The organism is Flexivirga sp. YIM B11880 (assembly GCF_058148645.1).
In genome coordinates, this window is sequence record NZ_JBMAMH010000016.1 from 1 (window position 1) to 55,301 (window position 55,301).

At 67.1% G+C, this 55,301-nt stretch carries 54 protein-coding genes (1 of these 54 running past the window's edge); 22 read left to right on the forward strand and 32 right to left on the reverse strand.

Annotation, left to right across the window (positions count from 1 at the left end; translation table 11 throughout):
• Nucleotides 1-203 precede the first annotated feature (203 nt).
• The 6 genes from ACN8HC_RS17170 to aroA form a co-directional block, all read right to left on the reverse strand.
• Nucleotides 204-824, reverse strand: coding sequence for a DUF3349 domain-containing protein (locus ACN8HC_RS17170; protein WP_490076063.1), 621 nt, complete (start codon nt 822-824; stop codon nt 204-206).
• Between the two features lie 5 nt (nt 825-829).
• Nucleotides 830-1,111 carry a hypothetical protein gene (locus tag ACN8HC_RS17175; RefSeq protein ID WP_490076064.1) on the reverse strand — a complete coding sequence of 94 codons (282 nt, stop codon included), beginning with the start codon at nt 1,109-1,111 and terminating at the stop codon, nt 830-832.
• A 28-nt stretch (nt 1,112-1,139) separates the two neighbouring features.
• Nucleotides 1,140-2,372 carry an inorganic phosphate transporter gene (locus tag ACN8HC_RS17180; protein WP_490076065.1) on the reverse strand — a complete coding sequence of 411 codons (1,233 nt, stop codon included), beginning with the start codon at nt 2,370-2,372 and terminating at the stop codon, nt 1,140-1,142.
• 66 nt (nt 2,373-2,438) lie between these two features.
• Nucleotides 2,439-4,178, reverse strand: coding sequence for an FUSC family protein (locus ACN8HC_RS17185; RefSeq protein ID WP_490076066.1), 1,740 nt, complete (start codon nt 4,176-4,178; stop codon nt 2,439-2,441).
• A 4-nt stretch (nt 4,179-4,182) separates the two neighbouring features.
• Nucleotides 4,183-5,220 (reverse strand): ribosome small subunit-dependent GTPase A, encoded by a 1,038-nt coding sequence (rsgA, locus tag ACN8HC_RS17190; RefSeq protein ID WP_490076067.1) that lies wholly within the window; start codon nt 5,218-5,220, stop codon nt 4,183-4,185.
• A 1-nt stretch (nt 5,221) separates the two neighbouring features.
• Nucleotides 5,222-6,529 carry a 3-phosphoshikimate 1-carboxyvinyltransferase gene (gene aroA, locus ACN8HC_RS17195; protein WP_490076068.1) on the reverse strand — a complete coding sequence of 436 codons (1,308 nt, stop codon included), beginning with the start codon at nt 6,527-6,529 and terminating at the stop codon, nt 5,222-5,224.
• A 113-nt stretch (nt 6,530-6,642) separates the two neighbouring features.
• On the opposite strand from aroA, the gene ACN8HC_RS17200 reads away from it, so the two are divergent.
• Genes ACN8HC_RS17200 through fgd form a run of 3 tightly spaced genes read left to right on the forward strand, consistent with a single transcriptional unit; the run spans nt 6,643 to nt 9,236 of the window.
• Nucleotides 6,643-7,473 carry an SOS response-associated peptidase gene (locus tag ACN8HC_RS17200; protein ID WP_490076069.1) on the forward strand — a complete coding sequence of 277 codons (831 nt, stop codon included), beginning with the start codon at nt 6,643-6,645 and terminating at the stop codon, nt 7,471-7,473.
• Entirely contained in the window at nt 7,470-8,222 is a 753-nt protein-coding gene (locus ACN8HC_RS17205; RefSeq protein WP_490076070.1) for an alpha/beta hydrolase family protein, read from the forward strand. The genes ACN8HC_RS17200 and ACN8HC_RS17205 overlap by 4 nt, the downstream gene beginning before the upstream one ends.
• A 9-nt stretch (nt 8,223-8,231) precedes the next feature.
• A complete protein-coding gene (fgd, locus tag ACN8HC_RS17210) occupies nt 8,232-9,236 on the forward strand; it encodes a glucose-6-phosphate dehydrogenase (coenzyme-F420) (protein WP_490076071.1) in 1,005 nt (334 codons plus the stop codon).
• A gap of 6 nt (nt 9,237-9,242) precedes the next feature.
• On the opposite strand, the gene ACN8HC_RS17215 is transcribed toward fgd, so the two are convergent.
• The gene (locus ACN8HC_RS17215; protein ID WP_490076072.1) at nt 9,243-9,431 is read right to left on the reverse strand and encodes a hypothetical protein; all 189 of its coding nucleotides are present in this window, start codon (nt 9,429-9,431) and stop codon (nt 9,243-9,245) included.
• Between the two features lie 162 nt (nt 9,432-9,593).
• Here ACN8HC_RS17215 and ACN8HC_RS17220 point away from each other — a divergent pair, with 162 nt between their 5' ends.
• Both ACN8HC_RS17220 and rsrA read left to right on the forward strand, forming a co-directional pair.
• Nucleotides 9,594-10,328 (forward strand): sigma-70 family RNA polymerase sigma factor, encoded by a 735-nt coding sequence (locus tag ACN8HC_RS17220; protein WP_490076129.1) that lies wholly within the window; start codon nt 9,594-9,596, stop codon nt 10,326-10,328.
• Nucleotides 10,328-10,588, forward strand: a complete 261-nt coding sequence (gene rsrA, locus ACN8HC_RS17225; protein WP_490076073.1) for a mycothiol system anti-sigma-R factor — start codon at nt 10,328-10,330, stop codon at nt 10,586-10,588. Before ACN8HC_RS17220 ends, rsrA begins: the two co-directional genes overlap by 1 nt.
• A gap of 127 nt (nt 10,589-10,715) precedes the next feature.
• Here the strand turns inward: rsrA and ACN8HC_RS17230 are convergent, their stop codons facing one another.
• On the reverse strand, nt 10,716-10,790 hold the full coding sequence (locus tag ACN8HC_RS17230) for a 50S ribosomal protein bL37 (protein ID WP_370670776.1): 75 nt from the start codon (nt 10,788-10,790) through the stop codon (nt 10,716-10,718).
• Nucleotides 10,791-11,540: 750 nt separating this feature from the next.
• On the opposite strand from ACN8HC_RS17230, the gene ACN8HC_RS17235 reads away from it, so the two are divergent.
• A complete protein-coding gene (locus ACN8HC_RS17235) occupies nt 11,541-12,578 on the forward strand; it encodes an HD-GYP domain-containing protein (RefSeq protein ID WP_490076074.1) in 1,038 nt (345 codons plus the stop codon).
• Nucleotides 12,579-12,595: 17 nt separating this feature from the next.
• Nucleotides 12,596-13,870, forward strand: coding sequence for an HD-GYP domain-containing protein (locus ACN8HC_RS17240; RefSeq protein WP_490076075.1), 1,275 nt, complete (start codon nt 12,596-12,598; stop codon nt 13,868-13,870).
• Nucleotides 13,871-13,898: 28 nt separating this feature from the next.
• Here ACN8HC_RS17240 and ACN8HC_RS17245 read toward each other — a convergent pair whose 3' ends face one another.
• Entirely contained in the window at nt 13,899-15,176 is a 1,278-nt protein-coding gene (locus ACN8HC_RS17245) for an ROK family protein (protein ID WP_490076076.1), read from the reverse strand.
• Between the two features lie 144 nt (nt 15,177-15,320).
• Here ACN8HC_RS17245 and ACN8HC_RS17250 point away from each other — a divergent pair, with 144 nt between their 5' ends.
• A complete protein-coding gene (locus tag ACN8HC_RS17250) occupies nt 15,321-17,108 on the forward strand; it encodes an RICIN domain-containing protein (RefSeq protein WP_490076077.1) in 1,788 nt (595 codons plus the stop codon).
• Between the two features lie 103 nt (nt 17,109-17,211).
• On the opposite strand, the gene mctP is transcribed toward ACN8HC_RS17250, so the two are convergent.
• Together mctP and ACN8HC_RS17260 are read right to left on the reverse strand one after the other, a co-directional pair.
• Complete coding sequence (gene mctP / locus ACN8HC_RS17255; RefSeq protein WP_490076078.1) at nt 17,212-18,924, reverse strand: monocarboxylate uptake permease MctP; 1,713 nt, start codon at nt 18,922-18,924, stop codon at nt 17,212-17,214.
• Nucleotides 18,921-19,205, reverse strand: coding sequence for a DUF3311 domain-containing protein (locus tag ACN8HC_RS17260; RefSeq protein WP_490076079.1), 285 nt, complete (start codon nt 19,203-19,205; stop codon nt 18,921-18,923). Before ACN8HC_RS17260 ends, mctP begins: the two co-directional genes overlap by 4 nt.
• 280 nt (nt 19,206-19,485) lie before the next feature.
• On the opposite strand from ACN8HC_RS17260, the gene ACN8HC_RS17265 reads away from it, so the two are divergent.
• Entirely contained in the window at nt 19,486-19,785 is a 300-nt protein-coding gene (locus ACN8HC_RS17265; RefSeq protein WP_490076080.1) for a GIY-YIG nuclease family protein, read from the forward strand.
• A 382-nt stretch (nt 19,786-20,167) separates the two neighbouring features.
• On the opposite strand, the gene ACN8HC_RS17270 is transcribed toward ACN8HC_RS17265, so the two are convergent.
• Nucleotides 20,168-20,488, reverse strand: a complete 321-nt coding sequence (locus tag ACN8HC_RS17270) for a putative quinol monooxygenase (protein WP_490076081.1) — start codon at nt 20,486-20,488, stop codon at nt 20,168-20,170.
• Nucleotides 20,489-20,679: 191 nt separating this feature from the next.
• Between ACN8HC_RS17270 and ACN8HC_RS17275 the strand changes: the two genes are divergently transcribed.
• From ACN8HC_RS17275 to ACN8HC_RS17285, 3 genes are all read left to right on the forward strand, one after another.
• Nucleotides 20,680-21,189, forward strand: a complete 510-nt coding sequence (locus ACN8HC_RS17275) for a sigma-70 family RNA polymerase sigma factor (RefSeq protein ID WP_490076082.1) — start codon at nt 20,680-20,682, stop codon at nt 21,187-21,189.
• Nucleotides 21,186-21,875: an anti-sigma factor family protein gene (locus ACN8HC_RS17280; RefSeq protein WP_490076083.1), complete on the forward strand. Its 690-nt coding sequence runs from the start codon at nt 21,186-21,188 to the stop codon at nt 21,873-21,875. Before ACN8HC_RS17275 ends, ACN8HC_RS17280 begins: the two co-directional genes overlap by 4 nt.
• A 61-nt stretch (nt 21,876-21,936) precedes the next feature.
• Nucleotides 21,937-22,485 carry a COG4315 family predicted lipoprotein gene (locus tag ACN8HC_RS17285; RefSeq protein ID WP_490076084.1) on the forward strand — a complete coding sequence of 183 codons (549 nt, stop codon included), beginning with the start codon at nt 21,937-21,939 and terminating at the stop codon, nt 22,483-22,485.
• Nucleotides 22,486-22,562: 77 nt separating this feature from the next.
• Here the strand turns inward: ACN8HC_RS17285 and sodN are convergent, their stop codons facing one another.
• The 6 genes from sodN to ACN8HC_RS17315 form a co-directional block, all read right to left on the reverse strand.
• Nucleotides 22,563-22,967 carry a superoxide dismutase, Ni gene (gene sodN / locus ACN8HC_RS17290; RefSeq protein WP_490076085.1) on the reverse strand — a complete coding sequence of 135 codons (405 nt, stop codon included), beginning with the start codon at nt 22,965-22,967 and terminating at the stop codon, nt 22,563-22,565.
• Nucleotides 22,968-23,166: 199 nt separating this feature from the next.
• Nucleotides 23,167-23,595, reverse strand: coding sequence for a VOC family protein (locus tag ACN8HC_RS17295; RefSeq protein WP_490076086.1), 429 nt, complete (start codon nt 23,593-23,595; stop codon nt 23,167-23,169).
• A 228-nt stretch (nt 23,596-23,823) separates the two neighbouring features.
• On the reverse strand, nt 23,824-24,171 hold the full coding sequence (locus tag ACN8HC_RS17300; protein WP_490076087.1) for a S24 family peptidase: 348 nt from the start codon (nt 24,169-24,171) through the stop codon (nt 23,824-23,826).
• The gene (locus ACN8HC_RS17305; RefSeq protein WP_490076088.1) at nt 24,168-25,034 is read right to left on the reverse strand and encodes an amino acid ABC transporter ATP-binding protein; all 867 of its coding nucleotides are present in this window, start codon (nt 25,032-25,034) and stop codon (nt 24,168-24,170) included. The genes ACN8HC_RS17300 and ACN8HC_RS17305 overlap by 4 nt, the downstream gene beginning before the upstream one ends.
• Nucleotides 25,031-25,987: an amino acid ABC transporter permease gene (locus ACN8HC_RS17310; protein WP_490076089.1), complete on the reverse strand. Its 957-nt coding sequence runs from the start codon at nt 25,985-25,987 to the stop codon at nt 25,031-25,033. Before ACN8HC_RS17310 ends, ACN8HC_RS17305 begins: the two co-directional genes overlap by 4 nt.
• The gene (locus ACN8HC_RS17315; protein WP_490076090.1) at nt 25,980-26,891 is read right to left on the reverse strand and encodes an ABC transporter substrate-binding protein; all 912 of its coding nucleotides are present in this window, start codon (nt 26,889-26,891) and stop codon (nt 25,980-25,982) included. The genes ACN8HC_RS17310 and ACN8HC_RS17315 overlap by 8 nt, the downstream gene beginning before the upstream one ends.
• Nucleotides 26,892-27,300: 409 nt before the next feature.
• Here ACN8HC_RS17315 and ACN8HC_RS17320 point away from each other — a divergent pair, with 409 nt between their 5' ends.
• Nucleotides 27,301-27,864: an arsenate reductase/protein-tyrosine-phosphatase family protein gene (locus tag ACN8HC_RS17320; protein ID WP_490076091.1), complete on the forward strand. Its 564-nt coding sequence runs from the start codon at nt 27,301-27,303 to the stop codon at nt 27,862-27,864.
• A gap of 1 nt (nt 27,865) precedes the next feature.
• Here the strand turns inward: ACN8HC_RS17320 and ACN8HC_RS17325 are convergent, their stop codons facing one another.
• From ACN8HC_RS17325 to ACN8HC_RS17340, 4 genes are all read right to left on the reverse strand, one after another.
• The gene (locus ACN8HC_RS17325) at nt 27,866-28,243 is read right to left on the reverse strand and encodes a type II toxin-antitoxin system VapC family toxin (RefSeq protein ID WP_490076092.1); all 378 of its coding nucleotides are present in this window, start codon (nt 28,241-28,243) and stop codon (nt 27,866-27,868) included.
• On the reverse strand, nt 28,240-28,497 hold the full coding sequence (locus ACN8HC_RS17330) for a ribbon-helix-helix domain-containing protein (protein WP_490076093.1): 258 nt from the start codon (nt 28,495-28,497) through the stop codon (nt 28,240-28,242). The genes ACN8HC_RS17325 and ACN8HC_RS17330 overlap by 4 nt, the downstream gene beginning before the upstream one ends.
• A gap of 123 nt (nt 28,498-28,620) precedes the next feature.
• Nucleotides 28,621-30,117, reverse strand: coding sequence for a signal peptidase I (locus tag ACN8HC_RS17335; RefSeq protein WP_490076094.1), 1,497 nt, complete (start codon nt 30,115-30,117; stop codon nt 28,621-28,623).
• Between the two features lie 81 nt (nt 30,118-30,198).
• Nucleotides 30,199-30,807 (reverse strand): hypothetical protein, encoded by a 609-nt coding sequence (locus tag ACN8HC_RS17340; protein WP_490076095.1) that lies wholly within the window; start codon nt 30,805-30,807, stop codon nt 30,199-30,201.
• A 265-nt stretch (nt 30,808-31,072) separates the two neighbouring features.
• Between ACN8HC_RS17340 and ACN8HC_RS17345 the strand changes: the two genes are divergently transcribed.
• Complete coding sequence (locus ACN8HC_RS17345) at nt 31,073-31,519, forward strand: MarR family winged helix-turn-helix transcriptional regulator (protein WP_490076096.1); 447 nt, start codon at nt 31,073-31,075, stop codon at nt 31,517-31,519.
• Nucleotides 31,520-31,581: 62 nt separating this feature from the next.
• On the opposite strand, the gene ACN8HC_RS17350 is transcribed toward ACN8HC_RS17345, so the two are convergent.
• Nucleotides 31,582-32,421, reverse strand: a complete 840-nt coding sequence (locus ACN8HC_RS17350) for a hypothetical protein (RefSeq protein WP_490076097.1) — start codon at nt 32,419-32,421, stop codon at nt 31,582-31,584.
• On the reverse strand, nt 32,418-33,335 hold the full coding sequence (locus ACN8HC_RS17355; RefSeq protein WP_490076098.1) for an ABC transporter ATP-binding protein: 918 nt from the start codon (nt 33,333-33,335) through the stop codon (nt 32,418-32,420). The genes ACN8HC_RS17350 and ACN8HC_RS17355 overlap by 4 nt, the downstream gene beginning before the upstream one ends.
• A 407-nt stretch (nt 33,336-33,742) precedes the next feature.
• Here ACN8HC_RS17355 and ACN8HC_RS17360 point away from each other — a divergent pair, with 407 nt between their 5' ends.
• Together ACN8HC_RS17360 and ACN8HC_RS17365 are read left to right on the forward strand one after the other, a co-directional pair.
• The gene (locus ACN8HC_RS17360) at nt 33,743-35,269 is read left to right on the forward strand and encodes a sugar transferase (protein WP_490076099.1); all 1,527 of its coding nucleotides are present in this window, start codon (nt 33,743-33,745) and stop codon (nt 35,267-35,269) included.
• Between the two features lie 145 nt (nt 35,270-35,414).
• On the forward strand, nt 35,415-36,869 hold the full coding sequence (locus tag ACN8HC_RS17365) for a hypothetical protein (protein WP_490076100.1): 1,455 nt from the start codon (nt 35,415-35,417) through the stop codon (nt 36,867-36,869).
• On the opposite strand, the gene ACN8HC_RS17370 is transcribed toward ACN8HC_RS17365, so the two are convergent.
• Complete coding sequence (locus ACN8HC_RS17370) at nt 36,853-37,815, reverse strand: sulfotransferase (RefSeq protein WP_490076101.1); 963 nt, start codon at nt 37,813-37,815, stop codon at nt 36,853-36,855. The two genes, ACN8HC_RS17365 and ACN8HC_RS17370, sit on opposite strands and share 17 nt — an antisense overlap.
• 5 nt (nt 37,816-37,820) lie before the next feature.
• The gene (locus ACN8HC_RS17375; protein WP_490076102.1) at nt 37,821-39,053 is read right to left on the reverse strand and encodes a glycosyltransferase; all 1,233 of its coding nucleotides are present in this window, start codon (nt 39,051-39,053) and stop codon (nt 37,821-37,823) included.
• Between the two features lie 311 nt (nt 39,054-39,364).
• Between ACN8HC_RS17375 and ACN8HC_RS17380 the strand changes: the two genes are divergently transcribed.
• The 5 genes from ACN8HC_RS17380 (at nt 39,365) to ACN8HC_RS17400 (ending at nt 47,601) form a co-directional block, all read left to right on the forward strand.
• Nucleotides 39,365-41,383, forward strand: a complete 2,019-nt coding sequence (locus ACN8HC_RS17380; protein WP_490076103.1) for a fibronectin type III domain-containing protein — start codon at nt 39,365-39,367, stop codon at nt 41,381-41,383.
• A gap of 58 nt (nt 41,384-41,441) precedes the next feature.
• Nucleotides 41,442-42,620 (forward strand): glycosyltransferase family 4 protein, encoded by a 1,179-nt coding sequence (locus tag ACN8HC_RS17385; RefSeq protein WP_490076104.1) that lies wholly within the window; start codon nt 41,442-41,444, stop codon nt 42,618-42,620.
• A 348-nt stretch (nt 42,621-42,968) separates the two neighbouring features.
• Entirely contained in the window at nt 42,969-45,287 is a 2,319-nt protein-coding gene (locus ACN8HC_RS17390) for an autotransporter outer membrane beta-barrel domain-containing protein (RefSeq protein ID WP_490076105.1), read from the forward strand.
• A gap of 62 nt (nt 45,288-45,349) precedes the next feature.
• Nucleotides 45,350-46,021, forward strand: coding sequence for a hypothetical protein (locus ACN8HC_RS17395; RefSeq protein WP_490076106.1), 672 nt, complete (start codon nt 45,350-45,352; stop codon nt 46,019-46,021).
• A 341-nt stretch (nt 46,022-46,362) separates the two neighbouring features.
• Nucleotides 46,363-47,601, forward strand: a complete 1,239-nt coding sequence (locus ACN8HC_RS17400; protein WP_490076107.1) for a right-handed parallel beta-helix repeat-containing protein — start codon at nt 46,363-46,365, stop codon at nt 47,599-47,601.
• Here the strand turns inward: ACN8HC_RS17400 and ACN8HC_RS17405 are convergent.
• Genes ACN8HC_RS17405 through ACN8HC_RS17415 form a run of 3 tightly spaced genes read right to left on the reverse strand, consistent with a single transcriptional unit; the run spans nt 47,598 to nt 50,376 of the window.
• Nucleotides 47,598-48,461, reverse strand: coding sequence for a sulfotransferase family protein (locus tag ACN8HC_RS17405; protein WP_490076108.1), 864 nt, complete (start codon nt 48,459-48,461; stop codon nt 47,598-47,600). The two genes, ACN8HC_RS17400 and ACN8HC_RS17405, sit on opposite strands and share 4 nt — an antisense overlap.
• Complete coding sequence (locus ACN8HC_RS17410) at nt 48,458-49,543, reverse strand: Wzz/FepE/Etk N-terminal domain-containing protein (protein WP_490076109.1); 1,086 nt, start codon at nt 49,541-49,543, stop codon at nt 48,458-48,460. Before ACN8HC_RS17410 ends, ACN8HC_RS17405 begins: the two co-directional genes overlap by 4 nt.
• A 2-nt stretch (nt 49,544-49,545) precedes the next feature.
• Entirely contained in the window at nt 49,546-50,376 is an 831-nt protein-coding gene (locus ACN8HC_RS17415; RefSeq protein WP_490076110.1) for a sulfotransferase family protein, read from the reverse strand.
• 288 nt (nt 50,377-50,664) lie between these two features.
• Between ACN8HC_RS17415 and ACN8HC_RS17420 the strand changes: the two genes are divergently transcribed.
• The gene (locus ACN8HC_RS17420) at nt 50,665-51,345 is read left to right on the forward strand and encodes a hypothetical protein (protein ID WP_490076111.1); all 681 of its coding nucleotides are present in this window, start codon (nt 50,665-50,667) and stop codon (nt 51,343-51,345) included.
• Here ACN8HC_RS17420 and ACN8HC_RS17425 read toward each other — a convergent pair whose 3' ends face one another.
• From ACN8HC_RS17425 to ACN8HC_RS17435, 3 genes are all read right to left on the reverse strand, one after another.
• Nucleotides 51,346-52,914: an oligosaccharide flippase family protein gene (locus ACN8HC_RS17425; protein ID WP_490076112.1), complete on the reverse strand. Its 1,569-nt coding sequence runs from the start codon at nt 52,912-52,914 to the stop codon at nt 51,346-51,348.
• The gene (locus tag ACN8HC_RS17430; RefSeq protein ID WP_490076113.1) at nt 52,911-54,305 is read right to left on the reverse strand and encodes an O-antigen ligase family protein; all 1,395 of its coding nucleotides are present in this window, start codon (nt 54,303-54,305) and stop codon (nt 52,911-52,913) included. Before ACN8HC_RS17430 ends, ACN8HC_RS17425 begins: the two co-directional genes overlap by 4 nt.
• 172 nt (nt 54,306-54,477) lie before the next feature.
• Nucleotides 54,478-55,301, reverse strand: partial view of a sulfite exporter TauE/SafE family protein gene (locus ACN8HC_RS17435; RefSeq protein WP_490076114.1) — the 3' portion only. Its footprint extends 127 nt past the window's final position; the window shows 824 of its 951 coding nt (coding positions 128-951); the start codon falls outside the window, past its right edge; the stop codon is at nt 54,478-54,480.

Below are 55,301 nucleotides of genomic sequence, written 5' to 3' on the forward strand. Positions count from 1 at the left end.
AGCAGACCAAGTCGAAAAACTTCGACCACACCTGCGGCGGATACGACCGAGTACAACCCTTCTGACGATCTCCCACAACATCTCCTTCAATTCGAGATGTTGCCTAGACCGGTGGAATCCGCCGCGGGATCCTGCACATAAGTCGCGACGGTCGCGACTTGCGTGCACCGCCACACCGCCACACCGCCGGAACAGCCCCCGGCTCAGACGAGCGGCCAGCCCTTCTTCGCCAACCGCTTCCGCACGCGCGCTACGTCCGCCTCGATCGGCACGACGCCCGCGATCTCCTTCATCAGCTCCTGCGCTTCTTCCTCGGAGATCGGCGTCTTCGGCTCGCCGGGCACCTTGTTGGAGGCGATCAGCTCCTTGGCGACCTTCTTGATCTCCTTCTTGGTGAGCCTGCGCTGCAGCAGCGCGAAGAGCGGAACGAAGTCGCTCGGCGGCACACCGTCCGGGTAGCCGGCGCGCAGCCAATCCAGGATCCGCTGGAAGAACCCGACGCGCTCGGGGCTCTCGTCGTCGTCCTCGCCGCCGGGCATCGACAGCGGCCACCCGACGGCGGCGAGCCGCTCGGCGATCTCGTTGATCTCCTCGTCGCTCGGGGGAGCCTCCTTGATCTGCTTCACGGCAACGGCGACGGCTTCCCGGGCGATGTCGCCGTCGGGGTTGTCGGAGATCAGCTGCGCACAGACGGCCTGCGCCTCCTCGGGGCTGAGGGAGCGCTGCAGCAGCGCGAGCAGTGGCGGGAAGTCCTTGGGCGGAATGCCCTCCGGATATCCCTTGCGCAGCCAATCGACTACTGAGGTCAGCAAATTCGTCGCCATGGTCATCAGAACAACCCGATCCCGAGGTAATGGTCGATGCTCTTCTGGGTGATGTAGAGAACGCCGATGATAACCGCCGCGACGACCACGGCGAAGATCGCGTATGCCGTCCACAGCGACGCGTGCCGCGTGACGGCGGCGGTGCCGTCACCCTGCTCGTCGTCGGTGCCGGTGTCCCACAGCCGGATGCCGAGCGTGTAGAGCAACGGCAGACCGGCGCCGAAGATCAGGCCTGCGACGATGACCTTCGCCGTACCGTCCGTCATGCTCGCCCAGTCGATGTTCATTGCTGGATCCCCTCGTCGAGGTCGCTGGTCAGGCGACCGGCTCCTTGGTCTTCTTGGACGCAGTACCCGACTTGCCGCCGGTCGATCCGTGCTGCGAGTTCTCGTCCCATTCGGCGTTGACGTTGTCGGCGCCGACCTTCTGCTGCTGCGCCCGGTAGTAGATGTATGCCGCAAGCGCCGACAGGATCAGGAAGATGACGAGGGCCCCGGCCGCTCCACCGATGAGGTGTCCGATGAAGAAGGTGACCGCACCACCGGCCGCGGCGCACGGCAGGGTGATGACCCAGCCGGCAGCCATCCGGCCGGCGACGGACCAGCGCACCACCGAGCCGGGCTTGCCGACGCCGGTGCCGACGATGGAGCCGGTGGCGACGTGGGTGGTGGACAGTGCCATGCCGAGGTTGCTGGAGGTGAGGATGATGGCGGCTGCCGAGGCCTGCGCCGCCATACCTTGCGGCGCCTCGATCTCGACCAGGCCCTTGCCGAGCGTGCGGATGATCCGCCAGCCACCGATGTAGGTGCCGAGGGCGATCGCGCCGGCGCACAGCACGATGATCCAGATCGGCAGGCCATGCGCCTCGATCTGCTTGTCGCTGAGGCTGCCGTGCGCGATCAGGGCGAGGGCGATGACGCCCATCGTCTTCTGCGCGTCGCCGGTGCCGTGCGCGAGCGACACCAGCGAGGCGGTGGCCACCTGACCCCAGCGGAAGCCGCCATCCTTCTTGCTCTCCCGGACGCCGCGGGTGAGCCGATAGACGCCCGACGTCGCGACGGCGGCGATGGCGCCGGCGATGAACGGCGACAGGATCGCCGGGATGATCACCTTGACCACCAGGCCGTCCCAGTTGATGCCGCCGCTGCCGAGGGCAGCGAGCCCGGCGCCGATCAGCCCGCCGAACAGCGCGTGGGAGGAGCTGCTGGGCAGGCCGAACAGCCAGGTCAGCAGGTTCCACAGAATGCCGCCGATCAGCCCGGCGAAGATGATGAACATCGCCTTCTCCGCGTCGATGCCGTCCAGCAGGCCGCCGGCCTTGTCCTGGATCTTCAGCACCGACGTGGTGACCGTGACCGCGACCTCGACGGACAGGAATCCGCCCACGAGGTTGAGAACCGCCGAAAGCGCGACGGCGGTCTTGGGCTTCAGGGCACCGGTCGCGATGGAGGTGGCCATGGCGTTGCCGGTGTCGTGGAAGCCGTTGGTGAAATCGAATCCCACTGCGGTGATCACCAGCAGGATCAAGATGAAGAGTTCGGCACTCACAGGTCATGAGTATGACGCCGTGAGGCCCACCGAACGCAAGTCGAGACGGGGCCTGACCCGGATTGTTCACGCACTGTTCAGCTGGGTGCCGATGTCCAGCATCCGCTGCAGACCGCCGGCGATGATCCGCGCGTCGACCATCTGGGTGCCGACCGGCGGCAGGGCGGCGATCATCCGCGCCAGCACACTCGCCATCCGTTCGGCGTCGATGGCGTGCTGCGGATCGGTGGTCCAGCAGGCGGCGAGCACGACGTATGACGCCTCGTTGAGTGACGCCTCCAGCAGGTTCCACTCGGCCAGTTCGCGGGGCAGGTCGGTCTGCGCGATCTGCAGGATCCGGTCGCACTGCAGCTGCTCGAAGGACAGGTCGCGGCGGGCGGCATACCCCCGCTCGGTGCCCTGCTCGCCGTCGGCGATGAGCAGCAGTAACCGCTCCAGGGAGCGCAGCGAACGGCGGAACTGCCGCCGCACCAGCGCGATCGGAGCTCGCCGCCCGGTCGCCCAGATCACCGCCACCGAGGTCGCCGCGCCGATCACCGTCTCCAGGACGCGCTCCCCGGCGATCGTCCCGACCGGCCGGTAGGTGCTTCCGGCGGTGCTGATCAGCAGCGCCATCGGGGTCACGAAGATCACCGCGAGGGCGTAGTTGCGCACCGCGAGCATCTGGATGAAGAAGATCAGCACGAGCGCGATCACCAGCAGCACCAGGCCGGTCGGATGGGTGGAGTGGATCACGAAGAACAGCCCGATCCCGATCACCGTGCCGGTGACCCGGTGCAACGCGCGGTGGGTGAGCGCGAGCCGGTCCGCGGTCAGCGACATCACCAGCGCGGTGGTCATCGCGGCCCAGTAGGGATGGCCGATGTGGCAGCCGTAGGAGATGACACAGGTGAGGAACACCGCTGCCGCCATCCGCCGGGCCGCCAGCCAGGGCAGCGACGAGCGGGACAGGCCCCAGCGCAGGAGGTATGACGCATCCGGTCGCCCCAGGTAGCGGCGCTGCTCGACGCCGGTGACGACGACCTTGCGACCGGGTAGATGCACGCGCACGACCTGCTGGATGATCGCGAGGTGCAGCCGGCGCAGCGTGGCGTTCATCCGGCGCCACTGGCGCAGCCGCGGCTCCCGGCCGACCGCGTCCTCCAGGATCATCGAGGCGCCGAACACCGACACGAAGGCCTGGTCGCGCAGCCGGGCCAGCTGGTGGCGGGGGATCACGGCCCGGTCGGCGTCCAGATAGGCACGCACGGCCGCCTCCGCGGTGTCGACGGCGTCCTGTTCGGCATGCCGTGGCCGGGTGATCAGTTGCAGCAAGAGTGAGGTCGCCGAGGCGCTCAGGCAGCCGATCGCACAGACGAGGGTCACCTTCCCCGCCGGGATCCCCACGGTGGGCAGGTATGACGCGATGGCCGGTCCCATGATGAGGAACATCGCGCCGGGCGGCTCGCCCACCAGCGTGTTGTAGCCGAGCACGGTGATCAGCGCGATGGCGGTCAGCACGATCGTCAGCGCCACCGGATTGCTGCCGACCAGGGCTCCGATCGCGACGCAGAGGATGTAGGTGGCGTTGAGGCAGGCCAGGATGACGATCCGGGAGCGGATCGGCCGGGACTGCGCGATGAAGCCGAGGAAGGCGCCGGTGATGCCGACCAGACCCATGCTGGGACCGAGCAGCGCACTGATGAGCACGATCGCGACGATGACGATCGTCAGCACGTGCAGCGCGAACTTCCATCGCCCGGGGGCTGGTTTGATCTCCGCGAAGGCGAGCAGTTGCCGGGTGATCGCTTCGGTGCCCAGGCGCATGGGCCTACTCCACCTCGAAGGGGTCGGTGTCGGTCTCCTCGCCGCCGGTCCGGCTGCGCAGCAACCGCCGCAGTGACGCCAGCCGGGTCGCACCGGACGCGCCGGCGTGTCCGGAGGCGACCCAGGCATCGAGCGCGCAGTCCGGCTCGTCGTGGGTGCAGCCGCGCGGGCAGCCCGCGGTGCCCTCGGCCAGATCGGGGAACGCCTCGATGATGCGGCTGGGGTCGATGTGCGCCAGCCCGAAGGACCGCACGCCCGGGGTGTCGATCACCCAGCCGCCGTCGGCCAGCGGCAGCGCGATCGCGGACGTCGAGGTGTGCCGCCCCCGGCCGGTCACCGCGTTGACGTGGCCGATCGCCCGGTCGACGCCGGGTACGAGCGCGTTGACCAGGGTCGACTTGCCGACCCCGGAGTGCCCGACGAGGACCGTCATCCGGTCGGCCAGGGCGTCCCGGACCTGCGCCAGGCCGTCGATGCCGTCGGCGGTACGGCGGGTCACGACGTGCGGCACGTCGAGCCCGGCGTAGTTGGCGAGGAAGTCGGCGGGGTCGGCGAGGTCGGCCTTGGTGAGGACGAGCAGTGGCGTCATACCGGCGTCGTATGCCGCCACGAGGCACCGGTCGACCATCCGCGGGCGTGGTTCCGGATCGGCGAGGGCAGTGACGATGGCAAGCTGGTCGGCGTTGGCGACGATGACGCGCTCGTAGGGATCGGTGTCGTCGGCGGTGCGGCGCAGCACGCTCGTGCGCGGCTCCACGCGGACGATCCGGGCGAGGGTGCCGGGATCCCCGGAGGTGTCGCCGACCAGCGCGACCCGGTCGCCGACGACGGTGCTGGTGCGGCCCAGCTCCCGGGCCCGCATGGCGAGCACCTCGTGGCCGTCGACCAGGCAGGTCCAGCGGCCGCGGTCGACGGTCGTGACCTGGCCGACACGGGCGTCCTCGTGCTTGGGCCGCTCCTTCGTGCGGGGCCGGCTGCCGCGCCGGCTGGGACGCACGCGCACGTCGGATTCGTCGTAGTCGCGGCGTCCGCGTGGTGGCACGCTAATCCCCGATCATGCGGGCCCAGCGAGCGGTGAAGTCAGGCATCGTCTTGGCGACGGTGCCGGCGTCGTGCACGACGAGCCCGGGCACCCGCAGGCCGAGGACAGCCGCCGCCATGACCATGCGGTGATCACCGTAGGTGCGGAAAACGTTGCCCTGCATCGGTTTCGGTCGTATGACGAGCCCGTCCTCGGTCTCGGTGACGTCGGAGCCGAGCGCGTTGAGCTCGGTGGCGAGGGCCGCGAGCCGGTCGGTCTCGTGGAAGCGGATGTGGCCGATGCCGCGCAGGTTGCTGGGTCCGTCGGCGAAGGTCGCGACGGCGGCGATCACCGGCGACAACTCGCTGGCCTCGTGCAGGTCCAGGTCGACGGCCTCGATGTGGCCGGTGCCGCGCACGGTCAGGCCCTCGCGGGTCAGCTCGACCTCAGCACCGAACTGCCGGAGTATGTCGCGCGCGTGGTCACCGGCCTGCGTGGTGAAGTGCGGCCAGTCCGGCACGGTGACCCGTCCGCCGGTGAGCAGTGCAGCGGCCAGGAACGGGAACGCGTTGGACAGGTCGGGCTCGACCTCGACGTCGAGGGCATGAATCTGGGACGGCTCGACGCGCCACCGGTTGGCCTCGCTGTCGTCGACGAGCACGCCGGCGTCGCGCAGCACCTCGACGGTCATCGCGATGTGGGGGAGGGACGGCACCGGCTTGCCTTCGTGGACGACCGTGATGCCGTCGTCGTAGCGGGCGCCGGCGAGCAACAGGCCGCTGACGAACTGCGAGGAGCCGGACGCGTCGACATACACGGTGCCGCCGGAGACCTGGCCGGTGCCGGTGAGCTGGAAGGGCAGTCCGTCGCCGCGCACGTCGACACCGAGCGAGTGCAGCGCCTCCAGGACGGGCCCGAGTGGCCGGCGGCGGGCGGCCTCGTCCCCGTCGAACTCCACCCTGCCGTCGGCCAGCGCGGCGACCGGTGGCAGGAAACGCATCACGGTGCCGGCCAGGCCGCAGTCGATGGAGGCCGGCCCGCGCAGCGCGTTGGGCTCGATGATCCACTCGGTGTCGTCGCTGCGGCTCTCGATGCCGGTGCCGAGGGCCTGCAGCGCCTCGCACATCAGCGTGCTGTCGCGGGAGCGCAGCGGCTTCGACAGCCGTGAGGTGTCCTGCGCGAGCGCGGCGAGCACGAGGAACCGGTTGGTGAGCGACTTGCTGCCGGGCACGGGGACGACGGCGTCGACCGGGTGATCGGCGAGCGGCGCGGGCCAGTCGCCCGCTGCAATCGTGGCGGTCCGGGTCGGATGCGGAGGTTCTGAGCTCATCGCGGACAAGATTACCGACAGTCACCGGTCGAGTAGGGCGAGCCGCTAGGCGGGCCCGTATCGAGACCAGCGGCCAGGTCCTCGTCGCCGCGTGCCCGTCATACGCTTGCCGCATGTGTGGCCGGTATGCCGCGAGCTTCTCGCCCGACGACCTCGTCGAAGACTTCGAGATCGAGGAGGACGACACCGCCGAACGGAGCCGGTCGTTGCTCGCCAAGCCGCAGGACCCGCCGCCCGGTGCCCCGGACTGGAACGTCGCGCCGTCCAAGCAGGCGCCGGTGGTCCTGACCCGGCGCCCGCGCGACCGCGAGGACGCCGACCCGGTCCGGCAGCTGCGTCTCCTGACGTGGGGGCTCGTGCCGAGCTGGGCGAAGGACACCAAGATCGGGCTGAAGATGATCAACGCCCGCGCGGAGACACTCGTCGACAAGGGCGCCTACGCCAAGGCCGCGGTCTCCCGGCGCTGCCTCGTCCCCGCGGACGGCTGGTACGAATGGCAGGCCAGTCCCACCGAGAAGGACACGAAGGGCAAGCCCCGGAAGCAGCCGTTCTTCGTCCGGCGTGCCGACGGTGAACCGATTGCTTTCGCAGGGGTTTACGAGTTCTGGCGGGATCGGTCCGCGGACGAGAACGACCCGGCGGCCTGGGTGGTCAGCTACGCGATCGTGACCACCGCTGCGGAGCCCGACATGGACCGCATCCACGACCGGCAGCCGGTGGTCCTCGACCGGGATCGGTGGGCGGAGTGGCTGGACCCGGACATGCAGGATCCGGACGAGGTGCGGTCGCTGCTGGAGTCGCCGGGACCGGGCCGGTTCGAGGCGTGGCCGATCGGCAAGGCGGTGGGTGCGACCCGCAACAACGGCCCGCAGCTGCTCGACCCGGCGCCGCGCGCCGACCTCCACGGAGTGGTCGACCCGATGACCGGCGAAGTTCTCGAATGACGGTCCGCACCCGGCTGATCGACACCCCGCCCGGTCCGGCCCGGGCCCACGTCGAACGCCCACACGTTCACGTTGATCGAGTGCGGGACGAGCGCGCGCACGCTGATCGAGTGCCGGAGGAGCGCAGCGGGGGAGGTGTATCGAGATCGAGTGCCACCGCAGCGAGGTCCCGCGACCACATCCCACCAGCACGCGGCAGCGTCGTCCTCAGCCACGGCGCGGGCGGCGGGATCGACGCCGCGGATCTGGTGGCCCTCCGGGCGCTGGTCGACGACGGCTGGACGTACGTGCGCGTCGAGCAGCCCTGGCGGGTCGCCGGCAAGAAGGTCGCCACACCGCCGAAAACCCTTGATGCGGCATGGGTTCCGCTGCTCGCAAATCTGATGAGCGGCCGGTGGGCATTGCCGAGGCCGTTGATCGTGGGCGGGCGGTCAGCAGGAGCGCGCGTGGCGTGCCGGACCGCGACCGAGGTCGGCGCGGACGCGGTGCTGGCGCTGTCCTTCCCGCTGCACCCGCCGAACAACCCCGAGCGGTCACGTGCTGCCGAGGCGCAACTCGTCCTGGATGCCGGGCTGCCGCTTGCCGTCATACAAGGCGAACGTGATCCGTTCGGACGTCCCGACGACGTCCGTGCCGCCCTCGGCCCGGCGGCGACGATCACCGGTGTGCCGGGCACGCACAGCCTTGCCGGCGGCACCGACCAGGTCGTGGCCGCCGTCCAAGCGTGGCTGGCCGCGCTACGCGCGTAGGTTGGTTCCATGACCCTTCGGATCGGATACAAAGCGTCTGCAGAGCAATTCGCGCCGCGTGAGCTGGTGGACCTCGCGGTGGAAGCGGAGCGCGTCGGACTGGACAGCGCCTTCGCGTCGGACCACTTCCAGCCGTGGCGGCACGAGGGCGGACACGCGCCGCATGCACTCACCTGGCTCGCCGCCGCCGGTGCGCGGACCGAACGGATCGCCCTCGGCACATCGGTGCTCACGCCGACGTTCCGCTACAACCCGGCGGTCCTGGCGCAGACGTTCGCAACACTGGGCTGCCTCTACCCGGGACGAGTCATCCTCGGTGTCGGCACGGGCGAGGCGCTCAACGAGATCGCCGTCGGGCAGCAGGGCTGGCCGGATTTCAAGGAGCGGTTCGCCCGGCTGCGCGAGTCGGTGCGGCTGATGCGCCGGCTGTGGACACAGGAGCGCGTCACCTTCGAGGGCGACTACTACCGCACGGTCGACGCGACGATCTACGACCGTCCCGAGCACCCGATCCCCGTCTACGTCGCAGCCGGCGGCCCCACGGTGGCGAAGTATGCCGGGCGGATGGGCGACGGCATGATCGTCACCTCCGGCAAGGGCATGGAGTTGTATGCCGACAAGCTGGTCCCGGCGATGCGCGAGGGCGAGCAGCTCGGCGACCGCAGGGACGGTGCGGTGGAGCAGGTCCTCGAGGTGAAGATCTCCTACGACCGTGACCCCCGGCAGGCGCTGGAGAACACCCGTTTCTGGGCGCCGCTCGCGCTCACCCCGGAGCAGAAGCACAGCATCGGCGACCCGGTTGAGATGGAGAAGGCAGCCGATGCCCTGCCGATCGAGCAGATCGCGTCACGGTGGATCGTCGCGTCGGACGCGGAGACCGTGCTCGAGGGCGTCCGTCCCTATGTCGAGCTCGGCTTCACGCACCTGGTCGTGCATGCACCGGGTCAGGACCAGCTCCGGTTCTTGCAGCAGTTCAGTGAGGACGTCGTGCCGGCACTGAGGTCGCAGCTCTGACCGATCTCAGGCGCTCCTGGGATCCGCGTCCGGTCCGTGCTCGGGATCCTCCGCGGCGCGCGGCCTCAGATCGATCACGTTCGCGGGCCGCGAGGGCGCCGAACGCTCCTTGAGCAGGGTGCGGCCGAGCCAGACCGCCAGCGTGCCGATGGACACCGCGTAGATGCCGGCGACTGTGCACAAGGCGATCATCACGGGCGGAATGTAACGATCTCCACGGCAGCGAGTCAATCCGGTGGCACGCGCAGCTGCTAGCCGGTGACCTCACGGGAATGCGTCGGGCTGCATTGCCGTTGCACCAGGCAGTTCGGAAGCCATGTCTGCTGTGAGGAGTGCCGCTTGTTGCACGCGCCGTTGATGCTGTCGGAGCCGACGGGCTCCGCCGGCGGCTCCACGATTGTCGGCCCCGCGTCCCCCGGAGGAGGAGGTCTAGGCTTGTCCTCGATGACGACTCCCAACGGCAGCGACGTGCAGCCGAAGTCCGCTGAAGACCCCGATCTCGATGTCGCGAACGAATCGGAGACCGACCGGCTCGCCCGCTTCGAACGCGATGCCATGCCCTACCTCGACCAGCTCTACAGCGCGGCGTTGCGCACGACGCGCAACCCGGCCGACGCCGAGGACCTGGTGCAGGAGACCTTCGCCAAGGCGTTCTCGGCGTTCCACCAGTACAAGCCGGGCACCAACCTCAAGGCGTGGCTCTACCGAATCCTGACCAACAGCTACATCAACACCTACCGCAAGAAGCAGCGCCAGCCGCAACAGTCCGACGCGGCCGAGATCGAGGACTACCAGCTGGCCCGGGCCGAGGCACACACCTCGCGCGGTCTGCGGTCAGCGGAGACCGAGGCGCTGGATCACCTCCCGGACAGCGACGTCAAACGCGCGCTGCAGGAGGTCCCCGAGGATTTCCGGATGGCCGTCTATCTGGCGGACGTCGAAGGCTTCTCCTACAAGGAGATCGCCGAAATCATGGATACGCCGATCGGCACGGTCATGTCCCGGTTGCACCGCGGACGCCGGCAGCTGCGCGAGCTGCTCACCGACTACGCCGTCGAGCGCGGGTTTATCAAGGAAGGGGCGTCTTCCTGATGGGCGCCGAATGTGGCGACTACTTGTCGCGGATCTACGAACTCCTGGACGGCGAGCTGGACGACGCCGCCCGGGCACAATTGCAGGCGCACCTCGACGAGTGCCCGCCGTGCCTGGACGAATATCAGCTGGACAAGTTGCTCAAGGCTCTGGTGCAGCGATCGTGTGCCTGCGAGCAGGCGCCGGACACGCTGCGCCTGCAGATCCTGCAGCGCATCACGACGGTGCGCGTGACGCAGGTGCACATCCAGGAAGGGTGACGCCTCCCCGCCATACACCCTCGACCGGGTATGACGAACGGCCCGGCCGCGCGCGAAGTCGCGTGCTGCCGGGCCGTTTCGTATGCCGCGCGTCGGCGCGGCGTGTGCCGCTGGCCGGCGATCGCCGTCAGGCGTTGGGCTTCTTGCCGTGGTTGGCGGCCTTGCCCTTGCGGCTGCGGCGCTTGCGGGCGCGCTTGCTCATGTGAAACTCCTCGGGGATGGAACGGAGGGCGAAAGCCGCGAACGCGGCCCACCAGATCCTCTCACATCGAGCAATGGTAAGAAATACGTAAAGTGGCTAAAGGTTTGGCAAAAATTTGAGCAGGGGTTAGTATCGTAATAGCCGGGGCTACCACCCCGTGGCAAGACTCCAGCTGGAGGGCTCGCGGCTCGGTTTTGCTGATACCGCTCAGCTGGTTCACATCCCTCGAAAAGCTTTTGGCCGCACCAGAAAGGACCTGGACATGGATCAGGCAACTCTTCTCGCACTCTTGTCTTCGGCAAGTCTCTCCTCGGGCACCGTCTCGACCAACACGGTGATTTGGGACCCGCGCTGAACGACCGGTGCGTGCCACTGGTGCGTTCCACGGGCGTTGAGACCCTCGCTCCTCAGGGCCACCACGTCAACTGATCACCACGCATGACCGGCGCCTGGCGCGTAACTTCCGTTACGTCAACTCTGCTGGTCGTCCTGTGCTCCGTCCTTCTGTGGCGGCCGCACAACGATATTTCTTATTCAGCCGTAGTAGTCCTTGCAGCGCTGGCGCTCCTTACGTCGGCGCTGCAAGTGACTCGGCTCGCTGCGGCGGGCGCGAGCGTCTCCCTGACTTCCATTCTGCTCGGTGCGGCCATTGTGCTGTCCGGCCCACTCGGTGCTGCGGTGGTCGGTTGCGTTTCAGCACTCGATCCACTGCGCCGGCGGCCGCTCCTGGTCCGCACTTTCAACGTCTCGATGAACGCTCTCGTCGGCGTGCTCGGTGGACTCACCTACCTCGGACTGGGCGGTGTCGTGCGCCCCGAGGTGGGTTTCGACCCCCTTGAGATCGTCGTTCGGCAGCTGATCCCGCTGGCCTGTGCGACTGTGATCATGCTTCTGCTCAACACCGGCTGCGTCAGCGTCATGATCGCGGTGAACGGTGCAGCGCCGATGATGCTGACCTGGCGCCGTCTGGTGCGGCAGGTGGGCCGGACCTATCTCGGGTATGGCGTCGTGGGCTTCCTCTTCGCCGTGCTGTGGGGCCCGGTCAGGCTGGGTCCCGCGACCGTGCTCATCATGGTCGCACCGCTCGCGCTCGCCCAGTGGTCCTACGCGCAGCAGCATGCCGAGTCGGTTGCGCATGAGCGCACCGTGTCGAGTCTCGTCGCAGCCGTCGACGCCCGCGACCCGATCATGCGCGGCCGCAACGAGCGTGTCGCGAGGGTCAGCGAGCTGATCGGGAACGAGCTGCGACTCTCGCCGGCGAAGGCGGACGCCTTGCACTTCGCGGCGCTGCTGCACGACGTGGGCATGGTGGCGCCGATCGACGCGCATGCCGCGGACGCGGATGTTCGGCAGGCTCACCTGGATCGCATCCGTCGCCACCCGACCCGCGGTGTCGAGATGCTGCGCTCGATCGGCTTTCTCGAGGACTCGATCACGGCCATCCGGCATCATCACGAACGGTGGGACGGCCGCGGATATCCCGACGGCCTTGCCGGAGAAGACATTCCGCAGCTGGCGCGGATCCTTGCCGTCGCCGATGCGTTCTGCGCATTGACCCCACGGCTCGGAGCGGCCGGCGCAATCGGCACGTTGCACGACTGCGCCGGAGTGCAGTTCGACCCCGAGTGCGTGACGGCGCTGGAGAGCGTCGCGGACGCCGCCGAGGAGGTCGCCACGCTCCATGACGTGGGCGATCACGCACCTGATCCCGATCCGACGGAGCCGTTGCTCGATCACGATCTGCCACAGGTGTCCGACCTGCTTGCGGCCGAGAGAGCGCGGCAGTGAGGTGGCCATCGGTCACTGTGCGTGTTCCGGTCGTTCTCTGGTCGGTCGCGCTCCTTGTGGTCTGCCTGGGCGCTGCTGCCATCCAGCAGGAGCATCCCGCCACGTCAAAGGTGTTGGTCCTCAGTTGTTTTGCGCTGGCGATCGCCTGCGGGTCCCTGTTGCGACTGTCCCTGCTCGGAGGCCGCGTCGGCACCCCGGTGGCGGCGGCGCTCGGACTCGGCCTCGCGTTGTCCGGCCCCCAGCCCTTCGCCGTCGGTGGCCGGGCTCCGGACTCGACGTGGGAGGTCCTGGTCACGGCAATCCTCGGACGGGCGGTCGGCGCGCTGCTGAGCTGGTGGCTCCTCGGGGAGCGACCCGCGCCTGCCTCGAGGGTCGGGCCGTTGCTGGCCGTGATGGTCGCTGCGGTGCTCTATCGAGACGTCCCTCTGTTCCATGGGGTCTCTGCGCTCGACATGTACGGTGCCTGGCACTTCAGCCGGTGGCGTTCGGCGGCGGTGATGGCCGGCGTCGGCATTCTTGCGGGTGCGGTGATGCTGGTGATCTCGGTCTATGTCCATCGGGGTGGTCGATCTTTCCGCGCGGAGTTCGCCGAGGTCGCGCGGATCCAGGCGTCGCTCAACACCGCGGTTGTGTCGACGGCGATCGCGATCGCGCTCGGCATGTCGGCGCTCGGTGTGCTCGCCATACCGCTGATGTCTGCGCCCTTGGTGTTGCTGCGTTTTGCGTTGCAGCAACAGGCGTCGGTGATCGACACCCGGCGCCAGACCATTGCCGCGCTCGCCCAGCTCACTGACATCGCGGGCTACACGCCGCCCGGCCACTCGGCCCGCGTCGCGGCGCTGGCCCGGCGGATCGGTGAGGAGCTGCTGCTGACCAATCGTGAGCTCGACGAGCTCGAGGACGCAGCGCGCCTCCACGACATCGGCCAGGTGTCGCTGGCGGCGCCCATCCCGGGTGGTGCGACGATCGACGTGGCGCCCGCGGACCAGCGCGGCATCGCTGACGAAGGCGCACGGATCGTGCGGCGCACGGAGGTCCTGGACGGCGTGGCCGACATCATCGAGGCGCAGGTCGTGCAGTTCCGGCATGTGCAGGAACACGGCGAGCTGGTGCCGATGAGCGGCCGAATCGTCAAGGTGTGCAACGCCTTCGAGGACCTGACCCGCGGCGACCCGGACTTGCGGGACGCGGCGATCGAGCGGCTGACCCTCGGCATCGGCTACGAATACGACCCGGTCGTGCTGGACCTGCTGATCAAGGTCACGGCACCCCAGGGTGGTGACGACCACTGAGGCCGCCGTCTCTTCGCACGAGGCGGGATTACGGTGCGGCGCGCCGGCTGCCGACGGCCGGTTCGACGAGCTCGACGACGGTGGGATCGTCGAACACGGACCTGAGAGCGAGATGGGCGCCGCCGCGTGCGGCCGCGGCCAGCCCGGAGTCGGAGATCGCCACCGCGACCGGGTTCGCGATCTGCCCGATCCGGCGTGATTCGAGGATGGCGGTCACCGGGGCGACAATGCCCTCCCCGAACCACGCGAAATAGCCGCCGAGCACCACCAATTGCGGGTTGAGCACGTCGACCACGATGGAGACTCCGGTGCCGAGCAGTTCCGCGATCTGGCGGAGCGCGGAGGTGGTGCGGGTGTCCCCCTCGTCGGCGCGCCCGCGCAGCTCGGTGAGCCGCTCCTCCAGCGGGCGGCGAGCGTCCCGGACCCGGTCGTCCGCATCCGCCGCCAGCTCGAGGAAGGTCGGCAGGCCGATCGCTTTCTCCCAGCATCCCCGTCGACCGCAATTGCATTGCCGCTGCTCCGGATCCAGCGGCATGTGCCCGATCTCGCCGGCGAATCCGTCGGCGCCGCGCAACAGCGCACCGCCGGAGATGATGCCGCCACCCACCCCGATGTCCCCGGTGATGTAGAGCAGGTCGTGGACCCCGTCGCGCGCCACCCGGGCGTGCTCGGCGAGCGCTCCCAGTTTTGCGTCGTTCTCGATGAGCACCGGTAACTGGCCGCCGAGTCGCTCGTCCACCAGCGTGGTCAGGGGCACGTCACGCCAGCCCAGGTTGGGCGCGAGCCGCACCGAGCCGGTGCGGGGATCGATCACCCCGGGTGCCGCGATCGTGACACCGGCCGGCCGTCGTCCCGCGGCGCGACAGTCGTCCAGCACCCGACTGAGCAACCGCGCCATCCGATCGGCGACCTCCTCGGCTGCGTCCGGTGGCACCTCGATCGCCTCGGTGACGTATTCGATCACTTCGCCGGAGAGGTCCGCCATCACCACGCACAAGTAGTCGGCGTTGACCTCGATCCCGATGCCGCAGACTCCCCGGCTGTCCAGCGTCACGGTGAGGCCCGGGCGACCGACGCCGCCCCGGGCGCTGATCTCGCCCTCGGAGACGAGCCCGCGCGCGACCAGGTCGGCGATCAGGGTGGATGCGGTCGCCTTCGACAACCCGGTCTCCGCGGCGATCTGTGCTCGGTAGCTGCCGCCGTTGTCTCGCAGGTGCCGCAGGATGAGGCCGAGGTTGCGACGACGAGTCGATGCCTGGTCGGCGCGGCCGCCGGCGATGAACTGACCGGCTCCCCCTACGTTCATCGCACCATCCTCCTCCGTCCGATGCCGCGGCCGCTCCGAGATGGCTCTTGACAGCCCCACGGGTTAATTAGAACACTATCCGAACTAATAGGTGAGCGGCTCGCCGCGACGACAACCCGCCGCGGTGCGAACAAGGGAGTGCAGATGGTGCGACGTCGGCGTGGTGCAGTGATGATTTCGGTCGCCGGTGTGGTGGTCGCGGGCGCGGTGTCTGCCGCTGGCCCCGCGGCTGCCGGCGGTGCGGAAACGACATACAAGGTGACGGTCAACGGGACCGGTCCGTGGACGAACCCGGACGACACCCCGGCCAGCCCGTTCATCGACAAGAACGGCACGTTCTACTACGAGCAGGCAGTCGGGTCGTATGCCGCGACGGACCCGCGCGAGTGGAGCTTCTTCAGTGGCCAGACGATCGACGACGCGACGGCGGTGAGCGACCTCAACGCGGCCAACGGCGACACGACGGCCCGGTGCAACAACAGCCCCACCGGTCTGGAGGCGACGTATGCCCCTGCGGGCTCAGGGTATTCGCAGCGTAACTTCTGCGACCTGACGCAGCTGTGGGTCGACCCGGACACCGGCAACTGGTACGGGCTGGTGCACAACGAGTTCACCCCGCAACCGTTCGGCGACGGCTTGCACTACGACGCCATCGACTACGCGGTCTCCACCGACCAGGGCAAGACGTGGACGATCAAGAACCACGCGATCACTTCGCCATACAGCACGAAACGCGGTGACACCGCAGCGTTTCCCGAGCAGACCTACTACTACGGGGACGGTGACCCGCGGTTGTTCGTGGACACTGCCTCCGGCTATTTCTACGTGTTCTACGGTTCGCGGGTCGTGGACAAGGGCGGCAGCTGGAAGGCGTTCTACGAGCATGTCGCGCGTGCTCCGATCGCCGACAAGATGGCGACCGGCTCATGGCAGAAGTGGTATGACGGGCACTGGTCGCAGCCCGGAGTCGGCGGCAAGGAGAGCAACATGACGCCGGTGACCGCCGCCAGTCCCACGGGTTACACCGCACCGGACAAGGAGTACAACCCGGACAACCCCGGCACCTCCGCGCAGCAGATCGCGGCCGGCACGATGCCTCCGACGTCGCCGCTGTTCGTGATGGACGTGAGCTACGACGCCTACCTCGGGCTCTACATCGCCGAGCCGCAAGCGGTCGACCAGAGCGGGAACGCGCCGCAGGAGATCTACGCCACCAAGGACCTGGCGACCCAGAAGTGGTTCAAGCTCGGCGACACCGGGTCCTACCACACGGCGTCCTGGTACCGCTGGTTCATGGACGACGCCACCGGCACGACACAGAACATCGTCGGGAAGAACCTGCGGATGTACTGCTCCATCGCCTGCTCGGGCGCCTACCCGGCGGACAGTTGGTGGGGCGAATACGCGAAGGTGACCATCGACTCCTCCGATCCGGCGGCGCCGGTCGCATCCGGGCGCACCTACCGGATCGCCAACACCAGTGGGCGGGTGCTGACGCTCGCCGCGCACGGCGATCGGACGATCTCGACCACGTCGCCGGCCGGCACGCTCAGCGACTGGAAGTTCACCGCCAACGGCGACGGCTCGTACACCATCGCGAACGCAGCCACGGGCAAGGTGCTGGGTGTCGACTCGTCGACCACCGCGAGTCGGGCGTGGGGCACCCAGCCCACGGCGAGCAGCATCGGCACCGCCCGGCCCAGCGTCGGTCAGCAATGGTGGCTGATCCCGGACAAGTCGGCGGACGGGTCCGCGACCGGCGGCTACCGGCTGGTCAACCGCTACAGCGGCCTGGTCCTGGGTATGTCGGCCGCGCCGAGCCGACTGGCCGACACCACGCCGGTGCGCAGCTGGGACGCTTCCGTCACCGGCGTGGGCCAGGGTCGCACCGCAGCCGACCAGACGCTCAGCCTGGAACCGGTCACCGAGTAGCTGCCGGGCGCCGGGCGCCCGGTGAACGCGAATGACGGCTCCCTCACCGACCGACGGCGAGATCTCACTGTCGGTCGGCGAGGAATCCGTCACGGGAGGGGTTTCAGGCGGGCCCCGGTCCCGGAGCCGGTGTGCCCGTGGTCTCACCGGTGCCGAGATCCGTCGGGTCGTAACCCTTGTGGACCCGCGGGTCGTCATACTCCACGAAGTAGTCGACGGCCACCGTCTCGTCGTGTCCGGCGGGCACCTTGACCGCCCGCAGGATGGCGGTCAGCACGACGGCGACGACCACATTGATGATGACCGCGGTGAACGCGATGTAGCCGAGTTCGCCGATGACCGGGATGTTGGACAGCGACCCCCCGAAGTGCTTGGTCGCTTTGCTCGAGACGTTGTATGCCTCCCACGTGCCGTAGACCATCGCGACAGCCCAGCCGACCAGCAACGCCCAGCGGTGCAGCCAGCGGGTGTAGAGGCCGATCACGATCGCCGGGAACGTCTGCAGGATCCAGATGCCGCCGAGGAGCTGCAGGTTGATGGCGTTCTGCTTGTCCATGGCCAGCACGAAGATCAGCGCGAAGATCTTGACGACCAATGAGGTCAGCTTGGAGACCTTGGCCTCCTCGGCGACCGTCGCGTTGGGGCGGATCCATTCCTTGTAGATGTTGCGGGTGAAGGTGTTGGCTGCCGCGATCGACATGATCGCCGCCGGCACCAGAGCGCCGATGGCGATCGCCGCGAACGCCAGGCCGGCGAACCAGCTCGGGAACTGATCCTCGAACAGCTGCGGCACGATCAGCTGCGGGTTCGGCTTGCCGTTGAGCCCGATCGGTTTGGTGCCGGCAGCGATGGCGACCCAGCCGAGCAGCGCCAGCAGCGCGAGCACGAACGAGTATGCCGGGAGGATCGACGCGTTCTTGCGAATCGTGTTGCGGCTCTTGGACGACAGCACCGCGGTGATCGAGTGCGGATACATGAACAGCGCCATTGCGGAGCCGAATGCCAGTGTAACGTAAGCCCATTGGGCTTTCGGGCCGACGGTGTCGGAGAACTTCGCGGCCTTGCCCGCCGGCGACATCGCCTTGGCGTGCGCCGCGTCGAAGACGTGGCTCCACCCGCCGATCTTGGTGGGCAGGTAGATCACCGCGACGATGATCACCAGGTAGATCAGGATGTCCTTGACGAACGCGATGATCGCCGGCGCGCGCAGCCCGCTGGCGTAGGTGTATGCCGCCAGCACGAGGAACGCGATGAACAGCGGCGCGTCATTCGCCAGCCAGTTGCCCTTGCCGCCGATGCCGGCGACCTCGAGCACGGCCTGGATGCCGACCAGCTGCAAGGCGATGTAGGGCAGCGTCGCGACGAAGCCGGTGATCGAGATCGCCAGCGAGAGGCCGCGTGAGCCATAGCGTCCCCGGATGAAGTCACCGGCGGTGACGTAGCCGTGCCGGTGGCTGACCGACCACATCCGCGACATGAAGAAGAAAATGATCGGATAGAGCACGATCGTGTAGGGCACGGCGAAGAAGCCGCTGACCGCCCCCGCGCTGAACATCGCGGCCGGGACCGCGACGAACGTGTATGCCGTGTAGAGGTCGCCGCCCAGCAGGAACCAGGTGATCCAGGTGCCGAAGCTGCGACCGCCGAGACCCCATTCGTCCAGCGAGTCGAGGTTGTCGCCCCTGCGCCACCGGGACGCCAGGAACCCCATGACGGTGACGGCCAGGAAGATCAGGACGAGGACGATTGTCGCCGCGACGTTGAGACCTCCGGCGGGGTGTGACGGATTTGCTGCAGCGGGAAGGAAGTTCGTCATACCTCACCGTCCGTGGTCATGGTGCCCGCCGGGGGCAGCGGCACGTGGGGGCGGGCCTTCTTGACCAGCACGTAGGCGATCGACGTGCACGCGGCGCAGAAGAAGACCAGGATCATCTGGTACCAGATGAAGAAGGGGAAGGAGCCGAGCCGCGGGGTCGTCCTGGCGTACCAGCCGACCGGGACCAGGGCGATCATCGGCAGGAGCAGGAAGATTGCGGCGAGCACCTGCAGGCGACGGTCTGCGGGTGGAGCCTTGTCGGGGTTTTCGTATTGAGTCATGCGGGTGCAACCTCGGTTTCGGGGTGACGTTGCTAACCGGAAAACGCTACCGCTGAGACCCCTGGTGCCGGTGGGATTTCGCAATCCGGAATGACCGGCGGTGGCCGAGGAAGGGTCGGAGTCGCGGTGGCCGAGTAACGGGTGGCAGTCGCGGTGGCCGAGTGCCCGGGGGAGCGAAGCGGAGGAGGGTGTATCGAGACCAAGTGCCGCGACGCTTCGACTGTCCACAGGACGCAGAGTCGGCGCAGACATCAGAAGCGTTCAAGGGACACGGTTTGGAATGGCGTGGACATACATTCTCAGGTGTAGCGACGGCTCCTACTACGTCGGCAGCACGATCGACCTCGAGCGTCGAATCGCTCAGCACGCAGCCGGAGAGGGCGCGGCATACACGCGCCGTCGGCTGCCGGTCCAGCTGGTCTGGGCGCAAGAATCCGACAGCGTGCGCACGGCGTACGAGCTGGAGAAGCGCGTTCAGAACTGGAGCCGTGCGAAGCGGGAAGCGTTGATAGCCGGACGATTCGACCTGCTGCCGGACCTTGCGAAGAAGCGGGTATGGCGACGCGGCGATGCTGACTGAGCCCCAGGTCTCGATACGGCCTCGCCTAACGGCTCGGCCTACTCGACCGACGTGGGGCAGATGGTCTCGATACGGCCTCGCCTAACGGCTCGGCCTACTCGACCGACGTGGGTAGGTGGTCTCGATACGCGGATTCCCCCGCTTCGCTCCTCCATCCGCTACTCGACCGGCGTGGGGTAGGTGGTATCGATACGGCCTCGCCTAACGGCTCGGCCTACTCGACCGACGTGGGGCAGATGGTCTCGATACGGCCTCGCCTAACGGCTCGGCCTACTCGACCGACGTGGGGTAGGTGGTCTCGATACGCGGATTCCTCCGCTGCGCTCCTCCGGCCCTTACTCGGCCACCGCCACTGGGCTCTTACCCGGCCACCGCGAGCTGGTCAGTCGATCTTGAATTCGCCCAGTTCGTCCCAGTGGTCGCCGTCCAGCTGGACGTTGCGGACGCGGGGTGTCTCCTGCACATACTGCGGCAGCTCGCGTTGCGCGGTCTTGAAGTGATCGGAGGTCACGTGCGCCTCTGCAGCGTCGTCCTTGAATGCCTCGATGAGCACGTATTCGTTCGGGTCCTCGACGTTGCGGGACCAGTCGAAGAAGAGATTGCCGGGCTCGGCGCGGGTGGCGTCGGTGAAGGTCTTGGACAGCTCGATCCACCGGTCGGCATACTCGGGCTTCACCTTCCACTTCACGCAGATGAAGATCATGTCGTTCTCCTTGGGTCGCGTACCAGGGTCCAGACGGCGCGACGGACGACGTCTGCCATCCCACTCTCGCACGCGTCACGGCGGGCTCTCGCGCAGTGGGCGACCCAGCGAGGAGGATGGTGCGCAGCTCGGCGGCTGCGGGCGGTTGAACCGTTCGCGTCGCTGCCTCGTGTCAGCGGACGGAGGTGGTGATGGTCACGGACCCAGGGGTGCTCGACCAGCTGCATCGCGATCACGCAACTGCGTTGTGGGCGTATGCCGTTCGGCTCACGGGCGACCGCGCGTTCGCGCAGGACGTGGTGCAGGAGACGATGCTGCGCGCCTGGCGCGAAGGCATCACCGACGAGACGGACACCGGCGCGACCTCGGCGCGGGCATGGCTGTTCACCGTGGCCCGCCGCTTGGTGATCGACGAGGCGCGTTCGGCACGACACCGCCGCGAGGTCGTTGCGGACGAGTTGCCTGAGCAGCGCACCGGCGACCAGGTCGACGCGGTCTTCGATGCGGCGATGATCGTCGACGCTCTCGCATCGCTCACTTCGCCGCACCGCGAGGTGGTGGTCCGGGCGTACTACGGCCGGGCGACGGTCACCGAGATCGCCGAAGACCTCGGCGTGCCGCCGGGGACCGTGAAGTCGCGGATGCACTACGGGATGCGAGCGTTGCGGCTGGCGTTGCAGGAAAGAGGGGTGACGCGATGACCGGGCACGACGACTTCGCCGAATGGGACGCGGCCTACGTGCTGGGTGCCCTGTCGACCAGCGACCGAGCGGCCTACGAGCAGCACCTCACCGCGTGCCCGGAGTGCGCGGAGTCGGTGCGCGGGCTGGCCGTCATACCGGGCCTGCTCGGCAAGGTGCCGCCGGAGGACGTTCCGGACGAGTTGAGCGAGCCGTTGCCGGCCGATCTGCTCGAGCGGACGCGGTCCGCGGCCGACGACGAGGTCTTCCGCTTCCGAAATCGTCGCCGGCGACTGGTTTCTCTTGTCGCAGTAGCGGCTTCGGCGGTGCTCTTCGCGGCCGGGCTCACCGTCGGAGGTGTCCTCTGGCCGCAGCGCGACACGACACCGCCGGGTGTCACGGTGGCGATGCAGCAGGCGCGCAGCAGCCCGCTGACCGCCACCGTCACGTTGCGGGACCGGCCGTGGGGGACCGAGGTGGACATGAAGTGCGCGTATGCGGCCTCGACCGGGTGGGACGGCCGGTCGGTTTATGCCTTGTATGTCGTGGACGACGCCGGACATGCCACGTCGATCTCGACCTGGGCCGCCGGTCCAGGGACGACGTCGATGCTGTCGGCCGCCACCGCCGTGCCGCGGGACCGGATCGCCCACCTGCAGGTCCGCACCTCCGGCGGCACGGTGCTACTCACCACCAAAGCGGATTGAACCGTTTCCCAATCGGTTTCGTGTCTCGAACACAGAGCTGCGACATCGAGAAGAGGCAATCATGATGCGTTCGACACGAGGCACGGTCGTGGCCGGCGCCACCCTGTTGGCGGCAGTGCTCGCCGGCTGCGGATCCAGCGGGTCGGCGACAAGCGGAGCGCCGGCAGCGTCCTCCCAAGCGACGAAGTCGGCGCAGGCCGGCGGCGCGACGCTGAGCGTCGTGCAGACGGCGCTCGGATCGGTGGTCGCCGGACCGGACGGCCGGGTGGTGTACCAGTTCGACAAGGACACGAAGGGTGCGGCCAAGAGCGTGTGCAGCGGTGCGTGCGCTTCCGTCTGGCCGGCGGTCACCGTCTCCGGCACGCCGAAGGCCAAGGGCATCAGCGGAAAGGTCGGCACGATCACCACCGCGAATGGCAAGAAGCAGGTCACCCTCGACGGCTGGCCGCTCTACTACTACGCCGGCGACAGCTCCGCAGCTGACACCAACGGTCAGGGCATTCAAGGCATTTGGTGGGTGCTGAACTCGAAGGGAGTCAAGGTCACCGCCAAAGCCGGAGCGTCCAGCGGCGGTGGCGGCGGCTACGGCAACAAGGGCGGCTCCTACTGACCGGTCGGTGATCGTCATACGAAAGGCGCCGGACCCCAATGGGATCCGGCGCCTTCGGCGAACGGTATGGCGAGCCGTCAGGCCTTCTTGGTCTCCCAGAAGATCTTCGCGATCTCCTCGATCTTGGCGAGCAGCTCGTCCGCGGTGGCGACGTCCCACGACGCCTTGGTCCCACCGGCACCCGCCAGCTTGGTGGCCTCGTTGACCAGCGTGTGCAGCTGCGGGTACTTCTCGAAGTGCGGCGGCTTGAAGTAGTCGGTCCACAGCACCCACAGGTGGTGCTTGACCAGCTCGGAGCGCTGCTCCTTGATGATCGTCGCGCGCATCTTGAAGTCGAGGTCGTCCGGCTTGTCGGCGACCTTCTCGCAGATCGCCTTGACCGACTCGGCCTCGATGCGAGCCTGAGCGGGGTCGTAGACACCACACGGCAGGTCGCAGTGGGCGCTGACCTCGATGGTGGGGGCGAAGATTCGGCGAAGCATGTGTTGTCCTTCCGTCGGTTGCATCGGACGTATGACGGGAGCCTCTCACCTCAAGCAGTGTTGAGGTCAAAGCCGAGCCGAGCGACCTGGCTTTCGCTCCTTGGGTCCGAACCTACTCGGCCGGCCGTCGGTGGTCGAACCCACCCACCACATTGCGGGATGCTCGCGGGCGGTGCGTGAGACGGCCGACAGGAGGAGGTCAGCCGGCCTCGGACACGTCGGGCAGCACGACCTTGCCGAGCGCGCCGGGATTCCAGCAGACCTCCCACCGGAAGCCGTCCGGGTCGGCGAAATAACCCGAATAGCCGCCCCACACCCGCTCTTCGGGCTGGGTCACCGCCGCACCGGCCGCGGCCGCCTCGGCGAGCACGGCATCCACGGCGGCCCGGTCGACCACGTTGTGCGCGAGGGTCACGGGCGGTATGCCGGACGCCGGCCGACCGCCGACCTCCTGGGCGAACGCGTCGACCTGCCAGAGCGACAGGACCAGGTGCTCGGCGACCTGGATCATGATGACCTCGTGGTCGTCCTCGAAGGTGGGCTGCCAGCCGAGCCCCTCGACGTAGAACGCGCGGGTCCGCGCGAGGTCGGCGACGGCCAGGGTGATGAACGAGACGCGGGGTTCCATCCGGTCAGTCAACCAGCGAGCGCCGACACGTGGCGGGTACGGAGGGGCACAGCGCACCCTGATCGAGTGTCGGGGGAGCGCAGCGGAGGAGGTGTATCGAGATCGGCTGACGGTCGAAACGGTCGCTGACGGCGCAGCAGCAGCGTCAACCGCTGGGTATGCCGTCAGCGGCGCGGAAGACCGTCTGTCGGCACGTGGTCTCGATACGGGCTCGGCTAGCGCCTCGCCCTACCCTTCGATACGCCGGCTCGTGCCTCGCCGGCTACTCAGGACGGAGCTCGACCGACGGGCTCGGCACAGCACGATGCCCAAGACATCGGCTGAGGGAATGGCGCCGACCAGCCATGAGTCGACACCTTCGGCCGGATTGTCGCGCTCGACCCACCAGCCGTCGCCGTCGGCGCGGGTGATCCGCTTGATGGCGAGGGGACGTGGGCCGTCCGGGCCGTCCGGCAGCCGCACGACGTGCACCCGTCCGATGCGCGGACGCACGCCATACAGGACGAGCAGCCGGTCGCCGTCGACGTAGGTCGGCTCCATCGACCGGCCGCGGACGACGGCGACACCGAGCTTCACTCGACTGCAGCCCCCGCTGCGGCGGGCGGCGCGTCCGGCACCACCTCACCGGTGGGCGTGAGGTGCTCGTGCTGCTCGGCCAGGATCCGGGAGAGGAACGACTTGGTCCGGTCGTGCCTGGGGCTGCGGATGACCTCGGAGGGCGGGCCCTCCTCCACGACGACCCCGCCGTCCATGAAGACGACGCGGTCGGCGACGTCCCGGGCGAACACGATCTCGTGGGTGACGACGACCATCGTCATACCGTCGTCGGCGAGCTCGCGCATCACCGAGAGCACCTCGCCGACCAGTTCGGGGTCGAGCGCGGAGGTCGGCTCGTCGAAGAGCATCAGCTTGGGCTTCATCGCCAGCGCCCGCGCGATCGCGACCCGCTGCTGCTGCCCGCCGGACAGCTGCGCGGGGTAGTGGTCGGCCCGCTCGGCGAGACCGACCCGGTCGAGCAGTTCGCGCGCCTCGGCGATCGCCTGTTTCTTGGACACGCCACCCACGTGCACCGGGCCCTCGATGACGTTCTCGAGCGCGGTCTTGTGCGGGAAGAGGTTGAACCGCTGGAAGACCATGCCGATCTGCCGCCGCTGCCGAGCGATCTGCTTGTCCGGCAACCGGTGCAGCGTGCCGCCGGAGTCGCGCAGGCCCAGCAGCTCGCCGTCGACATACAGCCGACCGCCGTTGAAGACTTCGAGCTGGTTGATGCACCGCAGGAAGGTGGTCTTGCCCGAGCCGGACGGCCCGAGCAGCACGACGACCTCGCCCTCGGCGACCTTCAGGTCGATGCCCTTGAGCACCTCGACGCCGTGAAAGTCCTTGTGCAGGTTGACCGCTTCGACGAGCGGTGTCGACGCGGATTCCGTAGCCGTGCTCACATTCCACCTCCGCCGCCGCGCAGGGACAGCATTCGTGACCGGAAACTCGGGCCGGACGCACCGGTGCGGACCCCGAAGCCGCGCCCGAAGTGCCGCTCCAGCATGGTCTGCCCGACCATCAGGATGGAACAGACGATGAGATACCAGATGACCGCGGCGACGAGCGCCGGCATGACCAGATACGTCGAGTTCGCAACGGCATTCGCCTGGAAGAACAGCTCAGTGGTGACCGGGACGGCAGAAAGCAGCGAGGTGTCCTTGACCATCGCGATCGTCTCGTTGCCGGTCGGCGGCACGATCACCCGCATCGCTTGCGGCAGGATGATGCGGCGCATTGCCTTGCCGCGGCTCATGCCGATCGCGCAGGCGGCCTCGTGCTGGCCGGTGTCGACGGAAAGCAGTCCAGCCCGGGCGATTTCGGCCATGTATGCCGCCTCGGACAACCCCAGACCGATGATGCCGACGAGGATGCCGCTGCTGACCGACTTCACGTCCAGCGTGTAGAAGTGCACGCCGGTGAACGGGAGGCCGAAGTCCAGTTTGGGGTAGAGGTAGAGCACGCCCACGCCGAGCACCACGAGCAACACGTAACGCGGCACCGCGCGGAAGAACCAGGTGAAGATGAACGCCACGAAGCGCAGCACCGGGTTGGTGGACAGGCGCATCACCGCGAGGATCACGCCGAACACGATGCCGAGGATCATCGCGCCGATGGTGCAGATGATCGTGCCCTTGACCAGGCCCTCCAGCACCGGGCGGTATTCCATTACCCGCCAGACGAAGTGCCAGTCCCACTTGGGGTTGGTGACGAAGGAGTTGATCATCATCGCCGCGAGGATGGCGATGATCACCACGCCGACCCACTGCCACGGGTGGGGGACGGGGCGGGCTTCGACCGCGCCGGGCCGCTCGGCGGCGGCCGGCTTCTCGGGGGCGGTTGTCGTCTCAGCCATCGCTGGGCACCGCCGGGTTCGCTGCGAACATCTCCACTGCTCCACTCTGCTGGCCCCACTTGGCCAGGATCTTCTGGTAGCTGCCGTTCGTCGCCATCGCCGCAAACGCCTGCGCGACGGCAGTGCCGAACTTGTCCTCACTCTTCGGCAAGACCATGCCGTATGGCGCCGAGCCGGTGATCGCGCCGACGGCTTGCAGCTTGGTGCCGGTCTTCTTCACGGCATACAAGGCGACGGGGGAGTCGGCCGCCATCGCGTCCACCTTGCCGGCGAGCAGGTCCGTGGTCACCTTCGACTGCAGGTCCTCGATGACGGCCTTCACCGGGTTGCTCTTGCAGATGCCCTGGTTGATCGCCTTGACTTCGTCCGCCTGGGTGGTGCCGGTCTGCACGCCGACCGAATGGCCGCACGGTTTGGCCGGGTCGACCTTCTTGGGGTTGCCCTTCTGGGTCACCCACTGGGTGCCGGCGGAGAAGTAGCTGACCATCGTCACCTGCTTGAGCCGCGCGGCAGTGATGGTGAACGACGAGGCGCCCATGTCGTATTTGCCGCCGACGATGCCCGGCAGGATGTTGTCGAACTTGGCGTTCTGGAACTTCGCCTTGAGACCCAGGCACTGCAGCGCGCCGCGGACCAGGTCGATGTCCATGCCGATGATCGTCTGACCGTCGGGGGCCAGGAACTCGTTGGGTTCGTATGACGCGTCCGACGCGACCGTGATCGTCGAGCCCGGCTTGACCCCGGAAGGAAGCGCACTCTGCAAGCCGGCCGACGAACAGCCGGTCGTGGCGGACTGCTGGTCGCTCGAGCCGAGTCCGAGTGACGTCGCGCCACACCCCGCGAGGAGTGAGGCGACCAGCCCGCCGGCGAGCACCATCGGCCCGCCGCGTGACCATGCCGACATGGTGAGTCCTTTCGAGGATGAGGGTGCCCGTGCACCGGCGGTGGCCGAGGCGCTGGGGGAGCGTAGCGGAGGAAGCGTATCGAGGCACCGCCGCTGCGCCTTGAGTGGTAATCCTCGCAGCGGGTTCCGACGCGGTGGCAGGCGGTATGACGCAAAACCGTCTCGCATGCGAGACGTGTGGGCGGTGGCCGAGTAAGCGCCGGAGGAGCGAAGCGGGGGAGGCGCATCGAGGTTCCGCGCGTAAGTCGCGACGGTCGCGGGTTGTGTGCGGGATGCGCGCCGGTGGCATGCGTAAGTCCCGACGGTCGCGGGTTGTGTGCAGGATCGGACGCGCGAGGTCCGGCCGGCTGATCGGGAATGGCCTCGCGTATAACTTCAGTACGACCGATCTCGGGAGGAGCCCGACCTCATGAATGCAGGACTGGTCCTGGTGGTCTGCACGGGCAATGTGTGCCGCTCGCCATACATCGAGCGACTGCTCGCGGCGCAGCTGGCCCAGTATGGCGTCGAGGTCGCGAGTGCCGGTACCCGCGCGCTGGTGGGGGAGCCGATGGACGAGGGGTCGCAGCGTTTGCTCGATCGTGTCGGACTCTCGGCAGACGGTTTCGTCGCCCGTCAGCTCACGCCCGAGATCGCGCAGTCGGCGGACCTGGTCCTCGCCGCAACCCGGGAGCACCGCAGCCGAGTGGTGCGTATGGCGCCACGGGCGTTGCGGCGTACCCATGCGATCGCCGACTTCGCGGATCTGGTCGCCGGTGCCCAGTTCGCACCGTCCGAGGGATCGCTGGTGGCGCAGCTGGCGGCGGACGGTGCGGCGCGACGGGGTGAGGTGCAGGTGCGCGAGCCGGCGGACGCTGACATCGTGGACCCCTTCCGCCGCAGTAGCGAGGTCTTCGAGCAGATGGCGGCGCAGGTGGCGCAGGTGCTGCCGCCGATCGTCGAGGCGGCGCGCCGGCTCGCGGCTGCTCAATGAGTCAGTAGGGCGGCGTCAGGTCGGGGAACATGGGGAAATGCTTGATGTTCTTCGTGATCAGCCGTGCGTCGAGGGCGATGGTGGTAGCCGCGACGGCCAGGTCCGCTGAGTCGATGCCGCGGTTTCTTCGAAGCCATGTCCGGCCGAGCTCACCCGAGACTTCTGCGATGGATCGGTCCAATGGATGCCAGCTGAAGACATTCAGCAATGCGAGGGTGGCCGTCTCCTCCCCTGAGCGCATGCCGGCTAGTACTTCCAGTCGAACCACTTCGCTGGCGTGCAGTGGGCCTTCCGCTCGGGAGTCGTAGAGCACCTCCGCCGCCGCGGCTTCACCGCGCAGCACGTCGATCAAGATGGACGTGTCAACGACAACGGTCATTGCGCCGACGCGTCGTGGAGTCGACCACCCGAGCGAACCTGCTCGACATAGGCCGCTCCATCCACATCGCGCCCTCGCCACGCGCCGAGTGCTGCCTGGATCGCCAGGCGATCTTCGATGGCATTCTGCTGTGTGCCATATGCAGCGTTGACGGCATCTCGGATCAGAGAAGAGATCGATCGACCCGTCCGTGCCGCTTCAGCGTCCAGCAGCCGCCGCTCTTCCGCGGTCAGCGAGATCTGGGTGCGCAACATGATGTAACCTTACATCACGAGGTTGTCCCGAGTGACCGTTCATGCCGAGAGCGGCGGACAGGCTGCCGGGTCGGCGACCCAGGCGATGAGAAGTTGCAGACGGTCTGAAAGAGGCCGCCGCGCTCACGATCTCGCGTCGTAGTGGGCCAGCACTCGATCGGCAGACAGGGCTGTCGAGTAGACGGCGGCGCCGCTCAGATCGCCGATGAATCCTGCGCTGGTCGGTGCCGACGGCCAGTCACTGCTGAACGAGTTCATGCCGATCCGCCAGTAGCCGCCGGCGTTCTGTGCACGGGTGACCGAGGGGTCGGTGGCGAACAAACTGCCGTCGACGTACAGCTTCATCCCGTCGCTGGAGAGGCTCGCCGTGGCGAGGTGCCACCCGCCGTCGTTGAAGCCGTACGTGGTCGCGACGGTCTGCACTCCGGACGATGGCGTATAGATGCCGAACACCACTCGTCCGGACGGGGCCAGGTAGAGCTGACGGTCGTATTGGCTCGAGGAGCCGGTCGGCGTGGACGCGTAGCCGAGCAGCGATCCACCGTGGTAGTCCGTCGAGCGGAACCAGACCTCTTCGGTGAATGTCCTCGGTCCGGGTGGCGATATCTGGCTGGAGGTCGAGATCATGCCGGACCCGTCGAGCGTGGTGGCTCGGGCAGTGGTCCTGCAGGGTCCCGGGTTGTCATGCGATACGCCGTTGCTGCTGTAGGTGCCGTTTCGGTTGTTGCCGGACGCGTCGGCCGCGGTCGTCCCGGATTGCTCGTCGAGGGGGTAGTAGAAGTCCGGATTGTCGGCCAGTGCGGCGGTGGCGCAGCTCGCGAAGACGGACGCGGCGGACCACGTATTGCCCGGAGCGGCGGTGGCAGTCTGGAACGGCGCGGCCAGCGCGGGAGCGCCGGTGGCGACACCGGCACCGATCAGCGCTGCGGTGCTCAGCCCGATGATCGCGACTCGGCCCAAGCGCCCGGTGAACGCTGCCTTGCGAATGCCGGAGGGAGGCGGTGCTACGGCTCCGCTGGCAGCCGCGGCGCGAAGCTGAGGAGCGCCGCCTGCGGCGCGGCTCGGGCGCTGCGCCGAATCGCCGTCGACATCCTCGTCGTCCTCGTCGCGCCAGGCGCATGCCCCCGCCAACAGGAGCACGAGCGCAGCGGCACCGCCGAGGAGGTGACCTCGCTGGCCGGTCTGCGCCCAGTATGCCGGCGAGCCGATCAGCGGCACTCGCAGCGAGCCGACGCCTTGCACGGCGCTGCGCCGTACGGGCGTCGAATCGTCGGCCGCATTGGCGTCACCCCGCAGGATGAATGTTCCGTCGGGGCGAATCTTGGCCAGCCGGTGCAGCCGGAGCCGGCCGGCGTGGTCGGGGTCATTGACCAGCAGCACCTGACCGGGGCGCACCTGCTGCACGCGGATCGGGCGTGACGCGACGACGTCTCCGGGCCGCAGAACCGGTTCCATCGAACCACTCATGACCACGGTGACGTGCCAGCCCAGCGCCACCGGGATCACCGACCACACCAGCAGGCTGACCAGCAATGCCAGGATTCCGCGGCAGACCGCCGCGACGAGCATCGCGCTGCGCCCCGCGCGCCAGCGTTGTCGCCCAGTGACCAACGTGACCATGACCCTTCGTGGTGTTCAGTGCGGACCGTCCGACTCGCTGAGCCGTCGCATCGGGCGCGACGGCTCAGCGAGCAACGGGCATCAGGAGTTCTGGGCTTCCCAGGTCAGGCCGAGAGACGCGGTGCCGCCCTGCGCGGTGTTCGGCGTCGTGGGACTGAGCGTGTAGGTCACCTGGAACACGCGGGTCTCCGAGCCGCTGCCGGTCGGCTTCCAATCGCCCAGTCCCGTCGCGTAATTCGTTGCCGACGCGCCGAGATTGGCCAGCGTTCCGCTGTAGACGGACGAGCCGGTGGTGAGCGGCTTGAAGTTGGTGCACGAGCCGAAGCCACCGCCGGTGCCCTGGGTGATCGTGAGGTTGATCGAGCTCGCCAGCCCGTTGGTCGTGTTGGGGTTGGTGCCGTAGAGCTTCACCGCGGACGCCACCGAGCCGGTCGAGGTCACGGCGATGCAGTTGGTTCCGGTGGATCCGGGCGTCAGGCCACTAGCGTTGAACATCGCACTGGACGAGTCGTCATCGGACAGCGCGACGGTGCCTGCGCTCCAGTTGCTGGACGGGTTGGCCGTCTGCGCCGAGAACGCCGAGTATGACGCGTGCCAGACCAGGGCGCCCGAGGCGACGAGGCCGCCGGCGAGGGCTGCAGCGGTGAGCAGTCGGGTGTTGCGGCGGTGGGTATGAGTAGAAGAAGACATGGGTGATCGCCTTTGGTGGAAGGAAGGACGCCGTGACCTCTCAGTGCACGACGGCACGCGGATCGACTCCCCCTGCTGGGCTCCGACCGCGTCGCGCGAACGTAAGGTCCGCGTCAACAAAAGGTAAAGTAATAGTAAATGCTGCGCCTGTCAAACAGTTCGTGGATCGAATTTTTGAACGTTCATCTACCGGTCCGTCCGACTCGCTGCGCCGCACCTGGAGCGCAGCGCAGCCGGTGCGGTGCCGTCACAGAGAGGCGACGTCATGAGCAATCAGACCGATGCAAACGTGCGTGCTCTCCGTTCGCTCGTCCTCGCCTCCGACCGGTTCCTGCAGGCGGTGGCGGCCGCGCTCGGCGTCGGCCCGTCGGACGCGATGGCGATGGCTCACCTGCGGTCGGCGGGTCCGCAGAACGCCCGAGAGCTCGCCAACCGGATGGGCCTCACTCCGTCGACGGTGACCGCGTTGCTCGGCCGGCTCGAAGCGGCCGGCCTCGCGCGCCGCGACCCGCACCGGACGGACCGGCGGCAGGTTGTCGTGTCGCTGACCGAGGAGGGCAACGCACGACTGAACCGGTCCCAGCAGTGGCTGGCCGAGGTGCTGGGACACATGGAGACCGAGCCAGCGGAGACCGAGCGCGTGCTGGTCGCGCTGCGGGGGGCGCTGAATGCGCAGGCCAAGCTCATTCGCGAGCGCAGCGACGACGCCTGAGGGGTCAGCGAAGGCTGTCGACGAACTCGCGGCGTACGTCGTATGACGGGAGCAGATTGCCGTTATGCGTCGCGCCGACGCAGCACGAGCAGGCCGGCGATGATCGCCGCGAGTGCCCAGAGCGCGAAAACACCTATCCCGGCCCATGATCCGAGAGTGTGCGGATCGTGCACCGTGCCGAGGATCTGGGTGCCCGCGTTCATCGGGAGATACTGGTTGACGTGGATCGCCCAGGAGCTGGGCAGCGCTTCACCGAGCAGCGGAAGCACCAGCAGCAGCCCGAAGAGTGTGGCAATCGCGCCCCCCGTGCTGCGGATGGCGAAGCCGCACCCGACGCCGAGCAGCGCCACGAGCGTCAGGTAGATGCCGCCGCCGATGATCGCCTCGACCGCACCGTGTGCGCCCAGCCCTACGCCGTACCCCCGCGAGTTCAGCCCGGCCTGGCCGACCAGGAAGGCGAAGAAGCAGCCGATCGTGCACAACACCAGGCAGAAGACGGCCTCGACGACACACTTGGCGACCACGACCGGCCAGCGGTGCGGCACCGCGGCGAGGGAGGAGCGGATCATCCCCGTGGCGTATTCGCCGGTGACGAAGAGCACCCCGAGCACGCCGATCGGCAGCTGCGCCAGCATCAAGCCGCGCAGGCTCACGCGGATCGGGTCCGGCACCCCGAGGACACCGTGCGGGCCGCCGTCCGCGTGGGTGGCACGTAGATAGCTGAACAGCGCGCCGAGCCCGATCGCGATGACGAGCGCGGCCGTGGTCGCGAACCACGAGGATCGGAGGGAGCGGAATTTGATCCACTCGCTGCGCACGACGCGGGGCAGACTGACGCTACCTACTTTCGCGAATTCGCTTGTATAGGCGGGGCTTTCGGCCGCGTTGGTCGTCGCGCTCATCGCGTTGCTCCCTCGTGGTGGCCGTATTCGACCGAGTCCTGGGTGATCTGCATGAAGACCTCTTCGAGAGTCGCCTGGCGTGGCGTGAGCTCGGTCAGGGCAATGCCTCGATCAGCGGCGACGCGGCCTATCGCGTCGCTCGAGAGGCCGTGCACGACAATCGAGTCCGTACCGGCTTCAGAGACCTCGATGTCGGGCCCGGCGAGGTGGTCGCGGAGCTCGGCGAGTCGCTCGGCGCGGACCAGGACGCTGCCGCCGGAGCCGCGGCTGGTCAGCTCCGCAACGCTCGTGTCGGCGATCAGCCGGCCCTGGCCGATGACAATGAGATGCGTGGCCATCAGGGCCATCTCGCTCATCAGGTGGGACGACACGAAGACCGTCCGGCCTTCTGCCGCAAGGGACTTCAGCAGGTTGCGGATCCAGAGGATGCCCTCAGGGTCAAGTCCGTTGACCGGCTCGTCGAGGATGAGCGTCTCGGGGTCACCGAGGAGCGCGGACGCGATGCCGAGCCGCTGGCCCATGCCCAGGGAGAAGCCGCCGGCGCGGCGCCGGGCGACGGACGTCAGCCCGACCAGCTCGAGCACCTCGTCGACGCGCCGGCTCGGAATGCCGTTGGAGGCAGCGAGAGCGAGCAGGTGGTTGCGGGCCGAGCGACCGGTGTGGACCGCCTTGGCCTCGAGCAGCGCACCGACCTCGCAGAGCGGGGCGCGATGGTCGACATACGGGACGCCGTTGATCGTCGCCTGCCCCGAGGTCGGTCGGTCCAGACCGAGCAGCATACGCATCGTGGTGGATTTCCCGGCGCCGTTCGGGCCCAGGAAGCCAGTCACCACACCGGGTTTCACCGTGAAGCTGAGGTCGTTGACGGCGGTGCGTTCGCCATACGTCTTGGTCAGGTGGGCGGCATCGATCATGTGCTGGCTCTCGGAAGGCGTGCCGACACGGCAAGGTGCGGATGAGGCCGATCGGCGACATCCCGCCAGACGGTAAACCCACGCTCTGAAAGCACGCTGGCGGCCCGCTGTGCGGTCGGTGGACATCGGCGGCCCTTCAGCAGCTGGTTCTGAAGCGTCTCTTCCCGGCGGTCGACCGGTGCAGGGAGGCCGCCGTCGGCCGTGCGGCTGCGGGAGAGCCGTGGATTAAACCACACGAGCATAGGAGCTAGTCCGTCAAATGCCGATTTTTTCCGGCGGGCGGGGGATGATAACAGAGATCGTCCTGACGTGGGTCGTCGGTGGAAGAGTGCTCCGACATCCTGACCAAACACTGAAGGTCTCGTTACTTGAGCCACGGTGTTTGGGCCACAATCTGGGGAGGGACCATGACTCTGGACGCGGAAGCGACGGATTTTGCGCAGCCCGTTCTTCCGCCGACCGACGCGACGGATCGCTGGGAGTCGGCGCCCGAGGACTCAGCTGCGGCGGAGCAAACAGAGCAACGCAGTCCCGACTGGACGACGCCGTACCTGCTGTCCGCGGTGCCGGCGGATGCCCTGTCGGCGCTGCTGAGCGGCGTGATCGCAGTCCTGGTATCGGGCGTCATACCACTGCGCGACCCGGTTCCATGGCCTTACGTGGTCATTGTGGCAACGGGCCCCATCGCCTGGGTCGCAATGGTCGCGGCCTGTCATGGCTATGAGCGTCGCTTTCTCGGGGTCGGCGCGGAAGAGTACCGCTCAATGGTGTCCGCCGCTGTCCGCTTAGTGGCGCTCTCGGCTTTCGTGTCCTACGCCATCTACACCAACCGACCGTTCCTCTCCCGCTGGTTCGTGATCATCTACTTTCCATTGCTGCTGAGCAGCTCACTCCTGGGTCGGTTCGTGATGCGGAAGCAATTGCATCGCGCACGCTGGCACGGCCGGGCATGTAATCGGGCGGTTGTCGTCGGCCGCGACCAAGCGGTGCTGAGCATGGTCACCGACCTACAACGTGAGCCGGTTCACGGCCTCCTACCAGTCGCCATCTGCACGTCACCGACTCTGTCGCAGGCGGGAGATGTCCGGCGTGACGGAACGGTTCACGACGCAGTAGAGGTCGCCCGACGTCGGGGCGCCGACGTCGTCGTAGTTGCAAGTCCATCGGATCTCGACGGGATCGAATTGCGGCGCCTTTCCTGGGAACTGGACGATCTCGGCATTGAACTCATCGTGTCTCCAGGGGTCGTCGAGGTGACCGGCCCACGGATGTCCATCCGTCCGGCGGCCAATCTGTCGCTTTTGCACATCGAGCGGCCGGCGCTGCACGGTCTCAACGCGCTGAGCAAGACCGTGTTCGATCGGCTCGTGGGGGGACTGCTCCTGATGTTGCTCGCGCCGCTGTTTCTCCTCCTCAGCCTGTTGATCAAGCTCGGGGACGGCGGGGAGGTCTTCTTCCGCCAGCGGCGCGTCGGCGTCGACGGCCGGGACTTCACGATGTTCAAGTTCCGGTCGATGGTGCCGGATGCCGAGGCTCGTCTCGCGCAGCTCCGTACCGCAGCCGATGATGGCAACGGCGTGCTGTTCAAGCTGCGGGATGATCCGCGGATCACCCGCATCGGTCGGATCCTTCGTCGCTACTCGCTCGATGAGTTGCCCCAGTTGATCAATGTGCTTCGGGGCGACATGTCAATCGTCGGTCCCCGTCCGCCCCTGCGGAGTGAAGTCGAGGGATACGCTTCCGACGCCATACGGCGGTTGCGGGTCAAGCCCGGGCTGACCGGGCTGTGGCAGGTCAGCGGGCGCAGCAATCTGTCGTGGGACGAGACGGTGCGGCTCGACCTGCGGTACGTCGACAACTGGTCGATGGCCCTCGACCTCCAGATTCTCTGGCGAACCACCCGCGCGGTGTTTCGCGGGACCGGCGCTTACTGACCCGCGAGCTGCCGGTGGCACGTGGCCGCGCACGGGCAGAATCATGGAGAGTCAGGCTCAGCCCTGGGGAGTGGTGTACGAAGGGACCGATCCTTCATTTGTGCTCCGGTAGGGCCGTTTCGACCCTTGGGGATAGGAACCGATGATGCAGAGACACTTCGTCCGGCAGACGGCAGCGGCAACCTTGGGAGTGCTCGCCTTGGCGGCGTGCTCAGGGGGCAGCCCCACCGGGCCGAACTCGTCATCGGCGCCTTCGTCGCAGAGCAGCTCCGCCAAACCCGCGGTGTCGGGCAGCGAGCCGCTCGGAGCCTTGCTGAACCAGAACCTGTTCCACCAGTCTGCGTCATACCTGCCATCCCTCTCAGGCGGCAGTACGTACTTCGAGGTCGTCTGGTGCAACGTCGAAAAGTCGCCGAACGTGTACACCTGGCGTCGCACCGACCGGGCGATCGAACAGGCCCGTCAGGCTGGCATCACCACGTTGATCAAGTTGCGGACCGGCCGCTGTTGGACGACCGGCGGTTCGGCCACGCATGCGCGGGGCGTCGGCAAGACAGAGTCGGCAATGCCGAAGGACATGTCGGCGTACGAGCGTTTCGTCACGACCGTCGTCAAGCGCTACCAGACCCAGGGCGTGACCGAGTACGCCGTCGAGAACGAGACGAACTCGAACGGCTTCTGGGACGGGTCCCCGCAGCAGTACGCCACGCTGGTGCGCGCGGCGGCGAAGGCGATTCGGGCGGCTGACCCGGCGGCTCGAGTCGTGGATTCCGGCATCAGCAGTGTCGCCCTCGGCTATTCAGTCGTGCAGTCTCTGCTCGACTCCGGCGACGACAAGGGCGCGCTCAGCTACTACAACGCCTACTACGCCCGGCGGTTCGGCACCCGTGGCGACCAGATCTCCAAGGCGGCCAGTGTGTCAGCCCTGAAATCAATTCTTCAGCAGCCGGTTCCAGCCCGCGACCTGGCGTTCTTTGCGGAAGCAGACTCCTTGGCGCGGGAGCACGTCGTCGACGTGCGTCAAGTCCACTTCTACGAGGATCCCAGCGTCCTGCCGCGGCTGCTCACTTTCCTGCGGTCTCGGACGCCATCGGACGTTCCGCTCGAGATGTGGGAGCTCGGGTTGTATCAGCGCAACTCGAACCAGAGCGCGGAGCAGCGCGCTACTGAGGTCGTGCAGTCCACCGCATACGCTCTGGCCGGCGGAGCGAAGAAGGTGCTGTGGCTGCCGCTCATCGCCCAGGCGGGCGGACGCATCACCAGCAATCAGCTGTTTGCATTGCTCACCCCCACGGGCGGCTCTACGCCATCGGCCGCCGCATTTGCCTCGATGGCGAGCGCAGCCCGCGGCGCAAAGGTAGTCCCGATCACCCACGATGGGATCGTCGGAGTCGGGTTCGACAAGGGCTCTCGCAGCACAGTGTTCGTCTGGTCAGCCGGCACCACGCGCTCAGTTCGGGCAGCTGGGAACGCCCATGTAGTGGCTATCGGCGGCGCCCCGGCGCCTTCGACGTCGAGCGGCATCGTCTCTGTGGGCACGACGCCGGTCGAGTTGCAGCTATCGACGACGACAGCCCACTTCGTCAGTTCGCTGGGTTGATCCAGTCCGGAAGGTTGCGCCCGCCGCGGATGTAGTATCCAGCGCTGCGCAGCACCGGGAGCGTGAGCAGCGTCACGGCCATCTTGTGTGAGCGGGACATCGCACGCTGCCACTCGGTGTCGACGCTCAACCGGACTGCCCCAGCACGGAGTCGGTCGGGGTTGCCAGCAACCGAGTGCGTGGGATTCAGTCGAATCATCCCGTCCTCCGCCAGCCCACTCGGCACCTCCAGCCCGAGCTCGGCGGCCAGTTTTCGCAATGTCGCCGCTGGCTGGCCGGCGAAGTCCTCGTAGCGCACCACGTGGCGGCGGCCCTTCGGCCACCACAGCTGAATGAGAGCGTTCCACAGCAGCCAGTCCAGCGCACTGTGCCAGATCGCCAGCCGCGGCATTTGCTCGTCGTCATTTGCGTCGCTCGTGGCCTTGAGCCGGCGCCACGAGTAGGACGTCGCCCGAGGGTCGCGGACCAAGTGGATGACGTGCAGCTCCACGCCGGGCAGCCGTTCCACGAGTGCCGCGTACGACGGCAGCTTGGAGGAGTCGACCACAAACCGCACTTCGGGCGTGTTCGCGAGCTCGGCGTACAGGCGCTGGATGTGAGCGTCGTCCCGATGTGGCGGGATGGCTGTACGACCGCACAGCCGACGCGCCAGCTGCTGGGGAAGCCGCCGCGCTCGAAGGCGGTCGTCGAGCCGCGAGGCCAGTGCCGCCGGGTCGACGCGTGGGACCCGGCCGAGCACGCGGGCGGTCACATCAGTCCACGCCGGGCACTGATCGAACGGGAGCCCACAGCCACACAGATGGTTGCGGGCCATTCCGCGGCCCCACGTGTAACGCACCTCACCGACGCCGAGCGCGCCGGGTAGCTGGGCCAGCGCATTGCTCAAAATAGTAGAGCCACTGCGTCCCGTGCCGGCCACGAAGATCACCCGTACGGGCTGGCTCACGGGTCTCATGCTGCGATCCCCATTGCGCGCTCATACGCCTGGCCGACCAGATCCAAGTGCACCCGTGCGTCGTGGTTTGCCACCACCCGCATCCTCGCGGCCGCACCGAGTCGTGCCGCGAGGTCCGGGTCGCCGGCCAGCATCTCCATGCCGCGGGCGAGGGCGTCTGGGTCGTCAGGCGGAACGATGAGCCCCTGCTGTCCGTTCTCGACGAGTTCGGGCATCCCACCGAGATTGGTCGCGATGACCGGCACGCTGGCCGCGAACGACTCGAGGATCGACATCGGTTGGTTCTCGTGCCAGCGTGACGGCACGATTGTGGCTCGCGAACCGGCGACCACATCGGCAACCTCGGCTCGGGTCAACCGGCCCAGAAAACGCACCCGCTGCGGCGCAATCTCGGCCGCGAGGCGTTCAAGTCGCGAACGCTCCGGGCCGTCGCCGGCGATCAGCACAGGCGCATCGATCGTCATCAACGCAGCGGCACGAATCAGGACGTCCACGCCCTTCTCCGGCGAGAGTCGGCCGGCAAAGGCGAATCCATTACCGGGCCCAGTGCGCTGCTGAGCCGTCGCGTGATCGGCGAAGTTGGGCAGCACGGTCAGTCTCGACGGAGCGATCCCTGCCTGTGTCATCACCCCTTGGAGGAAGCGACTTGGGCACAGAAAGGACGAGATCGACCCGTACGCGTGTGTCCGCCGATGAATGGTCGATTCCACTGACAGCACCGCGCTCGCCGCCAGGGAGCCGCCCTTGCATCGCTGCAGTGCCGCGTGCCAGGTGGAGCCGCTCACGCACCGGTCACATAATCCGCCGTGGTCGAGCAGCTGGTAGTTCGGACACGCGAGCTTGTAGTCGTGAAGCGTCATGACGCTGGGCACGCCGGCGGCGGCGATCGGCCGCAGAATCGAGGGTGACAGCTGGTGGTAGATGTTGTGCAAGTGGACGACATCCGGCCGGAAGTCCTTGAGCGCACGCTCCATTCCACGCGCACTGGCCGCGGACCAGACCATCCGTCCCGCTGCTGAGACCCCGCGCAGTCCGCTGGGGGCCGGCTCGAGCTCCACGAAGGGAGCAAACGCGTCCCGCAGGGCCAGTCCGGTGTCGTTGTCGGTATGAGCCATGCCCCAGAGTTCGACCGAGTGGCCGGCATCGCGCTGCAGGCCGGCCAGGTCAAGCATGTAGCTCTCGGCCCCACCCCGCCGATAGAGGTACTTGTTGACATGCAAAATGCGCACAGGTCGTTCACTCCTTCGCTCGACACGCTCGACGGCCGATGCAAAGAAAGAGAGACGTCACAAGGGTCGCGTGCTATCGCAGTTCGCTCGGGAGTAGTGCAGCGACAAATAATCGCTCCTGCACGAATGTTTCGGTTCGCCCGGACGACTACAAAATGTCACCGACCTGTCCGACGGCCGCCGTATGGTCGACCTCAATATCGAGCAGTCTTTGAGCAGGGGAGCCAGGGGATGTCATGACGAGGTCCTTCAGCGACACTGGCGACGCAGCCGTCGGCAAATTGACTACGAGACCGCTGCGGTCGCGCCGGTTGAGACTGCTGCCCGCGATGATCATGGCATTGCTCGCCGCGGCGGCACTACTGACCATGGCTGTGCCCGCCCGAGCGGATACACCGTCGCTGTACGGCGAGGGCACGTGGTCGGTCAACGGCCGGGTCAGCGCGATCCTTCCGATGGGGGACCGGGTGTACGTCGGCGGCAGCTTTACCGCCGTGGTGGACCCGTCCGGAAACAGCTATCCGGCAAGCAACTTGGCCGTCTACATTCCGTCTCAAGGTGCGTTCGACCTCAGCTGGCAAGCGAGAACGGACGGTCCGGTGCTCGCTCTTGCGGACCAGGGGAACACAATCTACGCCGGTGGCGCCTTCCATCACGTCAACGGCGTTGCGCGCTCCAATCTTGCGGCGGTGTCCGCCACCAACGGTGCGCTCCTCAGCTGGGCCGCGCGAACCAACAACCCCGTCAACGCTTTGCTCAGCGACGGCGACATCTACGTCGGCGGCAACTTCACCAGCCTCGGTGACGCGAACTCGATGTACTCCATCGGCTACCTCGGCCGCGTTGCCCCGACGACCGGCGCTGTGGACACCGGTTGGGTCACACAGCCATCCGCACAGGTTCGAGCGCTCGCGGCGTCGGCTGACGGGTCGGCGATCTTCGTCGGCGGGGACTTCTCCGTTCTGGCCGGCCGGTCGTCCGCCGGTCACCTGGCCAGCGTCGACGCCACCACCGGAGCGTTGCGCTGGGCGGCCACGCCGTACTACGGGATCAACAAGACACGTCCGCCGGCGTACTCTCTCGCGGTCGACGGCAATGCCCTCCTGGTCGGTGCCGGCGGCGCGGGCGGCACGTGCGCCTCGTTGAACACGGCGAGCGGCGCCGTCAACTGGACACTGCACACCAACGGTGATGTGCAGTCGGTTGCGGCCGTGGGCGGGGTGGTCTATTGCGGCGGGCACTTCGACGGGACCACCTCGTTCAACGGCCTGGCTCGATCCAAGCTGGGAGCGGTGGATGAGTCGTCCGGCGCGGTCCTGAGCTTTGCTCCAACGATCAACAGCGCGCTCGGAGTCTTTGCGGTCGCGACCGACGCTGTGTCCGGGGCCGTCTACATCGGGGGCGACTTCACCAAGGTCAGTCTCTCCGGCAGCTGGGGTGTCACGCAGCCGCACCTGCTCATGCTTGTTCCGCCCGCCGGGCGGACGGCGCCCAGCGCACCGCCGACGATGGCGCGCGGCGGGGATGGCGTCGTCCGGCTGTTCTGGCAACAACCGTGGACCAACGGTGGCGCCTCCGTCTATTCGTACCGCATCCTCCGTGGCCTGGCCGGCGGGCCGATGACGAAGGTCGCCTCGACCTCTTCGATGGCCTGGCAAGACACCAACGTCGTGAATGGGACGACCTACCAGTACTCGGTTCAGGCCATCTCCAATGTCGGAGCAAGCGCTCCGTCGCCGGCGGTCCAGGTGACCCCCAATGCGGGGCAGTACCAGGTGCCGACTCAACCGCAGGCGGTGGTCGGAGTCTCCTCTGCCGGTCAGGTGTCATTGTCGTGGTCGCCTCCTGCGGACGACGGTGGCCGGCCTGTGAGCGGTTACCTCGTGCTGCGCGGGAGTTCGTCAGGCAGCGAGACCGTGCTCGCCTCCGTGAACGCGTCCGCGACCACCTACCAGGACACGACCGTCAGCGTGAATCAGACGTACTACTACGAAGTAGTTGCCGTCAACGCGGTCGGGCGGAGCGCGCCCTCCAGCGAGGTGGCGGTGACCGTCACGGCGACGCCACCGGGCAAGCCCGTGGTGACGGCGAAGGCTGCGAGCGGGAGCGTAACTCTCACCTGGCCGGCGCCGTCCTCGGGTGACTATCCGATCACGAAATACACCATCGTGCGCGACAGCGTGCAGTATGCCCATCTCGGGAACGTCCTGACGTATGTCGACACGAACGTGGTGCCCGGAGCGACGTATGTGTACCAGGTCCGCGCGACAAGCGCGGCCGGCAACGGGCCATTGTCGAGTCCAGTGACGGTCACCGTACCCAATCAATGAGATTGCCGCTGTCACTCCAGTTCGCACATCCGCCTCCACGTCTGGGAAGGACAGAACGTTGGCCGAACCAGCAGGGCTGGGTCGCCCGTGGCGACCGCTGCGGATAGCCATGATCGGCCAGAAGGGGCTGCCCGCAACCCATGGCGGGATCGAGCATCACGTCGAGCAGATCGGTCGGCGCCTCGCCGAGCGCGGCCATGATGTCACCGTCTTCAGCCGTCGCGGCTATGCCGGCGATGCTTCAGTGCAGACATACCGGGGGATGCGGGTGCGCACCGTGCCCACCATCCCGACCAAGCGTCTCGACGCGCTCGTGCACAGCGGCATGTCGACGGCGGCAGCGCTCGTAGGTGGCTTCGACGTCTTCCACTACCACGCGATTGGGCCCGGCATTTGCGCGGTTGCTCCCAAGCTGGTGTCACGTGCGCCGATCGTGCTCACCGTCCACGGTCTCGACCATCAGCGCGGCAAGTGGGGCCGCGGGAGCCAGACCCTGCTCAGTGTCGCGCACTGGGTGAGCGGTCACGTCCCCGATGAGACCGTTGTGGTGTCGCAGGACCTCAGAGCCCACTACCTGGCAACGTTCGGGCGCTCGACGACATACATTGCCAATGGGGTGGAACAGCCGGCGCCGCAGTCTCCCGAGGTGGTCGCGCGCAAGTTCGCAGTGGCGCCCGGCGACTATCTGCTGTTCGTGGGCCGACTGGTCCCCGAAAAGGGCGTCGACCTGATGCTGCGCGCCTATCGGGACGTCACCGGCAATCTACCGCTCGTCGTGGTGGGCGACTCTTCGTTCACCGACGACTACATCACCACATTGCGTGAGCTGGCCGGCGAGGACAATCGGGTCCGATTGGTCGGCGGTGTGTATGGCGATGACCTCGCTGCTCTCTACCAGCACGCTCGGGCGTTCATCCAACCATCCAACCTCGAAGGCCTGCCCCTCACGTTGCTCGAGGCGCTCAGCCACCGGCTACCCATCGTTGCGAGCGACATCCCGCCGCACGTCGAGGTGCTGCACGCGTCGGCACCCGGACGGTGGATCTTCCGCAACGGCGATCGTCCGGACTTGACCGCCGCGATGACCGCCGCAACGCTCGTCTCACCCGAAGACCGCCGCGCCGTCGCGATCTTCGCCGATGCGCTGCTGCAGGAGTACGACTGGGAGGACGCCACCAGCGCGCTCGAGCAGCTGTATCTGAATGCTGCGGCCGCGTCCCGGCCGCGTGCGCGGTAATTCCGTCGCCGCACCGCTTCTGTGCCAATACAGGCGATCAGCTCGCCCAAATGATGTCGGCGTGCCAATCGACGGAACTATCACCGCTGAGATGTGTCGACACTGTCCGGAATCTCGCGGTCACCCTATTGAAACCAGCTAAAACCCCGGCGCCGGTATTCATTTATTGCGCGCGGATCGGAATAGTAGCAGAAGTGCTCTCGCCAATGGGCCACGTGACACAGTCAATTCCAGGTCGCCGGCTCATTGGTAGTCAGTGACCACATTGGGGGGTGGCGCAGCCACTCATCGACTGCCGCCGGTCGTCCTGCGTCCGGTGCGCCTGAGGTTCATGACTGGGAGTGCTCAATGAAGAAGGCCTTGATCACGGTCGGGACGGCCTGCGGCATGGTCGCCGCCACCCTCGTCGCGGCGCCTCACGCACAGGCGATGACCGTAAGTCTGGACTACGCACACGCATCATCGACGTTCTGGGGAACCAACGGGCGGGTGACCAGGGCAGTACTCGCGGGGAATGACGTCTACGTCGGGGGCGATTTCGACTACATCGGCCCACAGACCGGGTATGGCGTGACGGTGGATGCCGCGAGTGGCATGAAGGCGTCGACGACTCCGCTCATCAACGGGCCGGTATACGCGTCGGCCCCGGATGGCAGCGGCGGCTGGTTCGTCGGGGGCAACTTCACCTACGTCGGTGGGGTCTACCATCCCTATGTCGCGCACATCACCTCCGCCGGCAAGGTGCTTTCCTGGAACCCCAAGCCCAATGGCCAGGTCAACGCGATTGCGGTCGCCGGCGGAAACGTGGTGCTCGGCGGGACGTTCACGCAGATTCTGAAGAGCGGGACCTCCGTCTCGCGCATCGCTGCCGTGAGCCCCAGCACTGGTGCGGTGATCGCCGGATGGACGGGTGGGGCCAACGGAACCGTCACCGCGCTGCTGCCAAGTTCCAACGGCCTGTACGTGGGTGGCTCGTTCACCCAGGTCGATGGCGCCAACGACGCCGGCCTTGCCCGCATCAATCCGACCACGGGCGCGTTCGACAGCTCTTGGACCGGCGCCGTGCAGGGCACCGTCAACACGATTTCGCTCTCAGCGGATGGCTCCGCCGTTTACGCCGGCGGCGCGTTCGGAACGGCGAGCACGGCCAACACATCCAGTGCGCGCGGCAACCTCGCCGCCTTCGCGAGCGCCACCGGCGTCCTCATGCCGTGGGCTCCCGCGGCGAACGGCACGGTCAAGGCACTGGCAGTCGACCCGACTTCCGGCACCGTCTATGCCGGCGGGACATTTCAATCGGTCTCAGGTACTTTACGCAGCGATCTCGCCGGCATCGACACCACCGGCGCTGTCACTGCCTTCAATGCGGCCCTGACCGGTTGCCACATCGCGCATTACCTCAACTACCGGCACACCGATGTCCCGTGCAGCCCGGAGGTCGATTCGCTGAGTGTGTCGGATGGCAACCTGTATGTCGGCGGCCTGTTCGGTTACAGCGGCACGATCCAACGGCACAATGCAGTGGCTTTCCCGCTCGGCACCTCCGTGCCATCCAGCTGGAATCCGGTCGCCTCCGACAAGGTTCTGACGCTGTCGCAATCCGGCAGCAACACGTTCGTCGGTGGCAACTTGACGAGTGTGAACGGCTTGGTGCGCTCCGGCATCGCCGCAATGAACGCGACGACCGGCGTCGCTGATCCAGCGGTCCAAGCCGACACCAACAACCTGGTGGAGGCGCTGGTGGCGTCGGCGGATGGGAGCCGCGTGTACGCCGCCGGTAGTTTCACGACGGTCGGGGGGCTGCCGCGTACATCGCTGGCCGCCGTCAATACCTCGACCGGCACCGTGGACCCGAATTTCGTCGCCAACACCAACGGCCAAACCTACGCCCTCGCTCTTGCCGGCGACGCTCTGTATGCCGGTGGCCAGTTCAAGAAGGTCAACGGTGTGACTCGGCTGAACATGGTCAAGGTCGACGCTGCGTCCGGCACGGTCGACCCCAACTTCACCGCCGACACGACCGGGCCGACCGGAGCCGATTACCGCAACGGCATGGTCGAAGGTCTGGCCGTCACCTCGGACGGCAGCAAGGTTTTCATGGCCGGCGCCTTCACTACCTTGAACTCGGCCTTCATCAATGGCGGCCTGGCGGTCGTCAACGGGACGACGGCAGCGATGCTACCCAACCAGCTTGGCGGTGTTCGTCCGCAGTGCAACTCGAGCATCGGCAGGTTCGTCACCTTCCTGGTGCTCTCCAGCGACAACCAACGGCTGTACGGCGGAGACGAGTGCCCGGACGATATCTACGAGTGGAACGCTTCGACGCTGTCGACCTCCAAAAATCCGACCGGTCTCAATTGGTGGACCTGGTGTGACGGCGGCATGCAAGGCGGTGCCGAGGCGAACGGACGTTTCTACTACGCCACGCACGGAAAGGTCTGCTGGACATCCCCGACCAACCAGACCCGTCAGACGCGGACCCGGTACGCCGTGTTCGACTCCGCGACCGGCGCTCTCCAATCGGATGCGCCGAGTATTGGGTCCCCGATGGGTGTCTTTGCCGTGCTTCCTCTGCCGCAAGGACTGCTGATGGGTGGCGACTTCACGTACATCCAGTCGCGCCAGACCGTCAATCAGGGTCTCGCACTGATCCCCAACACACCATGACATCGACCTCGAGGAGGACTGCCAACATCCGCCGCGCCGTTCCGCGGAAGGGACGTCAGCTCGTGAGCTGGCGCCCCTCGCGGCCCGGGCAGGTGTCCCTCGAGATCACCTCGCTGGTGGCTCCCTTTCGTTATGACGTGATCGTTCGCGCACAGTTCTTTGATTTCCTCAGCAGCCGTCAGGGTGACTCTGACGATCGCTTGGTGCGATGTGCCGAGGACGAGCCGTACGACACCTGGTTCCGGACGGTCGAGTGCGCCCGGTTCTTTCCCAGGTTGCTTGTGGACGACCGCGCTCGTCGGGAGCGGTTCCGGCGACGAGTTGTCGCCGCTCGAGAGCTGTTGCGCTCCTTCGAGGACAAGGGCTTCGACGCCACCCACCCCATCGGCCTGCTAGCGGGTCGCCGTGATGGCAGCACCGACTCGGGCCTGCCCGACGTCGCCACATACCACCTCGGCGACGGTTGCCATCGCGTCGCCTTGCTCCTCAGAGCGGGCGGCACCCTCGAGCCCAGCATGTATCGCCTTCGACGCTCAAGCGCCCCGAGCATCGATAACACGATTCGACTCGTTCGAACGCTTGACGTCGGTGAGGCGGACTACGCTCGTTTCCTGTCCCCGGCCTTTTCTAGCAAACCTATGCATTCGATCTCCGCCATTCGCCAGGCATTGCTGGCAGATGACCCCGATCGAGTCGGCGAATTTGACCGGATCGTCGCCGCCCACCTGCACTGAGCCAATTCCTTTGCGCGGCAAGCCAATTGAGGACGATCGTTGAGAACGTGCCGCCGGCAACGAGGCGCTCGTGAGTCTCGTCAGCGGGTTGCCAGGGGTTGGACGGGCGCCTAGACTCCTGCGCCGCTGGTGTCTCACGCTTCAGGGGGGTCGTTCGACTCAGCAGGAAAACCGCCCCCGACGAAAGGCAACCGGTGCCGTTCCACATCCCACGTCCCCATGTTCGAGTTCAAGGCGGCGTTGCCGTCCTCGCCTGCGCCGGTGTCCTTGCCGTCGCCTCCTCAGCGAGTGCGCAACCGGCCACCCCGGCCGGCGGGTCGCCCGGTGCCGACGTACCGACCATGGCATCAAGTGTCAGTGCGTCGCCCTCCAATCCTTCGCTCAGCACCTCCTGGCGTCCGACGCGCACAGTTGTGGTCTCCAATGAGTTAGGCCTGCAGGCGGCGATCGCGTCGGCTACTCCTGGGACGCTGATCTCGGTGAAGGCCGGTACGTATTCCGGGCAACTGAGCATCACCCGCAGTGGCACCGCTGCCGCGCCGATCGTGGTTCGGCCCTACGGCAACGGAGCCGTGAATTTCACCGCGAACCTTCCGACGCGCTCGTGCAACGCCAGCGGACCTGATCCGGACCGTACTCTGCGTTTCCGCAAGGGTGCGTCGTTCTGGACCTTCGCCGATGTGACGATCGACGGGGGCGTATATGTCGCGGGACGCAACGTCGACGAGGCGCATGCCTGGTTCAAGAAACAGATCGACAGCCACAACTGGCAGGCCCGTCGGTCCGTTCCGGGTCGCGGGAGCGACAACCCCAAGGCGGCGCCTGGTGCGCTGAGCTACCTCGCCAAGGTCGTCCACGCACCGCTTGCTCCCTCCGATGGGATTGTGTTCTCGCACGACCTCATCACGCGCAAGGGCATGTTCATTGCCATGTCCCGGTACGGCACGATCGATCACACCACCGTCCAGGATGTCGCGTGCGGGTCCGGCCCGGGCATCTGGCTGATCTCCTACAGTGATGGCTGGAAAATAACCAATAACCGGCTCTCCAACATCACGGCGAACAGCTTCAATCACTACATGCAAGAGGCCGTGCGCATCGACGGTGCGTCGAACTACAACACCATCGAGTCGAACGTGGTGACCGGCCTGCCCACCGATGGTCGCGCGTTCACAGATGACCAGGACGCGTCATACAACGACTTTCTCCACAACACCGCGCAGAACGTGTTCGTAGGGTTCAGCGAGGAGATGTCCGGCTGGGGCAACAAGTGGATCGGCAACACGGTCACCGCATACCGTGGCCGCGGCTTCGACTTCGGCGCCAAGGATGCCCAGTTGGGGGCGCCGTCGAAGGACACAACGCCGTTTTACGACACCGTTCAGTGCAATTACGCATCTGGCAGTGGTGACGGGGCATTCATAGCGTCGATCGCCCACTCGTCGTTCTCCAACAACAGTTTCGGCAACGTCTTGGTCCCGAAATTGCTCCGGGCATATTGGGTTGCGCAGGGCAACACCTGGAACGGGCAGGCAGCGCTACCGCCGAGTTCGACGCGGTCGTCGCTCGCCGGCTGCTAGTGACTGCCGGCCATCGGCGCTGGCTGCGCACCTGAGTCGTCCGCTGGAGTGCGTCGGACGGCCGTTCGAGGGCCGGCGTAGCCAAGGTCGGCCAGCAACGAGCGCGAGGTCACCCAGAACAGCCCTCGGGTGAGCGGGTCGAGTTCGCGCTTGTACGCACCGGTGCGTGACCGATAGACATTGGCCGTCGTTTGCTCGGCGTTGCGGCGTTGTTCGAACTGTTCGTGATAATGCGACCCGACATCGTGCGGCTTCTTGTCGAAGTCCAGTAGGCCGGCCTCGATCGGTTCGCCGAGGAAAGCCAGCACCCGGCCCAGCTGCCCCTGCGCGTCGGCGACGAGGTCCTCGTAGTGCACTTCCAGGTAGCGCTCTGCGGGGAGCCGCGTCGCCGATGCGCGGGCGGCACGTACGTATCGTGGCCATTTGGCGGTCGTACGCAATGCCGCCCAGTAGCCGTAGCGTTGTCGGTGTGACACGGCCACATCACGGCCATCGCGGATCATGTGGATGAACTGTGCGTCCGGGAAGATCCGCGCGATGAAGTCCATGTGCAACGCATATCGGGGACTCTTGTCGATCCAGCGGCGTTTACCGTGCGCTGCTGCATAGTCCGCGTGGACGCCCCCGAAGAAGGTGGCGATGCGGTCGAGCCAGTAGTCCTGGCCGAATCCGAACCTGGCGAGCCGGTGCCAGTCCGTGGTGATGATCCGTTCCATGTCCGCGAGAAACAACGTCTCGGGGCCGCAGGCGAGCGCCGAATGCGAGTCGAGCATCAGTCGCAACAAGGTCGTGCCGGATCGCTGGCATCCGACGATGAACACCGGCCGGTCGCGAGCAGCGTGGGGCTGGCTGTCAGTCACTTGGTCTGCGCCTCGGCCTGGGCGGCCGGAGAGCCGGCCCGACGGAAGTGAGTCCGTGCCGCGACCGACCTCGACGAGCGAGTCGGCTCCACCTCGGTGGAACGCTGGGCCGCAAGCATTTCAAGAATCGCGACCACGAGGAAGGTCAGGAACAGCGACGCTCCGAAAACCGGGATGACGATCTTCGCACCAGTGCTGAGCCGGCTCGACGGCTGGGCGGCGCTCACCTGCACGATCGTCTCGGGGGAAGCAGCAGAGAGTTGCGCGCTGGTCTTGCCCAGGTCGGCGCTTGCGGCAGCCAGGCTGGAGCGCGCTGTCTGCTGGGCCGCCTGCAGTGGGCGGTATGCCTCCAGGATCGGGCCGAACTGCTGTACTTGCTTGCTCGCCTTGGAGATTGCGTCGTCCATAGCCGCCGCCTGCACGGACTTTCCCTCGGCGCGCAGCGTTTGCTGGGTCTGCTGCAACGAGTTGTAGCTGCTCAGTGCGGCGGAGTAGGCGGTTGACGGGTCGGCGATGCCGTACTGCTGCGACAGCTTGGTCAGGTTCGCGTTCGCGACGGACAATGCCGTGGTCGCCGCCGTCACCCGCGATTGCGCGAGCTTGACCTGCGGTGCGAACATCTGGTCGAGCGTGGCCGCCGTGATCGCGGCGACATCGCGTGCAGCGGTGGATCGCTCCGGGGAAACGTAGGTCACCTGCATATTGCTGCTCGAGCCCTGCTGGGAGACAGTGACTCCGTTCTGCAGCGTATCCGGCGACGTCTTCAGTCGTGTCGCGGCCGCCTGGAGAGCAGCCGGGCCGCTGGCTGTCTCCGCAAATGCTGCGGCAAACTGTGCGTCGCCTTGCGGGCCGCTGTATTGGCTCCAGGGTGCGCCGACCAAGCTGGAGCCGGAAACCACCGCAGTGGCGGAGTAGGTCGTGGGTTGGAGCAATACGTATGCCACGGCTGCGGCAGTGGCGATCACCGGGATCAAGATGATGACCCAGATCCGTCGGCGCGCCACAGCGAAGTAATCGCGGATCTCCATGCTCTCGTTGTCGTAAGTCGCGTTCGCCGGGCGGCGCATCTCTCGGTTATTCATGGTCAGTTCGCCTCCTGGCGGAAATCAATGCCCACCATGGTGTATAGGGCGTCGTTGTATGGTTTGTAGTAGTCGACGAGCCGGCGCCGCTGTGCCTCCGGAATCGCACCCTTACTGTTGCCTGCGTTCTGTGCGTCCAAGTCCGTCGGGCTGAAGTCAGGCAGGTCGAGGAAGTGCCAGACACGCTCCAGAGTCGTGTGAGGGTCGGCAAACATGTCCTCGCTCTTGAGGACAAGCACACGCTCGCGCGGAAAGTGCTCGTAGAGCTCGCGCAGCTGGTCTGCGTAGTGGCCGCGCTCGAGGTAGGCGTGGTGGCGGTACTCCCAGCCCTCGTACCCGGGGTCGCGAGCCAGCTTCTCGCGTTCCCCGGCAATCCGGCTGGGCTCCAACTCGAGCGCACGGGCGAATGATTCGGTCTCGCGGCCGTGCTGGCTCTCGTAGCGGTAGTGTGACCAAGCGCGCTCCACCGGGTCACGCAGCACCGCGATGAGCTTCACGTCCGGTAGCGCCTTGGCGATCCGCCGAGGCGCCTCGGGGTGAAACATGTAGTAGGGGCTGGCTTCGCCGGTGATCCGCCACCGAGCCGCTGGACGCGGAAAGCGAGCGGCGTACCACCCTTCTCCTCGCGGGTAGTTGGTGTCGAAGTAGTGGCTCCCCTTCTCGGCTCGACACGGCGCGACCTCGGGGTGCTGAGCGATCCAGTTCGCGAGCGAAGTGGATCCGCCCCGCTTGGTCCCCACGACGAGGTAGCCCGGGCGCATGCGTGCGCCCGGGCTCGGTCGTCGGTAGAGCGGCGCTGTCGCATAGACAAGACGCTGTCGCACTCGCATCATTTCGTTCGTCTCCTGCCCGATCCCGCCATGCCCCTGATCGCACGTGCACAACTGACACGATATGGGCGGTTCCCTGGGATCCGGCCGTCCATATGGACTAATGGGCGAAACCCTCCTGGCTTGCAATAAAGGCCGATAATCACCGGCCAAACTCGTAGGGTTTTGCTCGGATAGGCCAGCGGATCGACGGCGTGAATGGTGGCCCTAAAACCCGCTTGGTAAGGCAGCAGTGCCGGTGGATATGGCCACGCAGTGGCATTCACCGGCGCACGATCTTGGGGAGGGGCCATGCGCACTCCACGCAGGCTGCTCGTCGTCGCAGTCATTGCGCTCGGCGCGACCGGCTGCACGGCGGAAGGAGCGGGTACCGCGGACGGGTCCAACCCGGCCGCGTCGACGAGCACGTCGAGCCTGACCACGACGCATGGTGCAGCACCGGCTTCGCCATCCTCGACGAACACTGCGCAGAGTCATCTGGCGGAGACGCTCTACGCACTGTCGAGTCAATTGGGCGACACGAAGCAACAGACGGCTGCCGCGCTCCGCGCGAAGGCGGCTGCTGCCAAATACGTGAATGCGATCCGTGGCGATGTGACCGCGGCGCGGACCGCCGCCTACGGGACCGCGCCGCGATCGTGCCCAGACGTTTTTGCGGCCCGCGATCGCATCGTTGGCGCGGCGTCGGCCGAGGCGGGCGCCGCGGCGAATGCGCGCAAGCTGAACGCGGTGGCAGCGAACGCTGTAGCCGCCTTGCGCACCAAAGCCTCAGCGGTCAGCTCGGCTGCAGCCGCCAAGGGCGTCCCGTCCGTACATCGCACCGACGCAATCGCCGCGGCGAACAGTGCGCGCGACGAAGCTACGCAGGCCGGGGGAAGTGTCGCTCTCGTCACCAAGGACTTGAACAGCGCCGACGCACAGGTCGCTCGATTGCAGGGACAGGTCGCCGCCATCGCGTGGAGGGCGTGCTGACTACTCCGAGCGGTTCGGCCGCGCGCTGACCGCGTGCCTGGGGGCGCCGTGACGCAGGCCGCTGCCCAGCAGCGCACGGTCGTCTGCTCCGATCCCCACCATCATGAGGACCCCCCCGAATACCGCGACCACGGTGAGGCACCCCAGGACCACGGTCGGCAGCCAGCCGTCGATCGTGAGCCTCACGACCACCGCAGCACCGGCTGCGGCAGTTGCGGCGATAGCCGTCCGGATCAACTCGGCCCCGGTGCTACGTACGTGGACCGTCCATCGCACTTGCAGCGCCTGAACGACGTTGACGACCGTGAGTGACACGCACCAGGCGATCGCCGCACCGAGGATCCCGTGGCGGGGGATGAGCCAGAGGTTGAGTCCGACGTTGAGAGCAAGCACTGCTGCACCGTCGGCGAGGCTGAGTCTGACGTGGCCGGACATGTTCAGCACCGCGCCCGCAGGTCCCACCACCGCGCTGACCAGCTGGCCGATGGCCAACAGGATGGTCACCGTCGCGACATCGCGATAGCCGGAGCCGAAGATGTTCAGCAGGTCGGCCGGGAAAATGAGCAGTGCGACAAAGGCCGGCATCGACAGGCGCACGATCCAACGGGTCGCCGCGCCGTAGGCGCGCGCCGCCTCGTCGCGGTTGCCGACGTGGAACAGGTGGGCCAAATGGGGCGTGAATGCATTCGTGATCGGCATCATCACGAAGATCGCGACGACGACCAGCCGGCTGGCGACCGTGTAAGCACCGACATCGCGCTGCGTCGCAAGGCGACCGAGGAGCAACGTGTCCGCCCAGACCAGACCCGTGGTCGCGAGCGTTGAACCCCAACTGATCATGGAGAACGCGAAGAGCGGGCGCAGTACGTACCGACGGGGTTGTCTGGCAACGGTACGCAGCCGTCGCGACAATGCGACGGCGCTCAGCACCGCACCTACCCAGGTAGCGATCACCAACGCCCACACCGCTGAGACCAAGCCGCCACCCAGGAGCAGCAGGACGACGGTGAGGATCAGGCGAAGGCCGGGGTCGGCGATCGACCCCACCACCGCGTAGGCCCGTTGGCTGCGCCATCCCTGCGTGGCGGACAGCGCGGCGGATTCGAAAGTGCTCGCCGGAAGGGCCAGCGCCACCAAGAGCAGCGGCACTCGAAGCGCGTCGTCGTGAAACGCGAGGGCCAGATCGCCCGCGATCATCGCGAGCACCACCGCGATCACGACCGCGCCGGCGACCGTGAACATGAGCCCGAAGAAGATCGTCCCGCGGACCGCGCCCGCATCGTCGTCAGCGAGGTGTATGGCGACAAACCGCGTCATCGCTGCTCGGAACCCGGCCAGCGAGACCAGGCTGAGCAGGGTCAACACGGCGTAGCACTCGGCGTATCCGCCGACCGTCGACTTGCTCGTCCGGGTGGCAAGCAGCGCCATGATGAGGAAGAGCGACCCCTGGCTGCAAACGGCGCCGATGAGGTTGATGCCGCTGCCGCGCGCCATGCCGGCGACGCTGCCGTGGTCCGAGGGCTTCACGCGGGACGGTTCCGACTGCTTTGCCGGGGAGGAACCCGTCATACAGAATCGTCCAGCGGAACGTCGATCGGGCGGGTCGCCGCGACCGCACCCGAGGGCGCATCCTTACGTTCGAGGTTGGCTCGCGCGATGAACGCGGCGACAGCGGCGAACGCGAGCACGTACCAGAGGTTGACGACGTTCGTGATGACGTTGTCCGCAAGGCTCTCGATGGCGAAGGCGACCATGCACGCCCACGCGCCCGCGCCCACTGCATGGTCTCGGGTACCTCGCAGCGTTCGTCGAACGGCCCGCCACGTGACCACGAGCAGGCTGATCACTGCACCGAGATAGGCGATGAACCCAACCAGACCTGTCTCGACATACGCCCGTAGGTAGTCGTTGTGCGGCTGCTTGGCCGTCGAGGTCTCGTACTGGGTCGAGCTCAGCCCGATTCCGGTGATCGGGTTCGAGTTCGCCAGCGGGAGGATCTCCTCCCAATAGTTGAGTCGCCACGCCAGGCTGTTGCCGGTCGGCGCGCCGCCGATCTGGTTCGCTGAGCCGGTGTCGTGCAGCCGCCCCGAAAGGCCGGGCGCTGCGGCAAGGGCGATGATGCCGGCAACGACGAGAGAGAGGAGGAGAGCTTTGCGTCGTTGCAGAACACCGACCAGCACTACCCCGATGATCGTGCCGATCATCGCGCCGAGGGTGAGGGTCAGGACCAGGAACACCGCGGCGACGCCGAGGATGCAGGAGAAGAGGATGCGGCGGCGGCGCGACAGACAGGGCAGCAGCGCGACCCCCACCACGATCATGAAGCCGAGGAACCGGCCGTAGTCGTTCGTCTCGCTGAACGTCCCGACGATCCGGGTGAAACCCGCCTTGACCTGCGCGCCGGCTCGGCCCGTCGCCAGGCCGTACGCGGTGTAGAGCAGCGGGATCACCAGAGAGGCGAAGCAGGCCGAGAGCGCCAGCCGCATCGTGCGCCGGTCGACGATGAGCTGCTCGAGGACCACGAACATGACGATGCCGGTCATGATCCGGAGCGACTGCAGCAGGCTCGCTTCAACGTGCTGAGAGGTGACGATGCTCAGCGCGCCGGCGAGATAGAACGCAAGTAGCCACTTGGTCAGCACGGACATCGGCCGTAGGCCGCCACCGTATGCGCGGCCGGCCATCCACAGGAACGAGGCAAGCAGGAACAACACACCGAGGATGCTCGACGCGTTGGCTCCGAGGTTGCCGACCGTGTTGCCTGCCGTCGTTCCGGCGCCGCTGCGGCTGACCTGGAGCACATCGATGCTGGAGCGGATCGTCAGCAGCACCAACACGAACCAGAGGAAACGCGTGGCCGCGAGCGTGACAAGTGCCAGCCCCACGAATACGCCCACAGCCAGCACCGCGAAGCGCTTGTTGCCGGCGGCGGCGCCGTAGCCCGCGACCAGCGAGAGCACGACCGCAAGTGCGCCCAGCACAATTACGCCAGCCCGGTTGGCCGGAGAGTTCTCCGGCGGACGCGTTATCGCGTCACTGAATTTTGTGATCGACAAGGTTCGTCCCCTGGTGTGGTCGTGTCATCACCGTCGTTGGAGGCGGCCGGTGGCGCCTTGGGAATGGATGGCCTGCTCATTGCGTGACCCGTGTCCTCGTGCCAACAGGGTCGACCTTGCGAAGACGCGGAACCAACGCCGGGAACCCGTAATGGCGTCGCATCCCCATCCACAGCGCCGGCGCGATCAGTAGCGCAGCCATGAGAATCATGATGGTGATCAGGTTGTCGACTTCGAAGGTCTTGAGCGCGGACGCGAGCAGCACGAACGCGAGAGCCCTTCGAACGAGTCCGCTCGGCAACCGCGACGACAGATGCGCACCGACATATGTCCCTGGTAGGCCACCCACGATCAGTGGCAAGGTCACCGCCAAGGCGAAGTTGCCGAAGATGATGTGGCCCAGGGCCGCAGAAGCAACCAGGGGAACGGATTGGACGAGGTCGGTGCCTACGAGCTCATTTGCCCGCAGTCCCGGATAGAGCAGCATGAGCGCGATGATCATGAGTGAACCGGAGCCGACGGACGTCATACCGACAACTACTCCGCCGAGTGCTCCGACCAGGACTGTCTCGCGAGGCCGAATGCGGATGCGCGGCTGGCCCACCGGGAGAGGCTTGGCTGCACCGTTCCGTGCGCGCGCTCGTTCCAAGAGCCGCAAGTAGGCCCTGACGATCAGACCCACCGCGGCCACGAGCAGGGCACATGCCAGCGCCAGCTGGACAACATGCTCCACATGGGAACCATGACCCAAGGCACGGGCGAGGAGTACGCCGGCGAACCCTGCGGGTACGGAGCCCACGCACAGCCACCCGACGAGCTGGAGGTTGACGGTGCCTCGGCGGAGATGGACCCAGGAGCCGACGGGCTTCATGACCGCACTCGAAACCAGATCGCTGGACA

What these genes read in the sequence shown, in the direction of transcription:
- ACN8HC_RS17170 (WP_490076063.1), bottom strand. Translation starts at nt 824, where the DNA reads ATGGCGACGAATTTGCTGACCTCAGTAGTCGATTGGCTGCGCAAGGGA.
- ACN8HC_RS17175 (WP_490076064.1), bottom strand. Translation starts at nt 1,111, where the DNA reads ATGAACATCGACTGGGCGAGCATGACGGACGGTACGGCGAAGGTCATC.
- ACN8HC_RS17185 (WP_490076066.1), bottom strand. Translation starts at nt 4,178, where the DNA reads ATGCGCCTGGGCACCGAAGCGATCACCCGGCAACTGCTCGCCTTCGCG.
- aroA (WP_490076068.1), bottom strand. Translation starts at nt 6,529, where the DNA reads ATGAGCTCAGAACCTCCGCATCCGACCCGGACCGCCACGATTGCAGCG.
- ACN8HC_RS17200 (WP_490076069.1), top strand. Translation starts at nt 6,643, where the DNA reads ATGTGTGGCCGGTATGCCGCGAGCTTCTCGCCCGACGACCTCGTCGAA.
- ACN8HC_RS17205 (WP_490076070.1), top strand. Translation starts at nt 7,470, where the DNA reads ATGACGGTCCGCACCCGGCTGATCGACACCCCGCCCGGTCCGGCCCGG.
- fgd (WP_490076071.1), top strand. Translation starts at nt 8,232, where the DNA reads ATGACCCTTCGGATCGGATACAAAGCGTCTGCAGAGCAATTCGCGCCG.
- ACN8HC_RS17220 (WP_490076129.1), top strand. Translation starts at nt 9,594, where the DNA reads ATGCTGTCGGAGCCGACGGGCTCCGCCGGCGGCTCCACGATTGTCGGC.
- rsrA (WP_490076073.1), top strand. Translation starts at nt 10,328, where the DNA reads ATGGGCGCCGAATGTGGCGACTACTTGTCGCGGATCTACGAACTCCTG.
- ACN8HC_RS17235 (WP_490076074.1), top strand. Translation starts at nt 11,541, where the DNA reads ATGAACGCTCTCGTCGGCGTGCTCGGTGGACTCACCTACCTCGGACTG.
- ACN8HC_RS17245 (WP_490076076.1), bottom strand. Translation starts at nt 15,176, where the DNA reads ATGAACGTAGGGGGAGCCGGTCAGTTCATCGCCGGCGGCCGCGCCGAC.
- ACN8HC_RS17250 (WP_490076077.1), top strand. Translation starts at nt 15,321, where the DNA reads ATGGTGCGACGTCGGCGTGGTGCAGTGATGATTTCGGTCGCCGGTGTG.
- mctP (WP_490076078.1), bottom strand. Translation starts at nt 18,924, where the DNA reads ATGACGAACTTCCTTCCCGCTGCAGCAAATCCGTCACACCCCGCCGGA.
- ACN8HC_RS17260 (WP_490076079.1), bottom strand. Translation starts at nt 19,205, where the DNA reads ATGACTCAATACGAAAACCCCGACAAGGCTCCACCCGCAGACCGTCGC.
- ACN8HC_RS17265 (WP_490076080.1), top strand. Translation starts at nt 19,486, where the DNA reads ATGGCGTGGACATACATTCTCAGGTGTAGCGACGGCTCCTACTACGTC.
- ACN8HC_RS17270 (WP_490076081.1), bottom strand. Translation starts at nt 20,488, where the DNA reads ATGATCTTCATCTGCGTGAAGTGGAAGGTGAAGCCCGAGTATGCCGAC.
- ACN8HC_RS17275 (WP_490076082.1), top strand. Translation starts at nt 20,680, where the DNA reads ATGGTCACGGACCCAGGGGTGCTCGACCAGCTGCATCGCGATCACGCA.
- ACN8HC_RS17280 (WP_490076083.1), top strand. Translation starts at nt 21,186, where the DNA reads ATGACCGGGCACGACGACTTCGCCGAATGGGACGCGGCCTACGTGCTG.
- ACN8HC_RS17285 (WP_490076084.1), top strand. Translation starts at nt 21,937, where the DNA reads ATGATGCGTTCGACACGAGGCACGGTCGTGGCCGGCGCCACCCTGTTG.
- sodN (WP_490076085.1), bottom strand. Translation starts at nt 22,967, where the DNA reads ATGCTTCGCCGAATCTTCGCCCCCACCATCGAGGTCAGCGCCCACTGC.
- ACN8HC_RS17295 (WP_490076086.1), bottom strand. Translation starts at nt 23,595, where the DNA reads ATGGAACCCCGCGTCTCGTTCATCACCCTGGCCGTCGCCGACCTCGCG.
- ACN8HC_RS17310 (WP_490076089.1), bottom strand. Translation starts at nt 25,987, where the DNA reads ATGGCTGAGACGACAACCGCCCCCGAGAAGCCGGCCGCCGCCGAGCGG.
- ACN8HC_RS17315 (WP_490076090.1), bottom strand. Translation starts at nt 26,891, where the DNA reads ATGTCGGCATGGTCACGCGGCGGGCCGATGGTGCTCGCCGGCGGGCTG.
- ACN8HC_RS17320 (WP_490076091.1), top strand. Translation starts at nt 27,301, where the DNA reads ATGAATGCAGGACTGGTCCTGGTGGTCTGCACGGGCAATGTGTGCCGC.
- ACN8HC_RS17325 (WP_490076092.1), bottom strand. Translation starts at nt 28,243, where the DNA reads ATGACCGTTGTCGTTGACACGTCCATCTTGATCGACGTGCTGCGCGGT.
- ACN8HC_RS17330 (WP_490076093.1), bottom strand. Translation starts at nt 28,497, where the DNA reads ATGTTGCGCACCCAGATCTCGCTGACCGCGGAAGAGCGGCGGCTGCTG.
- ACN8HC_RS17335 (WP_490076094.1), bottom strand. Translation starts at nt 30,117, where the DNA reads ATGGTCACGTTGGTCACTGGGCGACAACGCTGGCGCGCGGGGCGCAGC.
- ACN8HC_RS17340 (WP_490076095.1), bottom strand. Translation starts at nt 30,807, where the DNA reads ATGTCTTCTTCTACTCATACCCACCGCCGCAACACCCGACTGCTCACC.
- ACN8HC_RS17345 (WP_490076096.1), top strand. Translation starts at nt 31,073, where the DNA reads ATGAGCAATCAGACCGATGCAAACGTGCGTGCTCTCCGTTCGCTCGTC.
- ACN8HC_RS17350 (WP_490076097.1), bottom strand. Translation starts at nt 32,421, where the DNA reads ATGAGCGCGACGACCAACGCGGCCGAAAGCCCCGCCTATACAAGCGAA.
- ACN8HC_RS17355 (WP_490076098.1), bottom strand. Translation starts at nt 33,335, where the DNA reads ATGATCGATGCCGCCCACCTGACCAAGACGTATGGCGAACGCACCGCC.
- ACN8HC_RS17360 (WP_490076099.1), top strand. Translation starts at nt 33,743, where the DNA reads ATGACTCTGGACGCGGAAGCGACGGATTTTGCGCAGCCCGTTCTTCCG.
- ACN8HC_RS17365 (WP_490076100.1), top strand. Translation starts at nt 35,415, where the DNA reads ATGCAGAGACACTTCGTCCGGCAGACGGCAGCGGCAACCTTGGGAGTG.
- ACN8HC_RS17390 (WP_490076105.1), top strand. Translation starts at nt 42,969, where the DNA reads ATGAAGAAGGCCTTGATCACGGTCGGGACGGCCTGCGGCATGGTCGCC.
- ACN8HC_RS17400 (WP_490076107.1), top strand. Translation starts at nt 46,363, where the DNA reads ATGGCATCAAGTGTCAGTGCGTCGCCCTCCAATCCTTCGCTCAGCACC.
- ACN8HC_RS17410 (WP_490076109.1), bottom strand. Translation starts at nt 49,543, where the DNA reads ATGAATAACCGAGAGATGCGCCGCCCGGCGAACGCGACTTACGACAAC.
- ACN8HC_RS17415 (WP_490076110.1), bottom strand. Translation starts at nt 50,376, where the DNA reads ATGATGCGAGTGCGACAGCGTCTTGTCTATGCGACAGCGCCGCTCTAC.
- ACN8HC_RS17420 (WP_490076111.1), top strand. Translation starts at nt 50,665, where the DNA reads ATGCGCACTCCACGCAGGCTGCTCGTCGTCGCAGTCATTGCGCTCGGC.
- ACN8HC_RS17425 (WP_490076112.1), bottom strand. Translation starts at nt 52,914, where the DNA reads ATGACGGGTTCCTCCCCGGCAAAGCAGTCGGAACCGTCCCGCGTGAAG.